We start from the raw sequence: 56585 nt of genomic DNA, 5'->3' as shown, positions 1-56585 counted from the left end.
AATATTTACTGCGAAGTTCTTTCGTGACGCAAGCGTATCCAACTCATAACTTATAGCGCCAAAATCGCCGGACGGGACGCCACTGGATGCGAAAACGACGCCGTGTCGACTCCCGGACTGGATTCGGCGGACCGACTCCCAGCGCGATCGGTCGCTGCCGACACCCATTTGGTTCTAACTGTTGAGAATTGTGGCCAGTATCCGGTGACGACTGGTATCTATCGTTATATCGAGTGATAATTTAACGCAAGTCCTTATGTGTGCTGTCGGGAAAGATGGAATCGAGGCGGACGACCGCAGGGCCGCCGACTCCACACATGAGCATCCACAACACGGACACCGACGACGACGCAGGCGAGGGTCGACACCGGCGGTACGCCGAACTCGACATCGGCGAGGAAGAGTTCGTCATCTACGACCGCGAGAACCACCAGGCGTGGATCCAGTCGACAGTGTCGATCCCCGTCGACGAGAAGTGTTGAGGCTGTGGCGTTCGGGCGGCCGACTACGCGATTTTTCACGGTAGTGACTCGATCGGTGACGCCAGGACTGCGGAGACCGACGCGTTGAAGCGGTGCACCGTCGAACACGTCGTCCGTGAACAGTAACGATCGGTCGATCGTCGGTCTCGTGACGGTCGCGCACGCGATGGTCCACACCTACGAGCTGTCGATCCCGGTGTTGATCCCGATCTGGCTCGCCGAGTTCTCGGTCATCGACCTCGGCGTGACGCAGTTCCCGGTCAACGCCGCGACGCTCGGCGCGCTCGTCACCGTCGGCTTCGCCCTGTTCGGCCTCGGCGCGATTCCCAGCGGCGTCCTGGTCGACCGGCTCGACGCCCGCCTGCTCATCACCGTCTGCCTCCTCGGTATGGGCGGTTCCTTCCTCGTCCTGGCCGTTTCCCCGACGCCCGTCGTCATCGGCCTGGCCATGGCGCTGTGGGGCGTCGCCGCCAGCGTCTACCACCCCACCGGCCTCTCGCTGATCAGCCGCGGCGTCGAACAGCGCGGCAGCGCCTTCGCCTACCACGGCATGGCCGGCAACGTCGGTATCGCCGTCGGCCCGCTGGTGACGATCCTCCTCCTGATCGCCTTCGACTGGCGCGTCGTCGTCGCCTTGCTGGCGATTCCGGCCGCCGCGGCCGCCCTCTTCGCCTTCCGGGCGGACATCGACGAACGGGCGGCCGTCACGGCCACCGACGGGGGCGACGACGGCGACGGCCGCGCGGACGGCGTCTCCTCGCTCGGTGAGTTCCTCTCGCAGTCGAAGGTGCTGTTCGCCGGCGCGTTCGCCATCGTCTTCGTCGTCACGCTCTGCTCCGGGCTGTACTACCGCGGCGTCCTGACCTTCCTGCCCGAACTGCTGCGGGACGTGCCCTCGCTCGCCCCGATCCAGATCGGGTCGGAGACCTACGAGCCCGGCGACTACGTCTACGTCGGCCTGCTGATGGTCGGGGTCCTCGGCCAGTTCGTCGCCGGGAAGCTGACCGACCGCGGGCGCCCCGAGTACGGCATCCTCGCCGGCTTCGGCGCGCTGGCAGTGATCGGCGTCCTCTTCCTGCCGGTCGCCGGCCTCGGCCTCGCCGGATTGCTCGGGATCGCCGCGCTACTCGGCTTCTTCCTCTTTTTCGTCCAGCCGTTCTACCAGGCCAGCGTCGCGGAGTACACGCCGCCGGGCGCGAGAGGGCTCTCCTACGGGTTCACCTACCTGGGCGTGTTCGGGATCGGTGCCCTCGGTGCCTCCATCGCCGGGGCGATCCTGACGTACTTCTCGGCCGGGACGCTGTTCGTGGTCCTCGCGGGGCTGGCGACGGTCGCCGCGGGCCTGGGCGCCTACCTCGTCACGCGGGTGCCGTCGACCGCAACCGCGACGTGACGAGGGCCAGGGTCAGCCGCCAGGTCACCAGCAACACGCCGCCGACGAAGAAGGCCACTGCGGCGAAGGAGACCGCCGCGTTGCCCGGGAACGCCGCCGTCGACCGGAGCGCCTGCGCGACGAGGACCGCCCCGAGCCACGCGCCGAGGACCAGTCCGGTCGACCGCCTCAACCGGCGCCGGTAGTCGCCGGCGTAGACCCCGGCCAGCACCGAGACGGCGAGCCAGCCGAGCAGGAACTGCGCGTAGGTGCCGGCGATCCGGGCCGCGTCCGCGAGCCCGTAGCCGTGACTCAACTCGCCCATCAGCACGAACACGGCGATTGCCAGCAGGTCGCCGGCCAGAAACACCGCCGTCGCGGCCGCGGGATCGACGCGACGCCGGGCCCAGTCGAGCGCGTTCATTGCCCGTCCTTCGGAGCGGGCGGACTTGTGTGTCCCGACTTCCTACGCGACCCCAGCGACGGTGTACTCGAAGCCTCCGCGAGGGATCGACGCCGAGAGCCCCGCCGCGCGAACCATCGCGGCCAGGTCGCCCGGCGCGAAGAAGCGAGAGTCGAACCCGAACAGGTGCTCGGCGGCCACGAGCGCCCGCCCGCGGACCGTCGTCGGGTCGAACTCCAGACAGACCAGCACGCCACCGGGTCGGAGGACGCGAGCCGCCTCTTCCAGCACCGCCGCGGGACGAGCCATGTGGTGGAGCGCGTCCAGAATCAACACGGCGTCGACCGCATCGTCGGCGACGGGGAGACGTGCGGCGTCACCCCGAATTCCGTCGACGCCGCGGTCTCTGGCCCTGGCGAGCATCCCCGGCGCCGCGTCGACCACGACGCCAGTGGGAACGTCTAGCGCCCGGACTCCCTGGCCGGTCCCCCCGCCGACGTCGAGGACGCGAGCGATCTCCCGCTCGGCCAGGTCGAGCGCCGGTTCGATCTTGCGCCGCCGCGTCGACGGCTTCAGGTCGTACAGCCGGGCGACCCGGTCGAAGATGCCGACGTCGCCGATGCGGCCCGGACCGTCCACCGCGCTCGCGTCACCCCCGTCTGATTTCATACGGACTGTACCAGGCCCGCGTCCTTCAGCGCTGTGGGGAAGCCTACAAACGCCTGCCGACCCTCGGGCCGGTATGGAGTACGAACTGCTCGGGTGGCCGCCGGACGGGCCGACGCTTCGGCTAGACTACCGGCGGTTCAGCTACGCCGGGAAGTTCGTGATGTCCGCCACGGGGAAGGCCGTGGCCCGCGAGGACGACGCGATCGTCGCCGCCGTCGCGTTCAACGAGGACCGAACCGACCCCGACGCCCTCTGGCTCCGCTACGTCACCGTCCGCGAGGACCACCGCGGCGAGGGGATCGGCCCGCGCGTGTGCCGCTTCGCCACCGAACGCGCCCGCGACCGCGGGTACGAACGGGTTCGGATCGCCGTCAACAACCCCTTCGCCTTCGAGGCGCTGTCGAAGGCGGGCTTCGCCTACACGGGAGAGCAGACCGGCATCGCCGAACTGGTGCTGGCCTGGCCCGGCGAGCGCACCCGCGACTCCTACCAGGCCGGCCTCGACGCGTACCGCGAGCGCGACCTCTCGGAGACGGAGGCGGAATTTCTGCGGGAGCGAGCGGGGGCAGAGCCGCCGGCCGTTCTCGAGTCGGTCCGCCCCGACGACGACTGAACCGCGTGTCGCCGGTCGGGAGATTCAAGCGGTGGCCGCCGTAACAGCGTCCCAATGGGAAACGCAGATCTGCGCGATCTCGCGGTCATCGAGGAGGTCGCCTACGACGACCTGGCCGGGTCGATCGTCGCCGTCGACGCCCACAACTGGCTGTACCGTTACCTGACGACGACGGTGAAGTTCACCCGCGATTCGGCCTACACCACCGCCGACGGCGAGGAGGTCGCGAACCTCATCGGCGTGCTCCAGGGGCTCCCGAAGTTCCTCGAACACGACGTGACGCCCGTGTTCGTCTTCGACGGCGGCGTCACGGATCTCAAGGAAGACGAAGTCGAGAAGCGACGTGAACAGCGCGAGAAGTACGAGGCCCAGTTAGAGGAAGCCCGCGAGGCCGGCGACTCCGTGAAGGTGGCCGAACTCGACTCCCGCACGCAACGGCTCACCGATACCATCGTCGACACGACCCGTGAACTGCTCGCCCTGCTGGACGTGCCCGTCGTCGACGCGCCCGCGGAGGGCGAGGCCCAGGCCGCACGGATGGCTCGCGCCGGGACCGTCGACTACGCCGGCACGGAGGACTACGACGCGCTCCTCTTTGGCTCGCCGCTGACGCTCCGACAGCTCACCTCCTCGGGGGATCCCGAGTGCATGGACTTCGACGCGACGCTCGCCGAACACGACCTCACCTGGGAGCAACTCGTCGACGTCGGCATCCTCTGCGGGACGGACTTCAACGAGGGCGTCTCGGGCATCGGCCCGAAGACGGCCGTGAAGGCGGTCCGTGACCACGGCGACCTCTGGGGCGTCTTCGAGGCGCGAGACGTCTACGTCGAGAACGCCGACCGCGTCAGGGACCTCTTTCTGGACCCGCCCGTGGCCGAGGACGCGTCCTTCGATCCGGAGATCACCCCCGACATCGACGCCGCCCGCGCGTTCGTCGTCGACGAGTGGGGCGTCGCCGCCGACGAGGTCGAGCGCGGCCTGGGCCGCATCGCGGACGCGACCGTCCAGACCGGCCTGGATCGGTGGACGTGAGCCGGGGTCCGACGACTTCCCCCTGCTCGACGCGCCGATCTCCCGTTCAGCCAGCTATTTAGTGTCCGGGTCCCCCGGACCGGTAGATGCCAATCGATTCGAACCTGCTCGACGAGCCAGACCGGTCCGGACGGCTCGTCGGGGTCGCCGTCGTCCTCGTCGCAGCTCTCGTCCTCCTCCTCCTGCTCGGACTGGCCGTGACGGGGGTCGGATTCACGGAGGGCGAATCCGAGGGCGACGGAGCCGCAGTGACGAACTTCGACGCGAGCAACGCCACCTGCGGGACGCATCAACGTCAGTACGCGGGCTGGAACACGCGGACGTCGGGCGATACCACGTACGTCACGGTGAACGAGACGATCCCGGTCGCCGCGGCCGACGGCACCGTCACCGCGACCGTCGACGACCTCGGCGGCGACGTGTTCCGGATCGACGTTCGGGGCTCCGGTGGCAACCGAACGACGGACTGCTACCTGGAGGTTCGGTACGAGGTGACGGTCGCGATTCCGAGGTCCCGGGACTACACCGTGCTGGTCTCCCACGACGGATTCCTGAAACACGTCGAGTACGTCAGGGGCCGAGACGGCGGCGGGTGGTCCACCGGCGAGGTGACGAAACCGCCGTCGATGAACGACAGCGCGTGGGAGCGCGCGCTGAACGCCAGCGAGGCCTTCGCGAGAAACTCGTCGGACGGAACGTGATCGGCGAGCGTCGCTGGCGGATCAGACGTCGATCGCGTCGTCCAGTTCGTCGACGTTCGCGTTCTCGTCGTCGGTGAGCCGGAAGGTATCGACCAGTTCGAACACGTCCTCGCTCATGACGCTCAGTTCCTGGGCGGTGTTGGCCACGTCGTCCGTGGCGGTGGCCTGTTCGTTCGTCGCGGCCGAGATCTGCTGGATGGAGGCGACGACTTGCTGGGTCATGGCCGAGGTGTCCTCGACGAGCGCACTGACGGACTCCGCGTTCTCGGCCTGCTCTTCGACCGCAGTGGTGATCTCGGCGACGCCCGCGTTCGTCTGTTCGACCCGATCGTGAATCCCTTCGAGGCTGTCTACAACGTCCTCGACGGCGTCGGCTCCCGATTCCACGTCCGAGTTCGCCTCGTGGATGGCGTCGACGAGGTCTTCGGTCTGGGACTGGACGTCTTCGATGATCGTCGCGATGTCGTCGGCCGACGACTGTGACTCCTCGGCCAGATCCTTGACCTCGTCGGCGACGACGGCGAAGCCTTCGCCGGCTTCGCCCGCGCGTGCGGCCTCGATCGAGGCGTTCAACGCGAGGATGTTCGTCTGGTCGGCGATCTCGGCGATCATATCGATGATCTCGCTGACCTCCGCCATCGACGCTTCCAGCGAGTCGATCCGTTCGGCCACGCTCCCGGTCGCGTCGGTCGCGTCACGGATTCGATGGACCGCAGTTTTTCCGTCTTCGACGCCGTCTTCTGCCATTCCGGCCGCCTCGTCGGCGTTGGCGCTGATCTCCTGGGCCGACGCCGTGATCTCCTCGATCGAGGCCGAGAGGTCGTCGACCGTCGCCTCCGCCCGCTCGGTCTTGGCCGCGAGGTCCTCGGCCCCGTCGCTGATCTCGGTGGTCGACGCGTCGACCTCCTCGATCGTACTCGTCACCTCTTCGCTCGACGCACTCAGCGTGTCGCTCTTGCCACTGAGATCGTCGGACTGGTCGGTGAGTCGGCTGACGACGGTCGAAATGTTGTCGACGGCACGCCCTAAGTGTTCGTTCATCTCGGTGAACTCCTCGTGGACCGTCTCCATCTCGGAGAAGTCCTCGGCGTCCTCGACGACGTCCGCCGGCCGTGGGACCGTCGGGTCGATCGTGAGATCACCCTCCGAGAGCCTGCGGAGTTTTGAACCGAGATCGTCGAGGACGCTCGTCTGGTAGGTTTCGAGCGCCCGTTTCCGGCGGCGCTGTCTCAGTTTTTCGGTCCGATCCCTGTCGATCTCCAGTGCGCCGGTCACTTCGCCGTCCTCGTCGTACAGCAGGGTCACCGTCCGCGTGACCGGCGTCACGTCGCCGTCGACCGCGATCCGCTCCTCGCGTTCCTGCACGTCCGTGCCCGTCTCCAGGGCCTCCCGTCCGACCGGCGTCGCCTCACAGTCGTCGTCGATCAACGCCGACGGTGCCGCTCCGACCGCCGCCGATTCGGTCGTGTCGAACAGCGCGAGGGCCTGGTCGTTGACGTACTGAATGTTCGCGTCCGCGTCGAGGACCGTCGTGGGTTCCTGGAGCCCTTTCAGGATGCTCTTGACGACCGCGCTCGTCTCGTCCACGCGGTCGGTACCGCCCTCGCCGGTGACCGCGGGCGCTTCGTCGTCGGTCTGCCGTCCCGTCGCCGCCGCCAGAATTGAGAACATGGTTGTCAGTCTCTACTGATCGATGTTTCGCCACCCCTTCCACACTGTCCCCTACATTCGTAGGGTATCAGTGGAAAACGGCCCTACACAGATAGGGCCGGTCTCGTCCGTCGGTATCACGTTCGAAAATCACCGACGATCGTCCGTGAGCGGCGTCGGGACGAGCGCGTGGCGGATTCACGGGAGACCGTCCCCGAGGAGGTCTGTGAGGAGTTTCGCCTGTGCACGGCGGAGGTGTTCCTGGAACGTCGGGGGTGCCACGTCGAGCGAGTCGGCCACGTCTTCCCCGGCGCTCTCCCGTGGCCACTCGAAGAAGCCGCTGTAATAGGCGGCCGTGAGTGCGTCGGTCTGGCGGGGCGTCAGGTCGTCGAGGGGCGAGTCGCCCGCACCGTCGATCGGTGCGTCGGCGGTTCGCCGTCGGCGAGCGATCAGCTCCGCCTCGGGGTAGCGGTCGACGAACAGGTCGACGAACGAGCGAACGGTGGCCGTCTCGGGGAGCGTGATCCGCACTTGGCCGGAGCCGTCCGACAGCGACAGGCTCTCGACGGACCCGCCGTGCTCGGCAACCGTCGCCGGGAGCGACGAGCCCGAGAGTTCGAGTTCGAACTGGGAACCGTCCTCGGAACGGTCGACCGACCGGACGCTCTCGACGGTCACCAGGTCCGCGACGGTCCCTCGAACGGCGTCCTCGTCGGCGTCGGCGATGGTCACGTATAGGAGCGTGTGGTCGTCGGACTTCGGGAGCGCGCCGTCGAGCGAGAGCCGACTGTCGAGCGCCTCGGCGAGCGCGAAGAGGGGTGTGCTGCCGGTCGGGAGTTCAAACTCCAGTTCCACGTGGCTCTCGGCCAGCAGCGCGCGCTTGCGCTCGACCGCGTTGAGGGCGTGCCCGACGGTGCCACCGAACTCCTGAATCACTTCCTGGACCATCTCGTCGAACGCCGACGGACTAGTTCCGTAGACGGCGAGGACACCGTACAGGACGCCGTCGTATTCGAGCGGGACCGCCATCACCGACAGCAGATCGCGGGAGAGCGCCGCCTGTCGCCAGGTCGCGTCTCTGAGGTTGTTGGCGACCGCGTCGACGACCACCGGTCGTCGCTCCCGGGCCGCTACCACCGCAGGTTCGGATCCGTCGAGTCCCGTGTCGACGGCGTCTAAATATCCCCGATCTGCGCCGGCCCAGGACTTCGGGACCAGCGTCTCGTCGACGTGGTCGATTGTCCCCATCCAGGCGAAGGCGACCCGGTCAGTCTCGGTGACGTGTTCACAGACGGACCGTTCGATCTCCTGGCGCGTGTCCGCACCCACGAGCGAGTGATCGACGCGGCGGATCCCCTCGTTGATCTCCCGAACGCGTTCGAGCCGTTCGTTGTTCGCCGTGAGTTTCCGGTCGCGTTCCCGGAGCTGGCCCTCCCGTCGTTGCCGTTGCATCGCCGCTTCGCAGTTGGCCGCCAGGATCTCGAGCAGGTCGAGTGTCCGATCGTCGACCGGGCCGATCGTCGTCTGGCCGGCGGTGAGCACGCCGGAATCGGCCAACGGGATGTACACCTCCGCCCTGAACGGCGTCGACTCGTCGTACACGTCCTCGTCTTTCCTCACGTCGTCGTACACGCGCGCGGTCCCGTCCACGAAGACTTCCCAGGCGATACCGTCACCGGGACCGAACGCCGGCGGTTCGCCGACGAGTTCGACGACCCGGTCGGTGTAGGCGATCGGTTCGAGGACGTTCTCTGCCCCCTCGAACTCCCAGATTGCGACACCGTCGAAATCCAGTACCTCCTCGGCGGCCCCGACGATCTCCGTCGCGATCTCCTCGTTGCTCCCGGCACGGAGCAGGTCCTCTGTCGTGTCGTGCAGCGTCGTCAGCGTTCGCTCGTACTCCCGACGCTCCGTCACGTCGCGACCGATGCCGGCGACGGCGACGACCTCGCCGTCCTCTCTCACCGGTGCGCCGGTGAACTCGTAGGGGATCGCCTCGCCGGTGGCGGTCTCGATTCTGGCTTCGATCCGGCGAACCCCGCCCTCGGTCACGTCGACGATCGCCTCCGCGATGCCCTCGCGGTCGTCGGGGTGGATGAGATCGACCGGTTCCACATCCGCGAGTTCCGCCTCCGTGTAGCCGGTCACTTCGAGCAGCCGATCGTTCCAGCGGATGTAGTTGCCGTCCGTGTCGATCGCGTACATCAGGTCCGGGAGCGAGTCGATCAGGCCGTTGACGAAGGCTTTCTCGCTCTGGAGTTCTCGCTCGTGCTCGACCCGTTCGAACGCCGCTTCGGCCGTCGCGGCCAGCGTTTCGACCAGCTCTAGCACGCCACCGTCTCCGTCCCTGGATCCCGTGCCGGTGACCAGCAACACGCCTCGCTGTCCGAGCGGAACGAACGAACAGCTGTCGGCACGCTCCCCGAGCGCCTCGTCGAGTTTCCCCGTGTCGTCACAGGTCAAGACGACTTCCCGCTGTAGCGCCTCCCACGCTGGCGTCGAGTCGTCCCAGATGTCCGGGCCGCCGTCGATCACGGGGTCCATCCTGTCGGACCACGCGACCGGTTCCAGCCCGTCGACCTCACCCGCCTTCCGGAACACGATCGCCTCGCCGAGTCCGAGCGTATCCGTGACTGCCTCCAGTACCGTGCGGTCGACGTCGTCGATGGCAGTCGCACCGAGAAGCTCCCGTGTCGCGCCGTTGAGGGCCTGCAAGGACGATTCGTAGCGTTTTCGATCCGAGATATCACGGGAGACGCCGATCGTTCCGTGGAACTGACCGTCCTCGAACAGGACGGAGATGCGGCTTTCGATGGGCACGATTTCCCCGTCGGCCGACTCCAGATCGAATTCCTCGGTGATGACCGCAGCGGATTCCTCGGCGACGGCCCGGCCGATGGCCTCGCGGGTCTCGGCGATGGCGGCGTCGTCGACCATTACGGCCGAGACGTGTTCGCCCAGTATCTCCTCGCGGTCGTAGCCCAGTCGATCGACCAACGCGTCGTTGACCATCCGGAACCGGCCCTCGCGGTCGAGCCGGTAGATCGGATCGCCGGCCGTGTTGACGGCCTCGGCGTACGTCCGGAGTTCCCGACGCCGACTGTAGCGATCCGTCACGTCCTGTACCGTCCCCTGGATGATCGTCCCGTCCTCGTCTCTGGGCTCACCTTGGACTCGGACCCATCGCTGTCGGTCACTCGGCGTGACGAGTCGCACGTCGAGATCGAACGCTTCGTCGCCGCACACGGCGCGTTCGTACGCCGACCGGATGTCCTCGCGGTCGTCGGGGTGGTAGAACTCGAGAATCTCTTCCTGTGTCGGGTCGTGTCCCGGCGGCAGGCCGTGGATTCGTCGGGTCTGCTCGGTCCAGTTCACCGCCTCCGTCGCCGTGTTGTACTCCCAGGCGCCGATGTCCGCGAGCTTCTGTGTCCGATCGAAGCGTGTCCGGTGTCGTTCGAGCCGCTCGGCTCGTTCCCGTCGTTCGAGTTCGTGAGTGATCCACTGGACGAGCAGTTCCACGAACGTCCGTTCGGCGGTCGAAAACGGCATCGTCCGCGCCTCGGAGTCGGCGAAACAGAGCGTGCCGTACTGTTCGTCGTCGACCTCGATCGCACCGCCGAGATAACAGCCGAGTTCGTACTGATCGTAGGCCGGATCGTCCGTCCATCCCTCGTCGAGAGCGTCGACGACCGCCAGTAGGCCGTCGCCCTCGAGCGTCTTCCGGCAGTAACTACGGTCCAGGGGTTCCGATTCGCCGGGCTGGAGCAGTTCGTGGTCGCCCCTCGCGGCGACGACGTTCTGTCGGCCGTCGTCGACGAGCGTCAGGAAGCCGTACGGCAGATCCAGCCGCTCACACCCGACCCGGAGGATCTCGGACACCTTCGCGTCGAAGTCCAGATCCCCGTCGGATATCGTCTCGTAGAGCGTCCGGAGCGACTGTCTGCTGGCTCGCAGCCGTTCGCGCACGCGCCGTCGTTCCGAGACGTCCCGAAACTGCGTGATGATCCGCTGTTCGCCGTCGGCCGAGAACCGTCGGAGGCTGATCTCGCCTGGCAACTCGGTCCCGTCGGCCCGGCGATAGCGGCCGTCGATCGTCACCGACTCCGCGACCGGCAGGTCCTCGTAGAGGTCGATCAACTGGGCCCGATCGGTGCCGACCGCGAGTTCCCAGGCGTGCATATCCAGCAGTTCGTCGCGGTCGTAGCCGAACACCTCGACGGCCTGCCGGCTCGCGTCGACGATCGCACCGGCCCGGTCGGCGACGAAGATCGGATCGGCCGCCTCGTCGAACATCGCCCGGAGCCGCGACCGGCTCCGGTCCAGTTCCGTCTCGTGCTCGACCCGGTCCGTCACGTCCCTGATCGAGACGACGGCTCCGTCGGCACCGGGGTGATCGATGCCCGGCCACGCGCTGATCGAGACGTGCCGACGTTCGCCCGTCGGTCGTTCGAGAGTACACTCCGAACGGACCGGCTCGTCGGCCTCGACGGCGGCCACGACCGGGCACTCCGACCCGGTGAGCGCCGTCCCGTCCCGATCGAACACCCTCCACGGACTGTCGGTGACCGTCCGTCCGGTGATCGCCGCCTCTCGTTCCCCGAGAATCTCCGCTGCGCGGGCGCTTGCGGTCGTGATCCGGCCGTCGGCGTCGATCGTCAGGACGCCGCCGTGGCCCGACTCGCGCAGCCGACGCGTGAGGTCTCGTTCTTCTGCCAGTCGTGTGGCGGTCCGACGGTGATCGAGGGCGCGCTCGACAGTGTGAGTGAGGCGGTCGAGGGCGTGGGCCTCCGACTGGGTGACGTACTCTGTCACGCCGGCATCGAACGCGACGGTGGGTTCGATCGCTTCGGGCTCCGCGTACAGGACGAACGGGCAGTCATCGGCTCGCTCCCGGATCCGGCGCAATAGCGTCGTCCCATCTCCGTCCGGGAGATCGAACTCGCTGATCACGCAGTCTACGGTCGTCGCCTCGAACTCGTCCAGTCCGGCCATCGCACCCGCCGCCGTCAGCACCGAGATCCGGTCGATCTCAGTCCCGAGTCTCTCGGCCACCGTCGATCCCGTCGACTGATCGCCGACGAACAACACGTTGCTCCGTTTCGGTCTCCGATCTGTCATCGTACGCACCCCGACCGTGGAGTCGGTACCTGTTCCGTCTCGAGGCCATCGCCGGAAAAACCCACTCGGTCAGATATCACAGCTGATAACTCTGCGCCGGGACTCCGGAACGCTTTCACTACTCGCGTCTGACAACACGGGCATGAACGCCCTCCAGTCTCGCGTCCGACTGCGGTGGGGTATCGTCGCGCTCGTCCTCGTGGCCGTCGTCGCCGGCGTCGTCACAGCGATCGAGCGCTTCGTCTTCGAACTCACGCCGCTGCTCGGGCCGGGGGTCGGCGCGCTCCTGCTGCTCGTCGCCGTCGCGTACGTCCAGGCGCTCTACCGGAGCTGGGGCTACCGCCTCGACGACGACGCCCTCGAACTCCGGCGTGGCGTCCTGACGAAAGTCGACACGGCGGTCCCCTACGTCCGAATCCAGCACGTCGACACCCAGCGCGGGCCCCTCGATCGGCTGCTCGGCCTCGGCCGCGTCGTGGTCTACACCGCCGGCTCGCGGGGCGCGGACGTGACCGTCCCCGGTCTGAAACCCGACCAGGCGCGTGACCTGCGAAACCGGTTGCGGGACCTGGCCGTCGAGAGCGAACCGGAGGACGCCGTATGAAACTCCACCCGCTGAGCGCGGTCACCCGCAGCCTCCAGCGGGGATTCGTCGCCGCCTCGTTCGCGTTCTTCGTCGTCGCCATCGGCGGGTTCGTCGCGCCCGGCCTGACCGACTCTCTCGGGCTGATGGTCGGGCTGTTCGTCCTCCTCTTTCTCGTCGGCGTCGCCTACGGCGTCGCGTACTACTACCGCTACGAGTACGAACTGACGCCCGACACCTTCGACGTGAACTCGGGCGTGATCGGCCGGCAGGAACGCGAGATCCCCTACCGGCGGATCCAGAACGTCGACCTGACCGAGAGCATCTTCCACCGCATCGTCGGCGTGGCAGTCGTCCAGATCGAGACCGCCGGCGGCTCCCAGACGGAGGCGACCCTGAACTTCGTCTCCAGCGACGAGGCCCGCCGGCTCCAGCGCGAGATCCGCGACCGGCGGGCCCGTGCCCAGGGAGCCGACGCGGAACAAGCCGCCACCGCCGCGGAGTCAGAGACGGAGCGGTCGGTCGATGACGCGACCCCCGGTGCCGCCCAGCGAGATACGACTGCAGAGTCCGCCGAGACGGTCACCCCCGACCCCGAGCGCGCCGCGGACCGCATCTCGGAATCGGGCGAGATCGAATCCCAATCCCAGATATTCGAGTTGGGTTCGACCGAACTGTTGATCCTGGCGGTCACCTCCTTCCGCCCGGCGGCCATCGCCTTCCTCCTGATCGGGTTCCCCTTCGTCCAGGACGTCTTCGTCAGCCTGCTGTCCCGGATGCTCGGGCTGGAGCCCTCCGTCGGCGCGCTGATCGCCACGATCGATCTGGCCGTCGTGGTCGGCCTGCTCACCGTCCTGCTCGGCGCTATCACGCTGTGGGCGATCAGCACGGTCGTGACCTTCCTCGAGTACTACGGGTTCACGCTCGGCCGGCAGGGCGAGGACCTGGTCTACGAACGCGGCCTCCTCCAGCGCTACAGCGGGTCGATCCCGACCGACAAGATCCAGACGCTGACGATCACGGAGAACCTGTTGATGCGCGCACTGGGCTACGCCGGCTTTACCGTCGAGACCGCGGGGTACAGCCCGGGCCAGGGCGACAAAGGCCCCCAGTCCGCCATCCCCATCGCTCGCCGCGACCACGCGCTGGAACTCGCGCGCGACCTCGAACCGTTCGGCGAGCCAACGTTCACGCGCCCGCCGAAACGTGCCCGGCGGCGCTACGCGGTCCGATTCGGACTCGTCGTACTCGGCCTGACAGCCGTCGCGTTCGTCATCGCACAACTCGTCACCGGGTTCGGGCTGTGGTGGGTTCCCCTCGTCCTCCTCGTGGGCGTTCCGCCCGCCGCGCACCTGCGGTGGGCCAATCGCGGCTACTACGCCGGCGAGGACTACTTCGTCGTCCGCGACGGCTTCTGGAACCGGACGACCCGCGTCGTCCCGTACTACCGCCTGCAGACGGTGATTCGACGGCGGACCGTGTTCCAGCGCCGCCTCGACCTCGCGCACCTGACCGCCGACACCGCGACCGCCTCTCTGCTGGGCCGCACTGACGCCACCGCCTACGATATCGACGCCGACGTGGCCGCCGACCTCTTCGAACTGCAGCGCGAGCGATTACAGTCGAGTCTGCACGGCGGCGCCTGATCTGATAGCTGTCGGGTCGGACCGCCCATGGGTCCATGCAGGCGACCTCGACGGTTCTGACAGACAGGGTGCGCGGAACCCGACCTCGTGCCGTTCCGGATCAATAGACATTAGCGGCCGACCGTCTTGGGTTATACTATGGATGATATCTTCGTCGCCCGTCTGATGTCGTCGGGCACGATTACCGTTTCACCGGACACGCTCGTCGAGGACGCTGCCGACATTCTGCTGGAGAAGCAGATCGGCTCGCTCGTCGTCGTCGACAGTCACAACCAGCTGAAGGGTATTCTCACGAGCACGGACTTCGTCCGCATCGTCGCCGAAAGCCAGCCAAAGGCGAGCACGACCGTCGAGAAGTACATGACCGACCAGGTCGTCACCGTCGAAGCACAGGACTCCATCCGGGACGCTGCGGACAAGATGATCACGTTCGATATCCAGCACCTCCCCGTCGTCGACGACGAGGCGGGTGTCATCGGAATGCTCTCGACGACGGACCTCACGGCCTACCTCTCGGACGTCGAGGACCCCTCGCCCGCGTAGGATCGGATCCCCCACACCAGCGCCACTCCGGAACAACTCACCGTTTCAGTGCGACCGAGTAGGAAGCTTGAGGGAGGCGACGGGCGAGTGGATACTCATGAGTCCGACCGTCCACGAGATTCGGAACGCGATTCGAGAGACGACAGGTCGCTTCGAACGGGAGGTCGATGCGTCGTTCACGAAGGAGGAACTGCAGGCAATCTGTGAGGCGCTCGGGGTGGCCCTCGACGAGCCGGACCGGCCGTCGACGACGCGGATGCGCCGACGAATCCGGGCGGCGGCCGGGATCGCAGCGTCGCCGGAGGAGGCCGACGACTCCACGTTCCGGAAGGCCGACCTCGAAGCGATTGCTGACGCGGTCGGGGCATCGTTCGAATCGTAGTCGCCAGCCGCCTCGTGGCTCGCGGGTCACTCAGTTCCCCTCGCGGGCTTCGCCCGCTCGCTCTCCCCGCTCGCTCAGTTGGCGGGCGCGCTCCCTCCGGTCGCGTCGCCCGCCCTGCTCACGGCTCGCTTCGCTCCCCGTTCCCCGTTCGGTGGTCTCCTTTCAGTCGTCCACCCGGCTCGGGGCTCCTTCGTCGCCGCTCGCACATTCCGAGGACTCGCTTCGGTCACGGGTCGCTCCGCTCCCCGTTCCCGTATCCGTGGACTCCCGCCGCTCGTCCGCGCCTCGCTCGTCCACCCGGCTCGCGGCTCCTTCGTCGCCGCTCGCTCAGTCGGCGGGCTCCCTTCGGTCGCCCGCCCGAATCCCATCCTTTTAGGACCACTCCGACCCGATTCCCGGACGATCATGACCGACGAGGACTTCCGCACCGAACAGGACAGTCTCGGCGAGATGCAGGTGCCTGCGGACGCCTACTGGGGCGCCCAGACCCAGCGCGCCATCCAGAACTTCCCCATCTCCGACGCGACCTTCGGCCGTCGCTTCGTCCGCGCGCTCGGAATCGTCAAGAAAGCCGCCGCGCAGGCCAACCTCGAACTCGACCTCATCCCAGAGGACAAGGCCGAATGCATCGTCGAGGCGGCCGACGAGGTCATCGCCGGCGAGCACGACGACCAGTTCCCGGTCGACGTGTTCCAGACCGGCTCGGGCACCTCCTCGAACATGAACGCGAACGAGGTCATCGCCAACCGCGCCACCGAAATCTACGGCGGAGAGATCGGCACGCGCGAGATCCACCCCAACGACCACGTCAACTTCGGCCAGTCGTCCAACGACGTGATCCCGACCGCGATGCACGTCGCCGCCCTCGAAGCCGTCGAAAAGGATCTCATCCCCGGGCTCGAGGTCCTCCGCGACGAACTCGCCGCCAAGGAGGAGGAGTTCGACGACGTCGTCAAGACCGGCCGGACGCACCTGCAGGACGCCACGCCCGTCACGCTCGGCCAGGAGTTCGGCGGCTACCGGACCCAGATCGAGAAGGGCATCGAGCGCGCCGAGAGCACGCGCGAGCGCCTCGGCGAACTCGCACTCGGCGGCACCGCCGTCGGCACGGGACTGAACACCCATCCCGACTTCCCCGCGCTCGCCGCCGAGAACATGAGCGATGAGACCGGGCTGGAGTTCCGCGAGGCCGACGACCACTTCGAGGCCCAGGCCGCCCACGACGCGATGTCGGAGGCCCACGGCCAGCTCCGGACGGTCGCGAACTCCCTGAACAAGATCGCGAACGACCTGCGCCTGCTCGCCTCCGGCCCGCGCAACGGCCTCGGTGAGATCGACCAGCCCGAGAACCAGCCCGGGTCGTCGATCATGCCCGGCAAGATCAACCCGGTCGTCGCCGAGGCGGTCAACCAGGTCCACAAGCAGGTCGTCGGCAACGACGCGGCCGTCTCGGCCGGCGCCGCGGAGGGTCAGATCGATCTGAACCTCTACAAGCCGGTCATCGCGTACAACTTCCTCCAGTCGGCGAAGCTGCTCGCCAACGCCAGCGAGGTCTTCGGCGAGAAGTTCGTCCACAAACTGGAGGCCGACGCCGAGCACTGCGAGGAGCGCGTCCAGCAGAGCATGGCGCTGGCGACCGCCCTCAACCCGGCGATCGGCTACGACAAGGCCAGCAAGGTCGCGAAGCAGGCTCTCGCCGAGGGCAAGACCATCCGCGAGGTCGTCCTCGAGGAAGGCTACCTCGACGAGGACGAGGTCGACGAGGTGCTCGACCCGATGAAGATGACCGAGCGCGGGATTCTGTCGGCCGACGACTGAGGCGGGGACGGCCGGCCGGATCCCGGATTGAGGAACGGGGGGAGATCACCCGCGAGCGAGACGGAGACGGCGGACCAACTCCCACTCGAGACCGCACTGCCACGAGCGGCGCTGAGGATTGCGCCGCGTCCGGGGTCGACTCTCAGCTGTCACCGGCTCTGGACAGGAGGAAGAACCCCGCGAACACACCGAGGTAGCCGAGCCCCCCGGCGAGGAAGCCGGCGTTCTGGACGCGAATGGCGTCACGCAGCGACAGCAACGGACTCACTCGCGGACTGCCCGTGGCGGCGAGTGCGACCGCCTGTCCGCCCAGCGCGAGAACGGTACCCACGGAGAGGACGCGGATCGCTCGCCGACGCAGTGCAGGGTCCGCGCCAGATTGCTGTCCGTTCACGTACCAGTAGAGACCACCGACGACGAGTAGCTGAAATCCGACCGCGACGAGACCGAGCACGACGAATCCGGGGACCGTCATCAGGCTGCAGCGACGTGCCCCCCCGACATCAAAGTCGAGGGGATTTCGCAGCCCAAACCGGCCGATTGCGGGGCCGCTATCTGTCGCCTTGCCAGCGACAGCGGGCCCGACGGTCTGCCTGCGATCCGCCGGAGAAGTTACGGGAGTCGGACCGAGAGAGAACGGCGTTGGGGCTACCCTGCGCTCGGTCGTGTCGCCGGCACACAGGCCGGACCGTCACGGCGATTCACTCCGGCAGTTTCTCCGCGAGCTTGCCCATCGTCGTCGCGAGTTGATCGCCGGTCGCCTCGGAGCCCTCCATCTCGAACACGCCGTTCTCGTAGCCGCTCACGGGGTCGAGTTGCCCGGTCGTCAGGTCGGTCAGGACGTTGGCCGGGCCGCGGATCTCGAGGTCGGGGTCCTCGCGCAGGCCGGCGCCGCCGGAGACGTCGCCCTCGTCGGCGTCGAGTTCGAGGTGGCTCGCCATCGGGGCGTCGGTGGCCTCGAAGTTGACGATCGTGTCCTGTTCGATGGACTGCTGGACGTCGGGGCTGAACTGCGCGAGGAGTTCGACGCCCTGCCACTGCAGTTCCTGGAACTGGTCGACGGTATCGGGGTTCTCGGCGGCGAACTCGGCCACGTCGACGTCGCCGACGCGGTCGATCACGTCGGACAGGAGGAGGGGGTTCTGGAGGGCGAGGACCTCCACCTGGCCCTCGATCGCGTCGAGGACGGCGGGCAGTTCCTCGGTGAGTTCCTCCGTCGGCAGCTCCAGTACGCGCTCGACCTCGTCGGCGAGTTCCTCGGTCATCCCCTCTCCGTTACAGTGGCACGCCCAAGCCCCTGTCTCGTCGGTTCCGAGGCGATTTATCAGTCCGCCGACGCCGACGGGTTGCGGACCGACAGCCGACGCGCTGGCCGGAAGGGTGCGTTTTTTGACCGCCGGCCCCGCAGGTTCGCGCAATGACTGACGCGGACGCCTTCGACTACGAGGAACTGGGGCTGGTGGCCGGACTGGAGATCCACCAGCAACTCGACACCGAGACGAAACTGTTCTGCGCGTGTCCGACCGCGCTGCGCGACCCCGCCGAGTCGACGCGTCGGTTCACCCGCTATCTCCACCCCACCAAGTCCGAACTGGGAGAGATCGACGACGCCGCCCTCGAGGAGAGCCGCGTCGACCGCGAGTTCGAGTACCTCGCCTACGATACCACCTGTCTGGTCGAGGAGGACGACGAGCCGCCCCACCGCGTCGACGGGGAAGCCATGGAGACGACCATGGAGATCGCCCAACTGCTCGACATGCAGGTCGTCGACCAGGTCAACGTCATGCGCAAGATCGTCGTCGACGGCTCCAACACGACCGGCTTCCAGCGATCGATGCTGGTCGCCAACGACGGGCAGATCGAGACCAGCGAGGGTCCGGTCGGCATCGAGGACATGCTGCTCGAGGAGGAGTCCTGCCAGCGCGTCGAAGAGACCGAGGTGGGCGTCCGGTTCAGCCTCGATCGCCTGGGCATTCCCCTCGTCGAGATCGGGACCAAACCGGACATTCGCTCGCCCGAACAGGCCAAGGAGGCGGCGAAACGGATCGGGATGCTCCTGCGCTCGACCGGGCAGGTCAAGCGCGGCCTGGGAACCATCCGCCAGGACGTGAACGTCTCCATCGCCGACGGCGCGCGCATCGAGATGAAGGGCGTCCAGAGCCTCGACGACATCGACGACCTCGTGCGCAACGAGGTCCGGCGGCAGGTCGAACTGGTCGAGATCGCAGACGAACTGAACGAGCGAAACGCTGCAGTCGGCGATCCACAGGACGTGACCGAGGTCTTCGAGGATAGCGAGGCGCGAAGCGCCTCGGACCATGCGAGCGGGCAAAGCCCGCGAGCAGACACGGACTCGGGCGTCATCGGCGGTGCCCTGTCCTCGGGCGGCGTCGTCCGAGCGGTTCGCCTCGAGGGCTTCGACGGGATCGTCGGCCGGGAGATCCAGCCGGACCGCCGCCTTGGAACGGAATTCTCCGATCACGCCAAGCGCCACGGCGCGGGCGGCATCTTCCACACCGACGAACTGCCGGCCTACGGCGTCACCGACGAGGAGGTCGACGCCCTCCGGGACGCCGTGGATGCCGAACCCGAGGACGCGGTCGCGATCGTCGCTGACGACCCCGAGACGGCCGAGATGGCCATCGAGGCCGTCGCCGAGCGCGCAGAGACCGCGATGGACGGGGTTCCCGAGGAGACCCGGGACGCCAACGAGGACGGCACCTCCCGCTACCTCCGACCGCTCCCCGGCGCGGCGCGGATGTACCCCGAAACGGACGTGCCGCCGGTCGAACCGGACCCCGCCGAGGTCGAGACGCCCGAGTTACTCACCGAGAAGGTCGAGCGCTACCAGGCCGACCACGGTCTCGGCGAGGGCGTCGCCGAGCAGGTGGCCTACGGTCGCCGCTGGGACCTGTTCGAGGCGGCCGTCGAGATGGGCGTCGACCCGAACCTCGCGGCGCGAACCGTCGAGTCCGACGTGACGGAACTGCGCCGCGACGACGTGCCGGTCGAGAACCTGACGGACGAGCACTTCCGGGGCGTGTTCGACCTGCTCGCCGCGGAGGAGATCGCGAAGGAGGGCGTCCCGGACCTCCTCACCGCGCTGGCGGAGAACCCCGACTACTCGGCCGCGGAAGCCGCCGACGAGGAGGACCTCGGCAGCGCCGGAGAGGACGAGGTCCGCGAGGCGGTCGTGGAAGTCGTCGAGCGCAACGCCGAGCAGGTGGACGAGGAGGGAATGCAGGCCTTCTCGGGGCTGATGGGCGAGTGCATGGGCGCGCTTCGCGGGCAGGCCGACGGCGACCTCGTCAGCGAAGTGTTGCGAGAAGAGATTCAGAAGCGGGCGAGTTGAGACCGGAACCCGGCCCAAACGGGTGGTCACCTGCGCCAGCGGCCGGCTCGGTGACAGCTCTCGGAGCTAAGTCCGGCTTAGGTCCGGACAGCGCGACCCCGAAGCCGGTCCACGGATTGGTCGACTAGCTTCCCTTACTCGGACGGCGTCTGCGGAGCCGCTCCCCGGGAGCGTTCAAAGCTCCTTCATTACAATGGGGGCGCGGTCCTCCGTCACTGGAGTGACGTACGATACTGACAGCAGCGAAACGAAACGTGACGGAGATACCGAATCGGCCGGGTCCAGGCGGCGGTTCCTCAGCGGGTCCGCCGGCGTCGTCGGTGGTATCGCTCTGGGAAGTGCGATCGGAGTGCAACCGGTGCTCGCACACGATGACGACGACGAAGACGGGGACGGCGACACTCCGCCGTCGGCGGTCGTCGACGAAGACACCTTCGAGGACGACGTCGAGATCCTGAATTACGCCCTCACGCTCGAGTTCCTGGAGGCCGAGTTCTACGATCGAGCCCTCGACAACCTCGACGAGAGCGATCTCCTGGCGGTCAGTCCGGTCGAGGACCTCGACGCGGAAAATCGGGACCGGATCGTCGACGACCTGGAGATCATCAGGGACCAGGAGGAGACCCACGCAGAAACTCTCGAGAGCGTCGTCGAGGACCTGGGCGAAGACCCGGTGGCTGAACCCGACTTCGAATTCGGGTCCGCGGTCACCGACGCCGAGGAGTTCCTCGCAACGGCTGCAGTTCTCGAGGACACGGGTGTCGCGGCCTACGCCGGAGCGGCCCCAGCCATCGAGGACCCGGACCTCGTGCCGCCCGCGCTGAGCATCCACAGCGTCGAGGGGCGCCACGCTTCCTTCGTCAGGACGGTCGGGGGCGAAGTCGGGTTCCCCGCCGCGTTCGACCAGCCACTCCCGCCCGAAACGGTTCGCGAGCGCGCGGCCCAGTTCATCGCGGACGACTGAGCCACAGGCCACCGGGGTCTGCCCCCGGCAGTGACTCCCGCCGAGACCGGCGAAGTGACCCCGTCGGACCGCCAGCGACCTCGTTACTCGCCGTCCTCGGCCCGCTCGATCCGCTGGCCGGCCTTCCGGAAGATCCCACGTAGCGTCCGGGCTTCACGCCCGGTGGGATGTGCGCGACCGATCACTCGTCGCCACAGTCTGCTGGCCTTGCCGCGTTTCTCTTCTGGGTGGCCGATGTCCTCGAGGAACGTCTCGAACTGATCGTGGAGTCCCTCGATCGCCTGCTGGTCGGCCCGTTCGTGGCGGTCCTCGGGGTGCTGTATCTCGGAGACGGTCAGGTCACGGAGTTCGTACAGGACGATCGTCGCGGCCTGCCCCAGGTTCAGGACGGGGTAATCGTCGGTCGCGGGGATGGAGCAGACCTGGTCCATCCGGGCGAGTTCGTCGTTCGTGAGGCCGACGCGTTCGCGGCCGAAGACGACGGCCGTCTCGGACTCGATCCCCCGCAGGTCGGCGGCGAGTTCGGCGGGCGTCAGGAACGGGTAGCGGACGTGTTTGGTCGCGTCCTCGTTCGTGATAGCCGTGCAGCCGACGGTGTGGTACTCGGAGACGAGTTCGTCGAACGTGAGTTCGCGGGCGTTCGGGAGGACGTCCTCACGGGCCTGGCCGGCGAAGCCGTAGGCCTCCCCGTCGGGGTCGAGTTCGGGCGGGTCGACCAGCAACAGCTCGTCGAGTCCGAAGTTCTTCATCGAGCGGGCGATGGTGCCGACGTTCCCCGGCTCGGTCGCGTCGACGACGGCGACGGCGACCATCAGAGGTCGAGGTCGTCGAGGTCGACCCCGAGCGCGTCGAGTTTCTCGTCTTCGAGCTTGTCCAGCTCCTCCTCCAGCGTCGGGAGCTCCTCGCTCGGGTCGGGTTCGGGGAGGTCCTCGTCGTCGGTGTCGACGTGGTCGATGCCCCCGTACCCCTCGGGCGCGCGGCCGCCGTCGTCGAACCAGGCGTAGAAGGCGTCCTCGAGGTCGGTGTCGCCGGCGTACCGTTTGCCGTCCTCCTCGCGGAACCAGTAGAGGAAGTCGACCTCGTGCTCGGGACAGAGCAGCACCTCTCCGAGCGGTTCGCCGTAGACGATGCGGGCGACGTTGCATCGCTGGATTTCCTCGTCGCCGTGGATCAGATAGCAGGCGTCGCACGGCTCACCCATCATCGACGCGAGGCGGACGATCCGGTCCCGCGTCTCGGGTTCCATCATGCCGAGTGGCACGAGCTCGCCGTTCTCGTCGAACACCTCGTCCTCGTCGAACCGCCAGCCGCGCAGCCCGATGTTGACCTTGCCCATGCCCGGACGTACTGGGTAGCCGAACAAAAAGCGCGCGACTCGGCTCGCACGGCAATGACCCGATTCTCGAATCCACCGATGGATCGGGTGGTATTTTAACGGCCGGTCCAAACTCAGAACAACTAGCTGGAGATTCATGGCCGCGAACACGAGTTACGACGTGCTCTACGTCGGAAGTGACGATCGCATCGCGACGGGCCTCGCCGACTCTGGATCTCTCGATATCGTCAGCGAGCGCACACGGGAGGACGCGCTCGACAGGTTGTCGGAGAAGCCGTTCGACTGTCTCGTCTCCGACGCCGAGCTACCGGACTGCGGTGTGCTCTCGATTCGCCGTGACGCCCGCGAGCGAGTTCCGACGCTCCCCTTCGTGGTCCTGGTCGGCGACGACGACACGGACGTCGTCGCGGACCTGCGTGAAGACGCTGCGACCGAGTACGTGCTCGTGGACGCCGAACCCGACCCTGTCGCGACGGTGGCCAAACGCGTTGGCGAGGCTATCGCAAAGGGTGATGGCGGGAGGTCGGCCGATTCCGCCGAGTTGAAGGCGGCCCTCGTCGAGGAGGCGACGGACGCCATCTGGGTGGTCGACGAGTCGCGGACGGTCACCTACGCCAACGAGTCGACGGCGCGGCTGTTCGGATGTGAGACGGCTGCAGTGATCGGCGAGGATGCGTTACGAGCGGTCGATCCCGTCGACACCGAATCGGTCCGAGATCTGTTCGACACCTCGCTCGCCAACCCCGATCGGACGGTGATGGGCGAGTTCAGAGTTCGGCCGGCGGACGCCGCCCAGCGCTGGGTCGAGTGTCGGTGTCGCAACCGGGTGAGCGACGCTGCGATCCAGGGCCTCGTCGTCACGCTAACCGACGTGACCGAGCGAAAGCGAAAGGAGCGGGAACTCCGCCGGTTCCGGCAGGCCGTCGAACAGGCCGGTCACGCGATCTACATCACCGATACCGATGGCACTATCGAGTACGCGAACCCCGCGTTCGAGGAATCGACGGGGTATTCTCGGATGGAGGCGGTCGGAGAGAACCCCAACATCCTCAACTCCGGCGAACACAGTCGGGAGTTCTACGGCTGCCTCTGGAAAACGATCCTCTCGGGGGACGTCTGGCGGGGAGAGGTGATCAACGAGCGCAGCGACGGCTATCGGTACGTCATCGAGCAGACGATCGCCCCGATCGAAGACGAGTCGGCTACCATCGACGGGTTCGTCGCGATCAACACCGACGTGACCCAGCGGAAAGCCTACCAACAGCGGCTCCAGGACTACGAGCGAATCATCGAGAACCTGCCCGTCGGCGTCTATCGGACGACTGCCGAACCGGACGGCGAGTTCGTCGAAGTGAACGCCAGTCTCGTGTCGATCTACGGCGCCTACTCGAAGAACGAACTGCTGGCCGAACCCGTCGAGAGCTTCTACGTCGACCCCGAGGATCGCAAGGCGTTGCGGGCAGCGCTTCGCGAGAACGGGCACGTCACCGAGTTCGAGGTCGAACAACGGACGCTCTCGGGGGAGCGGATCGACGTGACGCTCTCGGCGATCCTGACGGAGGAGGACGGCGAGGTGTACATCGACGGTATCCTCCAGGACGTCACGGATCGCCGCCAGCGCGAGCGCGAACTGGAGCGGAAAAACGAGCAGCTCGAACAGTTCGCGAGCATCGTCACGCACGACTTGCGCAACCCGCTCAACGTCGCCCAGTCGCGGCTCGAACTGATACGGCGGGGCGACGACTCCGAGGACCTCGCCGTCATGGCGGAGCAACTGGTTCGGATGGAGGAACTCATCGAGGACGTGCTCGCGATCGCGCGTCACGGGCAACAGGTCGACGACAGGGAACCCGTCGAGATCGCGCCACTCGCCGAGAGTTGCTGGCAGACCGTCGAGACCGGCGACGCCGAGCTGGTCCTCGACACCGACCGAACGATCTCGGTGGACACCAGCCGCATCCAGCAACTGTTCGAGAACCTCTTTCGCAACGCTATCGAACACGGCGGGCGGGACGTGACGATCCGGGTCGGTACGCTGTCGGACGGATTCTACGTGGAGGACGACGGCCCCGGCATCCCGGAGGGCGAACGCGAAGCCGTGTTCGATCACGGGTACACCACCGACGACGACGGAACGGGGTTCGGGCTCAACATCGTCAAAGAAATCGTCAACGCACACGGGTGGACGGTTCGTGTGACCGAGGGGACGACCGGCGGTGCGCGGTTCGAGATCACCGGCATCGATCAGCGGGACGCGGCGTAGGGGGTCGAAAGCGGTAGCGTCACGGCCCAGGAGAGCGCCCACCCTGCCGCGAATCACGTCGTTTTAGCGGCTGGGTTCCCTGGAACGGGTATGCGCAACGTAGACGCGGCCGGGCTGGGCATCGGCGACGACCATCCGCCCCGCATCATGGGGGTGCTGAACGTCTCCAGCGAGTCGCCCTACGATCCCAGCGTCTACGACGACCCCGGCGAGGCCGCCCGGTACGTCGACGAGGCCCTGATCGACGAGGGGGCCGACATCGTCGACGTCGGCCTCGAGTCGGCCAACAAGAAGTTCGACGTCCTCTCCGCCGAGGGGGAACTCGACCGGCTCGACACCGCCGTCGAGGCGATGGAGAGTGTCTCCGGCGACGCCGTCTTCTCCATCGAGACGCGATACAACGAGGTCGCCGAGGCGGCCCTCGCCCGGGGGTTCGACATGGTCAACGACATCTGTGGCTTCGCCGACCCGGAGATGCCCGAGGTCTGTGCCGATTACGACGTGGCCGTGGCGAAGATGGCGAGCCCGCCGGATCTGGAGCGGCCCGGAGCCATTGCCGACGTGGACGACATCTACGACGCCCTCGAACTGAACGGCTTTACGGACAAGACGATCCTCGACCCCGCCTTCGGCGGCTGGAGCGAGGACAAGACGACGGACGACGACCGGGAGACCTTCCGCCGGCTCCGGGAGTTCCGTGGCTACGGCTACCCCCTGCTGGTCTCGATCAACCGGAAGAACTTCCTCCGGGAGATCCCCGGCCGATCGACCGAAGACGCGCTCCCGGCCAGTCTGGCTGCGACGTCGATGGCCGTCGAACGCGGTGCCCACGTCGTCAGGACCCACGACGTCGCCGAGACGCGGGACGCCGCCCTCGTGGGCGACGCCTTCGCTCGCGAGCGGGTCAGGACGCCCGAAGTCGAAGAACTCGACGTGACCACGCCGGGAGAGGCGGCCCGACACCTGGACCGGCTCGGCGTCGACGCCGCCTACGCCGACGACGCCGCCGTCCGGGTCTTCGAACTGTCCGGGCTGACCGCGGACGACCGAGAGCGACTGCGGGACGTAGCCGGGACCTACGGCGTGACGGCGACCGAGGGCGCGGCCGGGAAGGTCCTGCTCGTTGGGACCGTCGGGGCGTTCGATCGACTCGCCGACGGGGTCGACGAGCCAGCGGCAGTCGCGACCGCGCTCGGAGCGATTAAGCGAGGCCTTTCCGGCCGGTAACGAGTGCTTATTCGCGGGCCCACGACCGGGCGATGGAGGTGTCTGACGAAGAGAAAACTTATGCCAGATGCGCCAGAATGGGGGGTTGAAGGCCGAAAGGGCACCCGGGTAGGGGTACCAGGTTGTGCCACTTCGGCTCACCTCGATTTATATAGGACCGAACCGGTGAGCGACTAGCATGGAGTTTTCCACCTGGGAACCCGCCTACGAGGCCGTCCTCGCGGACTTCGGCTACGACCGCCGGGCCGACGAACGCGCTCGGGACGTGCTGGCCGAACTGGCCGGCCCCTTCGACAGCGCGCGACTCGACTTCTCGGATCGAACCGTGGCCGTCGCGGGTGCCGGCCCGTCGCTCGCCGACGAGACCCGTCAGGCCACAGCGGCCGACGTCGTGGTGGCCGCCTCGACGGCCGCCGACGTTCTCGTGGACGCCGGCGTCGGCGTCGACTGCATGGTCACCGACCTCGACAAGAACCCCGAGACGGCACGAGAGCTGACCCACGGCGGTGTGCCGGTGGCGACCCACGCCCACGGGGACAACGTCGACGCCGTCCGGGAGTGGGTGCCCCGATTCGAGGGTGAACAGGTCCTCCCGACGACCCAGGCCGAGCCAGTCGGCCCGGTCGCGAACTTCGGCGGGTTCACCGACGGCGACCGGGCGGCCTTCCTCGCCGATCACTTCGGCGCGGCCGACCTGGTGTTCGTCGGCTGGGATTTCGACGACCCGACAGTGAGCGATGCGAAACGGCGAAAACTCGCATGGGCCGAGCGGTTGCTGTACTGGCTCGAACAGCGCCGCGACGAGCGGTTCGCGGTCCTCGACGGTCGCCGCGGGGATCTCTCGCTGTCCTGGTAACCGTCGCCAACATCTCCCGCCTCAGTTCTCCGCGAACCGCTCGTCGAGTTCCGTCAGGGTGGACTCGACGACGGCTCGTTCCGCTCGCTCCACGACGCGGGCGACTTCGTCGGTGTACTCGACGGTGACCGAGGGCAGGCGCGAGACCAGTGGGCCGCCGAAGACGTCGCCCGGATCGATCTCGGTCTCGAAGACGAAGGCGTCGGGGAACTCGCGGAGCGGCGCGCCGACGGCGAAGTGGGTCCGGACCAGTTCGGCGGCTCGATCGCGGTCCAGGGCGTCGACCGCGGCGGCCCAGAACTCGGATTCCGGGGACTCGACGAGGGGCCGGGCGGCTTCGGCCAGCCGTCGCTGCCTGTCGAGCTGGGTGCGGACCACGTCCGCCCGGCGGTCCCCGCGGACGTCCGGTCGGAGATGGGTGAGATAGACGTCCGTGTCGCGGACCTGGGCTTCGTAGTCGGCGAAGTCGGCGTCCGGGTCGGCGGCGTAGTCGAGGATGGGGTCGAACTGCGCGAGGATCCGTCGGCGGTAGTCCCGGAGCTCGGGCCGGACGACGGTCCGGTCGAGCCGCCGGCTGTTCTTCAGCAGCTGGCTGACGAGACGACTGCTGGCACCCGACTCGCCGCGGAGGACGGCGACGACGTCGAACTCCTCGTAGGCGGTGTCGACGATGTCCTCGACGAACTCGGCGAACCCGGCACGGACTGCCTCGCGGGTCATCACCCCGGCTAGGGGCGGATGGCCCCTAATGCTACTGGTGGACTAGGGCGTCAGAACGACCTTCCCGCTGGACTTGCGGTCCTCGATGTACTGGTGGGCCTCGGCCGCGTCTTCGAGGTCGAAGTTCGTCCCCACGATCACCTCGAGGTCGCCGCTCGCCAGTTGCTCGGTCAACTTCGGGACGGCCTGGAACACCCGACCGGGGTCGCGGTACATGGCCTGGCCGAGGTGGTAGCCGATGACCGTGTGGTTGTTGAAGAGGAGGTCGGCGGTGTTGGGCTGGCCCGGTTCGCCCGATGCGGCGCCGAATGAGACCATCCGGCCGAAGTGGGTCAGCGCCTTCAGGCTCTCCGTGGTCGTCTCGCTCCCGATCCCGTCGAGCACGAGGTCCACGCCGTCGCCGTCCGTGACGTCGTTCACCTGCTCGACGAAGTCCACCTCGGTGTACTGGATCGGGTGATCACAGCCCAGTTCTTCCGCCAGCGAGAGCTTCTCCTCGGTGCTGGCGGTGCCGAACACCTCGGCGCCGGCGTTGCTCGCGAGCTGGACGGCCGCGGTACCGACCCCGCCGGCGGCGGCGTGGATCAGCACCTGCTCGTCCTCGGTCAGGTCGCCCCACTCGAAGAGGCAGTTGTGGGCGGTGAGGAACTGGACCGGGAAGCCCGCGCCCTCCTCGTAGGACATCCCCTCGGGCAGGTCGAACAGGCCCGCGGCGTTGGCGATGGCGTACTCTGCGTAGCCGCCCTCTTCGACGAAGCCCATCACCTCGTCGCCGACCTCGCGGCCGACCCCATCGCCCACGGCGTCGACGACGCCGGCGACCTCCATCCCGGGCACGTACGGCGGCTCGGGTCCGCCCTGGTAGTGGCCCCGGCGCTGCATGATGTCCGCGAAGTTGATCCCCGCGGCCTTCACCTCGATCCGGACCTCGCCGCTGCCCGGCTCCGGCTTCTCCCGCTCCGTGACCGTCAGCTGGTCGCTCTCACCGAACTCTGTTACCTCAGCTACCTGCATATGCTTACAATGGAAAGGATGGTACGTAAAGCCCATCGGTTTCCGAGAACTCTTCCGGTGTGTGGAGTTTTCGTAGCGACGGTCGACGGCCGTCGCGCCGCAGGGGCGCTGACCGTCGGGTCGCTTCCCGAGACGGGCATCCAGATGGACGGTACGCTCATGTCCCGCGGCGTGGAGGTCGGGGGCGTGCCCTTCCCGATCCGCGTGCAGGACGTGATGAGCAGCCCCGCCGAGACGGCCCCGCCGGACCTGGCCGCCAGTGACGGCGCGAGCAGGTGTTACGAGGCGTCGATCGGCTCCCTGGTCGTCGTCGCCGAAGGCGAAGTCGTCGGGATCGTCACGAGCGACGACTTCGTCCACCTCCTGGGAGAGGATCCGGACCCCGGAGCGCGGCCGCTCTCGGCGTTCATGTCGAGCGACGTGGTCACGGTCGACGCCAGCGCGACCGTCGGCGACGCCGTCGCGAGGATGTTCGACGCGGACGTCGCTCGACTGGTGGTCCTTGAGGACGACGAGCTCGTCGGCCTCGTCAGTACGGACGACGTGCTCCGGCACGTTCCCCAGGTCCTCCAGCGCAGAGCCTTCACCCGGGCGGAGCCCGGCGGTCACGGCTATCGGTGCCGGCGCGAGACCGCGTACGACCACCCCGACTGGACGGTGACGACCGAGAGCCACTCCGACCGAGGGACGTCGGTCGGCGATCGCGTGACGTTCACGAAGGTGATCGACGAACAGGACGTCAGGACGTTCGCCGCCGCCAGTGGCGACACGAACAGACTCCATCTCGACGACGCCTACGCCCGTGAGACCAGGTTCGGCCGACGGATCGTCCACGGCACGCTCGTGAGCGGGTTGATCAGCGCCGCGCTGGCGCGCCTCCCGGGCGTGACGATCTACCTCTCCCAGGACCTCACGTTTCTGGAACCGGCGGAGATCGGGGAGCGACTCACCGCTGTCTGCGAGATCGTCGACTCGCTCGGCCGGAAGAAGTACCAGCTCACGACCGACGTGGTAGACGAGGGCGGGGAACGGCTCGTCGAAGGCCAGGCCGCCGTCCTGATCGACGAGACGCCCGACGCGGGGCAGGTCACCTTCGAGGCGATCGCCGAGAGCTAGCCATCCCGCAATCGACCGGTACGGAACCCTCCGGAGAGCGCACGGACACGTCACTAGCCGTGAAATGCAGTCAAGGACGCCCGTGCCGTACAGGATTAAAGCATGACAGTCGACGACCTCGGCGACTACGGGATGCACCGGATGACCGACGAGGAAGTGACCGGGTTCCTCTCGAGTCAGAGTCTGGGGACGCTCGGCCTGAACGACGACGGCGCCCCCTACCTGCTCCCGCTGTCGTACGGATTCGACGGGGGCTCGCGCCTCTACTTCTACTTCGTGGTCGGCGAGGAAAGTCGCAAGGCCACCCTGGCCGACCGTGCCGACGGGGCGACCTTCCTGGTCTTCAGCGCCGAGACGTCGTTCAACTGGGAGAGCGTCCTCCTCTCCGGGACGATCCGAAAGCTCCCGGACTCGGAGCGGCCGGACCTGTCGGCGGCCGAGGCTCCCAAGTGGCGTCCGGACCTGTTCGAGTCGGCCAGCGAGACCGAACCCACGCTCGCCTACGAGTTCCGGATCGACGAGTGGTCGGGCGTTCGCCACACCGGCCTCCCGCCCGGACTGGCCGATCCGGGACGCGAGGCGTCTTCCGAGTGAAAACTCGATGGAACCGGCATCCGCTCCCGTCGGTCACCCCGGCAGGAAGATGTTGATGAGGGCGACGACGAGCCCCGCCAGCCCCATCCGCCCCGCGGCGACGTACCACCGCTGCCCGGAGATCGATCCCATGTAGGCTCCGAAGACGCCGAGGACGGAGATCCCGAGTGCGACGGCGATCGCCCCCGCCTCCGCCATCGTGAGGACCGTCCCCTCGAACAGGAACGGGCTCAGCGGAACGAGGACGCCGATCAGCGGTCCCAGTCCGCTCGCTGTGGCGTGGACGAATCTCGCCCCCCGCTGCTGGCGCTCGATGCGCGTGTCGTCCAGGTCGGTAAGCATCGCCCGCTCGATCCGCCTGAGTTCGGCCCTGGTCTCGGCGCGTTCGATCTCCCAGACGCTCCAGACGGCCGAGGTTCCCAGTCCGACGGCCGCGCCGAGGCCGATCTTGATCACCGTCAGCCCGTCGGGGATCCCCGAGAGCACCGCGCCGACGATCACGCCGATGCTGGTCAGCGTCCCGTCGAACCCGTTCGAGACGAAGTACCGGCGGGAGATGGAGAGTACCTCCTCCTTCCCGAGGAGTCGGCCGAGCGCCTCGCGAGCCCCCGCCATCTTTAGCCGTCCTGCAGCGTGCGTCGGTCCTCGATCGCCCGGTCGCCGCAGGCGACCTGATCGACGGAGTGAATCGTTCCCCCGAGCTCGTCCACCGCGTCTTCGACGGCCTCGAACCGCAGATCCGCCCCCTCGACGGTGACCTTCACGTTCTGGACCTCACGGTCGAGTTCGATCAGCGACGCGGTGGCTCCCTCGACCGATTCCAGTTCGGCGAGGTGGTCGGTGAACTCGAGGAGGGGCGGATCGTGCGGTTTCAACACGTCGATGACGAGGCGTCGAGTCGCTGCCATGCCTCCGAGTTCGTCGGTGGCGCCCTTCGTTCTTCGGTTACTCACGCCTCGGCACTGTCGGTGGGGGTCGGCATCGTCCCCGAATCCAGTATCGTGGTTATAAGCGACGCGGCGTGCAAGTGTCGACCGAGACCGACGTATGTACGACACCATCCTCGTGCCGACCGACGGCAGCGATCACGCCGTCAGAGCGGCCGAACACGCCCTGTACCTCGCGGACGCGTTCGACGCAACCGTTCACGTGATCACCGTCGTCGACCTGGAGTCGGCCGCGGGCCCGTTCGCGGCCGGCGGTGTCGACGACGACTTCCTGGAGCGCATCAGAGCGGACGGCCGGGAGACCATCGCGGACCTGGAAGCGGCCATCGGCCCGACCGATCGGCTCCGGACGGCGGTCGTAGAGGGACGCCCGTCCGAAGCGATCCTCGAGTACGCCGGGGAGCACGACGCGGACCTGCTCGCGATGGGGACCCACGGTCGAACCGGCGTCCGCCGCTACGCCTGGGGCAGCGTCACCGAACGCGTCGTCCGCGGGGCCGACCGGCCTGTCCTGACCGTCCGCGACACGGACCGAAGCCGGATCGACGACGGGTACGACGACGTACTGATCCCGACCGACGGGAGCGAGTCGGCGACGGCGGCCGTCGAACACGGCCTCGCCATCGCGGAGACCGCCGACGCGACGGTCCACGCCCTCCACGTCGTCGACGCCGGCGACGGGGTCGGCTCCGGCAGCGTCAGGACGCCGACGGAGTACCTGACCGACCTCGAATCCGCCGGTGAGAAGGCGACCGAGGAGATCGCAACCCGGGCCCGCGACGCGGGCCTCGACGCAGTCAGCGCCGTCCAGCAGGGCCACCCGGCCTCCGGCATCCTGGACTACGTGGACGACGCGGACGTCGACCTGGTAGCGATGGGTACCCAGGGGCGGACCGGGCTCAACCGCTACCTCCTCGGCAGCACCGCCGAACGCGTCCTCAGGCACGCGCCGGTCCCGGTCGTGGCCGTCAACACCCGGGATCGGGGCGAGGACTGACCGGTCACCGGACGTCGAGCCGGTCGAAGATCCGGTCCCGATTGAGGAGGCCCCAGAGGCTCGCCGCGAGCAGGAGACCGACGATCGCGAGCGAGAGGACGACGTTCTCGTCGGCGAGGCTGGCCCCGGAGACGTTGACGAGGACGTAACTCGGTGCGCGACCGACCAGCGCGACGAGGACGAGCTTCCAGAGGTCGATCTCGGTCAGGCCGCCTAGAAGGCAGACCGCGTCGTCGGGGAGGCCGGGGACGAGGAAGACGATGAAGAAGCCCCAGATGCCGCGCCCGGCGACGGTCTCGTCCAGTCGGTCGAGGAGGTCGGAGTCGAGGACCTCCTCGACGAACGGGCGGCCAAAGCGCCGGGAGAGCCAGAAAGCGAGGAAACTCCCGATCGTCAGGCCGAGCAGGCTGTAGACCGACCCCCAGAAACCGCCGAAGAGGTAGCCGCTGACGAAGCCGGTCAGCTGGCCGGGGATCGGCGCGACGACGACCTGCACGATCTGTATCAGGACGAAGACGAGCGGCGCGAAGACCCCGAACCCGGCGACGAACTCCCGCATGGCCGACGCGTCGGTGAGGAACGGCGCGACCCTGCGCAACGCGAAGAGCAGACCGGCGATACAGACCAGGGCGACGACGGTGGTCACGAGGAATCGCCGACGGGCGGCTCGCGATTCGAAGACCGTCACGGCTGACCACACGATACCGACCTGTCACGTCCGTCGAATGGAAAGCGTTCCGGTTCGCTCGGATTCGGACGGGTTCAGGGAGCCACGACCCGATAGCCGGCACCCGTCGGATCGTTAACTTACAAGCGGCTGGCGACGAATCCACCATCAGTGGGAACGCGTTCGCACAGTCGTGAGCCCGAAGCGGTCGTCGCCGATCTCGACACGGAGCCGTCGGGGCTGTCGAGCGACGAGGCACGGCGACGGCTCGACGAACACGGGCCGAACGAGTTCGCGCGGGTGGCCGGCCGGTCGCGGCTCGACATCTTCGTCGCGCAGTTCGACAGCGTCCTCATCTGGGTGCTGATCGCCGCCGCGGCCCTCTCGCTGTGGGCCGGCCACGCCGTCGACGCCGTCTTGATCGCGGTCATCGTCGTCGCCAACGGCCTGTTCGGCTTCGTGCAGGACTACCGGGCCGAGCAGAGTCTGGAGTCGCTGCGGGAACTGACCGCGCCGACGGCGACGGTCCGACGCGACGGGGACCCGATCGAGCTACCGGCCACCGAACTCGTCCCCGGCGACGTCGTCGAGCTGGCCGACGGGGACGTCGTCCCGGCCGACAGCCGCGTCATTGACCAGACGGCCCTCGAGATCGACGAGGCCGCGCTGACGGGCGAGAGCGTCCCGGTGGGGAAGACGACGACGCCGGTCGACCCGGAGACGCCGCTGGCCGAGCGGACGTCGATGGCGTACAAGGGGACGAACGTCACCCGGGGCCACGGGGCGCTCGTCGTCACCGGGACCGGCGACGACACCGAGATGGGTGCCATCGCGGATCAGCTCGCGGCCACCGAGGAGACGGACACGCCGCTCCAGCGCGAACTCGACGTGCTCGGGCGGAACCTCGGCCTCGGCGTCGTCGCCCTCGCGGCGCTCGTGATCCCGTTGCTCGCCCTCCGGGGGACGCCGCTGATCGAGACGGGGCTGACGGCGGTGTCGCTCGCGGTCGCCGCCGTCCCCGAGGGGCTGCCGGCGGTCGTGACGCTGACGCTCGCCCTGGGCGTCCGGAGCATGGCTGACGAGAACGCCCTCGTTCGCAGCCTGCCAGCCGTCGAGGCGCTCGGCTCCGTCGACGTCATCTGCACGGACAAGACCGGCACGCTCACCGAGGGTCGCATGACCGTCTCGAAGCTCTGGGTGAACGACGCCGTCGTCGACGTCTCGGACGACGACGCGGCGGACCCGGCCGATCGGGTGGACCTCCTCTACCGGGCCGGCGCGCTCTGTAACGACGCGACGACCGAGGAGGGCGATCCGACCGAGCAGGCGCTCGTCGCGGCGGCCCAGGACGCCGGGTACGACGTGGCGACGCTCCGCGAGGAGAACCCGCGGACCGACGAAGTCCCGTTCTCCTCGGAGCGCAAGTGGATGGGGACGGTCCACGGCGAGCGCGCGTACGTAAAGGGCGCACCCGAAGTCGTCCTCGAGAACGCGTCGCGGGTGCTCACCGAGGACGGGATCGTCGAACTGACCGACGAGGCGGCTGCACGAATCGAATCGCAGACGACGGCCTTCGCCGACGACGCGCTCCGGGTGCTGGCGGTCGGGTACACGGACGACCCCGACGGGATGGAGGACGACCTGGTGTTCGTCGGCCTCGTGGGGATGATCGACCCGGCCCGTGAGGAGGTCGCCGACGCGGTCGCCGCGACCCGCAGGGCGGGCATCGACCTGAAGATGATCACGGGCGACAACGTCCGGACTGCGGCCGCCATCGCCGGGGACCTCGGGATGGGGTCGTCGGTGATGGAAGGCGCCGAGGTCGAGGCCATGGACGACGCGGCGCTCCGGGAGGCCGTCGAGTCGGTCGACGTGTTCGCCCGGACCTCGCCCGAGCACAAAGTGCGGATCCTCCGTGCGCTACAGGACAACGGCCACGTCGTCGCGATGACGGGCGACGGGGTCAACGACGCGCCGGCGCTGAAAAACGCCGACGTCGGCGTGGCGATGGGCGTCCGCGGGACCGACGTGGCGAAACAGGCCAGCGACGTCGTCCTGCTCGACGACAACTACACCACCATCGAGCGAGCGGTCGAGCGGGGGCGCGCAATCTTCGACAACGTCTGGAAGTTCGTGGCGTACCTGCTCTCGGCCAACATCGCCGAGGTGGCGATCGTGTTCATCGCGTCGCTCTTTGGCTACCTGATCCTGCCGGCCGTCCAGTTGCTCTGGATCAACTTGCTGACCGACGGGCTCCCCGCGCTGGCGCTCGGGGCGGACCCCGAGAGCGGGGACGTGATGGCCCGGCAGCCCCGCGACCCCGATCGCGGGATCGTCGACCGGGACATGCTGGCGTTGATCGGCGGGACCGGCACGGTGACGACCGCCGTCATGCTCGGCCTGATGGGGTACACCCTTGCGGGGGCGGCCGCCGTCACGCCGTACGCGCTGACGATGGTGTTCACCGGCTTCGTGCTCCTTGAGTTCGAGAAGCTGTACGTCATCCGGTGGCTGCGCGAGACGCCGACGCTCTCGAACCGCTGGCTCGCGGCCGCCGTGGCCGGCTCGCTGGCGCTCCAACTGGCGGTGCTGTACACCCCGCTGAACCGGTTTTTCGGCACCGTCCCGCTCGGGCTGACCGACTGGGCCATCCTGCTCGGCGTCCTCGCCGTGTGTCTGCCCTTCTATCTGCTCGTCGCCGGCTGGATCCGTCGACGCAGGGCGGCTGCGGCCGCCGCCTGACGTCGTGCGTTTCGTCGTGACCTCATTCGGCCGTCGACTGCCCGGTCAGCAACACGGGGACAGGTGACGTTCTGACGAGTTTCGACGTGACGCCGCCCCAGAGAAAGCGGCCGAACTCCGAGTCATCGTCGACGCCCAGGACGACGAGGTCGACGCCGGGCTCCTCGACGAACGACCGGATCTCCCGGTAGGGTTGCCCGTGCTCGGTCGCCGTCTCGACTGTCTCGACACCGGCGGCGACCGCCTGCTCGCGGGCTTGCTCGAGGACCTCCTCGGCGGCCGCCGTGAGCCGCTCCGAGGTGCCTGCCGAGCGGACGTCCGGTCCCAGTGACGCCCCCTCGACGACGGTCAGGAGATGCAGCGTCGCGCCCGTGCCTGTCGCGACCGCGCTCCCGGCCGACACGCCTCGATCACCTGCAGTGGTCCCGTCCGTCGGGACCAGCACGCGCTCGAAGGGGTAGGCGAACTCGCGGTCGGCGTCGGGGTTGAGCACGAGGACGGGGACCGGCGTCGACGAGATCACTCGTTCCGTGACGCTCCCGAGGAGCACCCGTTCCAGTCCGCTGCGGCCCTTGGTGGGCATGACGACCAGGTCCACGTCGTACTCCGAGGCGTAGTCCGCGATGGTCGCCGAGGGGTCGCCCTGGAGGACGGCCGTCCGCACGGTGACGCCACGCTCGTCGGCTCGCTCTTCGACGGCCTCGACGATCCGCTCCCCCTCACTGACGAGGGCGTCGACCACTTCCCCCTGCACGTTCGTCACGCTGTCTCTGGCGGTGTCGGCCACGTTGAGCACGTCGACGGTCGCGTCGTGTGCGGCCGCGATCTCGAAGGTCGCATCTTCGGCCGCGATCGCGGCGTCGCTCCCGTCGGTCGGCAGCAAGATCCGATCGTACATACCGGGTAATGATCCGGGACGGTAATAGAAGAACGGGTGACTCGCCGTCGGTCACTCCCGCGCAGCCGACGCCTTCCGGCCGTGTAGCTGCTCGGGGTCGAGCCTGTAGAACTCGAACTCGACGACCCGGATCGGCCTGTCGAAGATGTCGACGTAGGGGATGTCCACGCGCTGCAGCTCCTCGAGCGCCGCTGTCCCGATCGCCGCGTCGTTCGTTCGTTCGAGCTGCCCGCTCGCGACGACGCTCTTCCACCCCTCGTCGGTCTCGCCGTGGACGACGAACGAGACCGGCTTCTCGTCGACCGACTCCTTCTCTTCGCCCTGCGATTTCGCGAGTCGGAAGAAAAACACCGTGTCGACCGCGTCGTACCCGTAGGAGACGGGGATCGAGTGCGGTGCCGTCCCCGGACCAGTCTCGACGGAGACGACGCCGGTGCCGCCGTTCCCGAGGAACGCGTCTCGCTCGGCCGCGTCCATCTCGATCGCAGTCGGGTCGCTCATACAGCGAATACGGGAACCAGCGTCAAAAACACGCCCCCCACACGTCAGCCAGATCGGAATCCGAGTGACGAGTCGGTGATTGCCGGAGTTGTCGAGGCCGACTGCTGGAGACGGCCGAGTCCCCGGACGACCGCCGGCGCGCGCCGACCGACCGAATTTTGTGCCGTCCCCTCGCTTCATCGGACGATGCTGGGTCTGGACCGGTCGAAGTCGCTGTCCGCGGTGCTCGTCCTGGCGGCCGCCGGGACGGTCGTCCTGCACCTGACGCTGATCCCGCGATACTTCCCGGATCGGTTGCTCCGGCTCCTGCCAGCGCTGTTCGCTGGGTGGGGGACGTTCACGCTGGTCTTCTACGTCGTCGGTCGCCTCGTGACGCCGCCAGCGGGGCTGCCGAACATGCGAACTATCGATTACGGCGCCGGACTCGTCGTGCTCTCGCTCCTGCTGAGCGGACTGCTCTTCGGGATCGGGTTCTCGATCCGATCCGTCACCGAACTCCACCTCGCCCTCGCGCCGGGGCTGTACGTCGGTCTCGCGCTCGTCGGCTGGGGATTCGGCCGCCGAACCGCGGTCACCAACCGAATCGCGTCGGGAAGCGCCTAGTCGTCCGTCTCCGCCCGGCAGACGAGGACCTCGGGGTCGCCGTTCCGGACGACGAAGTCCGCGACGCTCCCGAGCGCCATCCGTTTCACGCCGCCCCGTCCGCGGGTTCCCATGACGATCAGATCGGCGTCGATGGCCGCCGCGTGGTCGACGATCTCGTTTTTCACCGGTCCGGTCAGCACGGTGCCGGTCACGTCGACGTTCGCCGCCTCGGCGCGCTCGACGACCCTCGCGACGGCGTCTTCCGCGAGCCCGGTGATCGCGTCGCTGGGGTCGTCGGCTTCACCGGGGAGGCGCACGTCGCCCCACGGTCCCGTGTCGGCGACCGAGACGACGTGGACCGTGGCGTCGTGAACGTCGGCGAGTTCGATCGCCGTCGCCGCCGCGTTCTCGGCGTCGTCGCTCCCATCGGTCGGCACCAGAATCGTCTCGAACATACTGGTCTACTCGACGGCGGTCTCCTTTACCTGTTTGCCCTGTGACCGACCGCCCGGGCCCGGCCGGGGACGGCCGCCCGCGTCGTGACGGCGTGGATTTAAGCCGACCCGGACGGGGATGTAGGACATGCCACACGACTGTTCGTTCCTGACGGACGTCCTCCCCGAGGAGCAGGTGTCGTTCGGGGACTCGGACCGGGACAACCACGCCGGCGACTGGGCCTCGGACGCGGCGGGCACGAGCGTCACACCAGACGCCGTCGTCTGGCCCGAATCCACCGAGGACGTCTCGGCGGTTCTCTCCGCCGCCAACGAACGCGGCGTACCCGTAACTCCCTACGCCGCAGGCACGAGCCTGGAGGGGAACCCCGTCCCCGAGTACGAGGGGGTCAGCATGGACGTGACCCGGATGAACGACGTGCTCGACGTCCGGCCCGAGGACTTCCAGATCGACGTCCAGCCGGGGGTGATGGGGACGGTCGTGGACGAGGAAGCCGCGAGCCACGGTCTCTTCTTCCCGCCGTTGCCCTCCTCGGGCGACATCTCGACCATCGGCGGGATGATCGCGAACGACGCGAGCGGGATGCAGACCGTCAAGTACGGCGAAGTCGCGGACTGGGTGCTCGAACTGGAGGCGGTGCTCGCCGACGGCTCCGTGATAACCGCCGGCTCGAAGGCCGTCAAGACCTCGAGCGGCTACAATCTCAAGGAACTGCTCGTCGGCAGCGAGGGCACCCTGGCGGTCGTGACGCGGGCGACCCTGGAACTGGAGGGCAGACCGCAGCAGATCCGCGGCGGCCGCGCGGTCTTTCCCGCCCTCGACGACGCCGCGGAGGCGGTCATGGACGCCGTCCAGTCGGGCGTCGACGTGGCCAAGATCGAACTCGTCGACGACGTGAGCGCGGAGATAGCCGCCGCCTACGCCGACGGCGACGCAGACATCCCCGCGGACCCGATGGTCTTCCTCGAGTTCCACGCCAACCACGGCATCGACGAGGAGATCGACTACTGTCGGTCGATCTTCGAGGGCCACGACGTCGAGCGCTTCGAGATGGCCGACGAGGAGGAAATGGACGGCCTCTGGAAGGCCCGCCGCGAACTCGCCTTCGCGATCCAGGTCTGGGACCCCGACCTCCAGCCGCTCCACCCCGGCGACGTGACGGTCCCGATCAGCAAACTCCCCGAGATCATCCGCTTCGCGAAGGACCGGGGGGCCGAAGACGACATCGTGGTGCCCTGCTTCGGCCACGCCGGCGACGGCAACGTCCACTACTCGGTGATGGTGAATCTGAACGACCCCGAAACGATCGCGACTGGCGAGGCGGTCTACACCGACATCGTCGAGCGGGCCATCGAGATGGGTGGGACTTGCACCGGCGAACACGGCGTCGGCCGCGGGAAGCGGAAGTACCTGGTCGGCGAACACGGCGAGGAGAGCGTCGAGGCGATGCGCGCGATCAAGCGCGCGCTCGATCCGAAGGACACGCTGAACCCGGGGAAGATCTTTCCGGAGACGGCGAAGGGTGAGCGAGTTCGGGCGGAGAGCGACGACTGACCTCAGAAACCGAGCCCGAACTCGAGGACGAGCGCGAGGCCGACGAGCAGGAGGGCGAGCAGGGCGACGACGGTGTGGCTGCTCGCGGTCTTGTAACTCCGGTAGTTCGAGATCATCAGCGGCGCGGCGAGGAGGATCGAGGCGGCGGCCAGCCAGCCGTTCCAGAACCCGACGAATGCCGCGAGGAAGTAGTTCGCGACGACGAGCACGTTGACGTGGACGACGGTGATCCCGCGGTAGTAGCTGGTCCCGTCGTCGTCTTCGAGGCCCTCGCTGGCGAAGCGAACGAGTCGCAGGAGGCCGAAGGCCAGCACGACGAACCCCACCACGACGCTGAGGGAAGTGTGCGGTGACAGGACGAAGTGATAGAGGGCCACGGCCGGCACCAGGTAGGTGAACACGTCGATGAAGGCGTCGATGTGCCGGCCCATCGTCGTCGGCTCGCCGAACGTCCGGGCGTAGAACCCGTCGAGTTTGTCGAACGCGAACGCGACGAGCATCGTGACCAGCGCCCAGTTGGGCTCGCCCGACACGACGAGTATCGTCGCCGTCCAGCCGAAAAACAGCGCGACCAGGCTGATGTAGTCCGCGATCCCGAGTCTGAACAGCAGGTACTCCTCGTCTCCCGACGGCTTCCGCCTGTCGACCCGACGCCGAACGTCCCGCACCGCGGCCCGAACGTGGTTTTTCTCGTCGGCCATGACCCCTTCCCCTTAGTTGTGGCTCGCTGACATCGACAATAAAAGTAACTATAGGTGAAATGTAGGTCTCGTGAGGCCCCCGTTCGGGGGCGTCTCTCACAGCTCGCGGGAGCTCCGGCGCTCGAACCCGAACAGGCGGTAGTAGTTCACACGCTCGTTCGGCTCGAACCCGTTGGCCGCGAACACTCGCTTGGAGGGGGTGTTGTCCATCGCGACGAGCGCACTGGCCCGTTCAGCCCCCTGTGACGCCGCCTCGCGCAGGCCGCGGGTGACGAGCGCTGTCGCGATCCCCCGGTTCCGGGCGTCCGGGTCGACGTAGAGCCGCCAGAGGTACGCGCCGTCGAACAGCCGCTCGGCATCTAGCGCCTCGACGTACACCGGCCGGTTGTGGCTCACGAAGAGGTACCCGAGCAGGTCGTCGCCGTCGCGGGCGGTCACCACCCGATCGATCGGCGCGGGTTCGACGAACGTGTCGGCCTCGGTCCGGTCGAGGTCGCCGGCGCGCTGGCAGTCCAGTTCGACCCCCGCCGGCGCCGTCGGTTCCGGGACCGCGTCGAGGTCGCGGACGTACTGATCCATCTTGGCGGCGGTGATCCCGAGTTCGGCGAGGGCATCGTAGGCCCGCTGGGCGTGCTCGCTGCGGGTCACGCGGACGAGCGGGTTCTTCACGGAACCACCCCTGCACCCTCCGATCGCGCGTCGGTGTCGACGAAGGCACCGACGGAGACGGCCGCGGTCACTACCCGGCGGAACCGCGCGCCGCGATAAATATCCGTCGAACCGACACGTTTGCGACCGACCGGGGGGCCGCGATGCCGGTCAGTCGTGGACGAAGACGTCCAGCACGTCGGGGCCGTCCCGTTCGAGTGCGGCCTCGAAGGTGTCGGCGATCTCGTCGGCCGTCTCGACGCGATGGCCGCGTGCGCCGTGACTCTCGGCGTTTTTCACCAGGTCCACGGGCGGCTCGAAGTCCATCCCCACGTAGTCGTAGTCCTCGTCGGTCCCGCCGAAGATGTTGATCGTGTTGTCCTTCAGGATGCGGTAGTTGCGGTTGTCCGGGATCACGACGGTCAGATCGAGGTCGTGTCGCGCCGCCGTGTACATCGAGTGGGGGTAGTAGAGGTAGGAGCCGTCGCCGACGTAGCCCACCACGTCGCGGGGATCGTCGCGCATCGACTCGGCCAGGGCCGCGCCGATGGAGGCCGGCAGGCCGTACCCCAGGCCGCCGCCCTTGTTCGAGATCATCTGCTGGGCCTCCATCTCCCAGCGGATCAGGAGGGGGTACTTCGCGGTGACGCCCTCGTCGACGACGTAGGCGTCCGGCGCGGTCTCCTTGAGCGCGTCGACGAGTTCCGCCTTCGAGGCGCGGTCGTCGCCCTCCGGCTTGTCGTCCTCGCTCATCGACTGGATCGTGCCGGCCAGCGACTGCTTCGTCGTCTCGACGGACTGGATCCGGCGGTCGCGCTCGTCGTCGTCGAGGCGGGCCTCGAGGCGTTCGGCCAGTTGCTCCATCACCAGGCCGGGGTCGCCGACGACGGCGGCCTGGACCGGGTGGTTCTTCCCGACCTCCCAGGCGTCGTCCGAGATGGAGATGCAGGTCGTGTCGCTGTCGACGAGGGCGTCCTCGTGGTTCAGCAGGGTCGTGTGGGTCGAGGTGCCGACGAACACCAGCGTGTCGGTGTCCATCAGCATACTCGCGAGCCCCTCGTTCGGCGGGATGTGGGAGATCCACTGCGGGTGCTCGCCGGGGAAGTTCACCTCGCAGGCCAGGATCTCGGCGTGGACGCGCGCGCCGGCGGCCTCGGCGAAGTCGACGGCCGAGTCGACGGCGTCGGCCCCCGAGCGGGCGACGTGGTCACCGAGGATCAGCACCGGGTTGTCGGCCTCGACGAGGAGGTCGGTCGCCCGCTCGATCTGTGCGGCGTCGCCCCGGCCGGCGTTCGGGATCGGACCCAGCGGCTCGATGGCGTCCGGATCTGTCTCGGAGAGCATGACGTCCTGCGGGAGCGCGAGGAACACGGGGCCGGTCGGTGGCGTCAGCGCGACGCGGAAAGCCCGGCGGAGCATCGTCGGGAGCGCACTCACGTCGAGGACTTCGTCGGACCACTTCGTGAACTGGTCGACGAGTTCCTCCAGTTCGCCGTGGAGCAGCGGTTCCTCGTGGCGGAAGTCCCGCTCGTGGTTACCCGCGGTGATGACCAGCGGCGTCCCGGCGAACTTGGATGCGTACGTGTTGCCGGTCCCGTGCGCCAGGCCCGGTGTGATGTGGAGGTTGACGACGCCCGCCGGCATGACGTTCGGGTCGTCCTCGGCGTGATAGCGGCGCGTACTGGCGTAGCCCGAGGCCATCCCGACCGCGATGTCCTCGTGCAGGCCGAGCACGTACTCGAGGTCGCTCCGGCTGATGGCTTCGAGCACCGGCAGTTCGGTCGTCCCGGGGTTGCCGAAGACGTGCTCGACGCCGTACTGCTCCAGCGCGTCGACGAACAGGTCCGAGCCCGTGTACGATGTCATGGGGATACTGTCTCTCCGGCGGGCACCCCCAAAATAGTTAACCTCCGCCGATTTCGCGCCGCCGACTGGTCGGTCAGCCGGTCGGTTCCCGAAACAGTGTTAATCGGTCCGATCGCGGTCGGCCTCGGCTTTCCGTAACTCGACCCTGAACGCGGCGCCGCGGGCGTCGTCGGACGCCGTCGGCCCGAGGCCGACCTCGGCGCGGTCCTCGACCCAGACGCGGCCCCCGTACTCGCTGAGCAGTCGGTCGACGAGGTACAGGCCCATCCCCGTCCCGGGGCTCTCGATCCCCATCTCGCCCTTGCCGAAGATTTCGTCTTCCCGGTCGTCGGGGATGCCGGGGCCGTCGTCGGCGACGGTGAGAGTCACGCTCTCGTCGGTCTCCTCGACGGTGACCCAGACATTCGGGTCGGCGGCGTCGTTGTGACGCACGGCGTTGTTCAGGAGGTTGCCCACGACCGAGGTGAGCAGTTCGTTCGCGGCGACCGCCACGTCGGGAACCTCGCCCAGGACCGTGATCGTCGCGCTGTCGTCGACCGACCGTCGCTTCTCGATCTCCGTGTCGAGCAGTGGGGCGAGCGCGATGGGTTCGAGGTCGAAAGACTCCCCGTGGGCGATCGAATCGACCAGGTCGCCGACGACGTCGGTCAGTTCCGCGATGTGGTAGCTGGTCTTCTCGATTCGGTCGAGGTACTCGCGCGGGCGACCCTCGGCGTCCTGTTTCGCCACCTCGGACCAGCCGATCAGCAGCTGGACGTCGTTGTTGATGTCGTGGCGCACCAGTCGATTGATGACCGAGAGCTCCTCGGTCGTGGCTTCGAGTTCGCCCTCACGACGCTTCTGCTGGGTGATGTCCCGGGAGATGAGCTGGAACGAGTCGTTCCCGCTCCCCCGGTCGACGGGGACCGCGATGTTGTGAAAGCGGCGGACGCCGATGCCGTCCTGAAACGTGACGGCGCTGCCGGACGTGATCGCTCGCTCGCCCTCCTCGATTCGTCCCGACGCGACCGCCTCGGGGAGCACCGCCGTGAGGTGCTTGCCGACCAGTTCCGACGCCTCACTGCCGAATGACCTCGCTGCGGCCGCGTTCGCCGCGGCGATTCGGCCGTCGGTGTCGACGTTGAGAATCACGTCGGGCGTGTTGTCGACGAGCAGTTCGTACCGCTGGCCGGCCCGTTGCTGGGCGACGACGTTCCGGATCCGGTTCGCCAGGAGTTCGAGGTGTTCCTGGGCGGCGATCTCGTCTTTCCTGAAGTACTCGTCGACGCCGGCGCTCATCGCGTTACTCGCGACCGTCTCGTCGCCCGCCCCGGTCACCATGACGAACGGGATGCCGTAGCGCTCCTCGACCTGCCGGTACAGTTCGAGCCCGCTCATCTCCGGCATCTCGTAGTCGCTCACGACGCAGTCGACCGAGTGCTCCGAGAGCACGGCCAGCGCCGCTTTCCCGCTGTTTGCGGTCCTGGTCCTGATCCCGTGGTCCGTCTCGAGTTTGTCCGCCGTCACGTTCGCGAAGAAGTCGCTATCGTCGACGACGAGGACGTCGAGCCCATCCGACGCGTGCATGGATACGGTACGGAGGTGCCGAAAAAGTATCCGTCGCCTGGAAATCAACATTGATACCTCGAAGGCGCCAGGCGCTTCGCGGTCGGGACCGCCAGCGGCGGGCCTGTACCCTCAGACAGTCGTCCCGTCCTCTGGGCCCGGGCGCTGTCGGTACAGATAGTTGGAGTAGCCCGTCAACGCTGCCGCCGACGCCAGCAGCGGGCCGACGATCACGTAGACGGCGTACTCGGGAACGACGGCGCCGAGGAAGGCGACGGCTCCCGAGAGTTTGAACAGCGTCGCTCCCCGGTCGTGAGTGCGCTCCCAGACCGTCTCGTCGGCGAGCGTCCACGGCGTCCGGATCCCGACGACCCAGTTCGGCTGCGTCTGGGGCAGGACGACTCCGACGGCGTAGACGAGGCAGCCGACGCAGATGGAGACGATCGAGACGACGGGAACCTCGTGGCCCAGGTTGATGCCCAGGACCGCGACGTGGACGACGGCCAGGAACGCGGTCAGGACGACGACGAAGGCGTCGTAGACGGCGCGGAACGACGCGTCCTGCTCGGCCGACGGATCGAGCCGCGGCGCGACGAACAGGAGCGCGACGACGCCCGCCGTCAGCAACGGGAGGAAGAACTGGCCTAGCAGCTTCGGCATCGTCCCGTCCGGGGTGCCGCTCGCGTCCCAGTGGGTCACCATGGTCTCGGGTAACTCGGGGCCGACCAGCAGGCTCAGGGCGGCCATGCCGGCCACCAGCAGGCCGGCGAGGCCGGCGGCGGTTCGCGTTCGCATCGGTGACACTGGGATCTGTCTCGAGAAAAGAATGTCGACGGCGGACGGAACGGCACCCGGCCGTTCACCTGTTCTGCACTTCGGCGGCCGGCGTGAACGCGCCGGGGAGGCGGTCGAGTTGCACCAGCACCAGGCCGGTCAGCGCCACGGCGGCGGCGGTGAGCTGGAGCATCGTCGACGCGCCGAACCCGACGAAGGCCGCCAGGCCTGGCGCGAACATCGCGGTCAGCGACAGCGCGAGGTACGCGGCGCGGTGTGGAAGGCCCAGGACGTGGCGACCGTCGAAGCCGATGGTGGTCGCCGTCAGCGCGACGACGCCGACGAAGACGCAGAACGCCGACACCGGCGTCCCGGTCAGCGACCAGTTGACGAGGCTGTCGTTGACGACCAGCGCGAACGGGATCAGGAAGCCGGCCGCACCGATTCGCAGCGACTGCTTGGCCGAGATCATGAACCCGCTGTTGGCGATCCGCGAGCCGACGGCGACGCCGACCGCGACCGGCGGCGTGATCGCCGACAGCATCGCGAAGTAGAACACGAACAGGTGGGCGGTGATCTCGGTGACGCCCAGTTGCACGAGCGGACTCACCAGCAGCGTCGCCACGAGGATATACGCCGCGGGCGTCGGCATCCCGAGGCCGAACAGGATGCTCGTTATCATCGCCAGGATGAGTACGACCAGCAGGACACCGCCACCGAGCGCGACCATCCGGACGCTGATCTCGGAGGTCAGCCCGGTCTGGGTGAGCATGCTGATGATGACGCCCATCGCGGCGAGGACGCCCACCAGCGGGGCCATGTCCATCGCCCCGCGGCGGAACCCCTTGAGCGTCGTGTAGACGGTTTCTACGAACGTGTACAGCGTCCGTTCGACGGCGGTTCCGACTGCGACGCCCGAGGCCGTCGCGTCGGCGCCGTCACCGGCGTCGGTGAGACCGCCGAGGTTGCGGGCCAGCGCCGCGACCGGGTTCCCGATGACCATCGTCCCGATCATCGTCAGGGACGTGTACAGCCCCGCGGCCATCGGCGAGAGCTGCATGACGACCAGCGTGTAGACCAGCACGGACATCGGGATGGCGAAGTGCGCGCCGTCGAAGAAGCGGTCGATGGCACCGGCGAAGTCCTCGACTGCACTGGTACCGTCACGACCCTGCAGGGCGAGGGCCTGGAGCAGGCGGGCGAGGACGAGCGCGGCGACGGCGGCCGCGGCCGACTGGAGGATGCCGTAGCCGACTGCAAATCTGGTCGCGTAGAAGGCGCCCACGACGACCAGCGCGTACAGCGATTTTAGGAGCGCACTCCGGCTGAAGAGGGCGGCCAGAATACCGGGGCCGTCCGTGTTCTCCGTGGTCCACTCGTACCGGAGGACGGCGAACTGGACCGCGACGCCCACCGAGAAGTAAAACAGGAGTGCCGGGATGATCGCGGCCTGGATGACCCGGACGTAGGCCACACCGAGGATGTCGGCCATCAGGAAGGCGGCGACGCCCATGACGGGGGGCATGATCTGCCCACCGGAGGAGGCGACGCTCTCGATGGCGGCCGCGAAGTCCTTCCGAACGCCCTGTTCTTTCATCATCGGGATGGTGAACGACCCAGTGGTCGCGGCGTTGGCGGCCGCGCTCCCGGTGATCGATCCCATCGCCATACTGGAGATGACGGCGACGTGGACGACGCCGCTTTTCAGGTTCTCACCGAGTTTCTGCCCGAGGCCGAGGATCACGTCGAGCGCGCCGAACTCGCGGGCCAGGCCGGCGAACATGATGAAGATGGCGACCCAGGTCGCGCCGATCTCCATGATGAAGCCGAACGCGCCGGTGAGCCGGACGGCGCCGTAGGTCGCGATGCCTTCGAGGGAGAAACCCGGATGCTGGAGGAAGCCAGGCATCAGGTCGCCGAAGAACGCGTACAGTACGGAGCCGACGGCCACCAGCGCGATCGACCAGCCGTAAGCCCGTCGCGTGGCGTCGATGGCCAGCGCGACGATCACCAGCCCGACGTACAGGTCGACGTTCTGGAACCCGGAGATGAGGGCGGGACCGTCGAGGCGGGCGTAGCTCGTGAAGACGTGGTAGCTCGCGAGGGCCCCGGCGGCGGCGAGGACGCCACAGAGGATCCCATCGGCGGTCCTGACGTACCGGAACGGCCGGTCGGAGAGCCAGTTCGTCAACATCGTCCCGTCGCCGCGGTCGGTCGGATCTTCGGCGACGGCCAGCGCCCGCGAGAGGTAGTACAGGGCGGTTCCGGCACCGAAAAAGCCGACGGCGAACTTGGCCCGAACGATCGGGCGTTCCCAGGCGAAGTACAGCGTCACGGCGGTCAGGCCGACGCCGATGAGCGTGATCAATACGAGCAGTACCTGTTCGACGATCCCCCGTTCGCTGAAGGCACCGAACTCCTCGCGTATCGACGGGCCCTCGGGTTCGGTTGTGGTATCAGTCATCGTATGTATCCAAATCGTGGTTGCGGAATCGGATCCGGTCGCTACTGCTCGGCGACCTCGTAGTCGTCGTTCCAGACGCCCTGTTCCTGGTAGAAGTCGGCCGCGGCGGGATGGAACGGGAGGGTCGTGTAACCGTTCTCCATCCAGAACTCGCCTTCTTCCATCCGTCCGAGCAGGGCGTTCTCGTCGCCCAGGCCGTCACGGTTGTCCCACAGCGTCTCCAGGAACGTATAGAGGGTGTCGTAGTCGAAGTCGTCCCGGGTGACGAAGTTGTACGCGAGCGCCGGCGTGTTCAGCGTGTCGGGCGCGTACCCGTAGCCGTCGAACTCCGTCGTGTCGACTTCGCTCATGATGATCGCCGGATCCGCCTCGAGTTCCGAAACCACGTTCTCGGGGAACTGGAGCAGGCGCAGATCGACCGTACTCTTCATCTGCTGGAGCCAGCTCGGCTCGACGGCGAGATTGATGAACGTGCCGGCCCCGGCGTCGAGACGACCCTCGCTCATCGCACTCCCCTGTTCGCCGTAGCCGATGCTGACCCGTTCGTACTCGTCCGTCTCGAAGCCGAGGGCGTACTCGAGCATCTCCGCGGTCCCCGAGCCGCTCGGGGTCGGTGAGACGCGGTCGCCGGAGCCGATGTCGGAGATACTCTGCCAGTCGGCGTTGGCCGAACAGAGGAACCAGGCCAGATCGTACAGGTGGAACGTCTGAACCGGAGTGAAATCGAGGTCCCCGAACGGGTCCTCACCGTTTGCGATCTTGCTCGCCGTCCAGTTCTGGATGTAGACGATGTCGGACTGGTCCTGGCTGAGCCGACCGATGTTGGCGTTTGTCCCCTCGCTCGGCTGAGCCTGCACGCTCACCGTGTCGTTGTTCTGGTTGACGACGTTCGCGATGACCGTACTCATCGTGTAGGCGGCGGTGTCCTGCGTCGAGGTCGTCATCACCATCTCGCCGTCCGCACCCGGGCCCTCACCGCTCCCGCTGCCGTCGTCACCGAAACACCCGGCGAGTCCCGCCGTGCCGACGAGACCGGCTGCCCCGACCGAACCCTTCACGAACGACCGGCGATCGATACCGTCTCCTGTGGATCTACCACTCATAGAAACCAAGTTACCGTTTGTGGCATAAATAGACTTTCATGCGTAATCTGTTAGAGTAATACAGAATTTACTTAACAAAGGTGTGTGACAGGTGGCCAAAGGTGACAATACCAGCCATGCGAGTCGTGCTAACGAACCGAGAACTCCGAACGAGGTCGGCGTTTGGCGACGCCGCTGTCGGACGGACCGTCGGAAAAACGTGGTGAAGCTACCGAAGACGGACGCGAGTCGGACCGTTCAGTTCTCGGGCGCCAGCGTCTCGATCGTCCGCTGGATGTCGTCCTGGTCTGCGGCGCGCGGGAAGGAGACCGAGGCCGAGGTGACGCCGTCGATCGCCTCGAACTCGTCGATGCGGTCGGCGCACTCCTCGGGGGTCCCCGCGATGGCGAGTTCGTCGAGCAACTCGTCGGGGAACTCCGCGACGAGGCGGTCGCGGTCGCCGTCGTTCCAGTTGTCGGCTATCTCGTAGGCGAGGTCCTCGTAGCCCTGCCGGGCGATCGCGTCGCGGTAGAAGGTGCCCATGCCGCCGACGTAGAAGCAGATATGCTGCTTGACCAGGCGCCGGGCGCGCTCGCGGTCCTCGTCGACGCAGCAGGTCAGCGAGAGCGTCACCTGCTGCTCGCTCCGGTCCTGATCGCCCAGGTCCGACCCGTGGTCGAAGTCCTCCATCCGGTCGCGGATTCCCTCCTTCGTGAGCATTAATGCGTGCCAGCCGTCGGAGAAGCGGCCCGCGAGCTCGACGGACTTGGGACCCATCCCTGCCGCGTCGATCTTCGGGACCGGCTCCGGCGGCTCACAGCGCAGTCGGAACCCGTCGAGGTCGAAGTACTCGCCGTCGTAGCTGACTCGTTCGCCCGAGAGGACCTGCTTGACCACGTCGACGGTCTCGCGGGTGTACTTCAGCGGGTTGGCGAAGTCCTGCCCGTGCCAGTTCTCGATGACGATGGGGCCGGAGGGGCCGAGTCCGAGGCGGAACCGGCCGTCCGACACTTCCTGGAGCGTCGCGGCGGTCTGGCCGATGAGGGCGGCCGAGCGCGAGTAAATCGGCATGATCGAGGTGCCGATGCCGATCTCCTCGGTCCCGTGGGCGATGCTCGTCAGCGTCGTCACCGCGTCCCGGCCCCAGGTCTCCGGGAGCCAGGCGCGGTCGTACCCGAGTCGCTCGGCCGTCTGAGCCTGTTCGACCAGCGCGTCGACGCTGGGCTGTGCGGCTACCGGCAAGAAGACGTCACGTGCCATACACGGACACCGGCCCGGTTCGGGAAATAACTTGCCGCCTCAGTCGGACCGTTCGCGCTCCTGTTTGCGGTCGGCGGACCCGGTGACGGTCGAGCGCGAGTCGGCCGCGTCCGCCCCGACCCCTTCGGCCGCGTCTTCGAGCGTCTCGGTCTCCAGCAGCCGTTCGAGTTTTCGCTCGAACTGTTCGTCGGTCAACTCTCCGCGGGCGTACCGTTCCCGGAGCGTGGTCAGCGGGTCCTCGGACTCCGTCCGATCGTTGGGAGTCGTCTCCGGATCGCGCTCCGCGTCGGAGTCCCACCACGCCTCGAAGTCGCCCTCGTCGCCGAACAGGACCGCGGTCAGCGGGACGAGGACGACGTAGCCGAACAGCATGAACCCGAGCCACCAGGACTGGTCGAGGAACATGGCGGCGAGCCAGATCCCCGTGACGAGCGTCGAGACGATGCCCGTGAGGTTCTCCCGGAGGCGGTCGAGCGGCCGTGACTCGTCCATATCTGACCGTACCCCCCCGGCGGTAAAAAACGACGTGTGCGTTCGGCCGCGCTAGGTCCCGGGGTCTTCCATGATGTCCGGGACGCCCTTCGCGGTGATGGTCTGGCCCGTGACGTACGAGGAGGCCTCGCTCGCGAGGAACTGCGCGACGTCGGCGATCTCCTCGCTCAGACCGATCCGGCGGTCGATGTCCTCGCGGTCGATCTCGTCGGCGGTGACGCCCATCTGGCTCGCGACGCCGGGGGTGGCGACGAAGCCGGGCGCGATGCAGTTGACGCGGACCTGGTCGTCGGACCACTCGAAGGCCAGGGTCTTGGTCAGGTTGATGACCGCGGCCTTGGCGGCGGCGTAGTGGCTCATGAACGGGGCGCCGTCCTGGCCGGCGACGCTGGCGAAGTTGACGATGGTCCCGCCGTCGCCTTCGCGCATGACCTCGCCGGCGGCCTGCGTGCAGTGGTAGGTCCCGTGGAGGTTGATGTCCACGATGGTCTTCCAGCCGTTCTCGCTGATGCCCTCGAAGTTGGCCATGAAGGAGGCTCCGGCGTTGTTGACGAGGATATCGACGCCGCCGAACTCCTCGACGGTGGCCTCGACCAGCGCGTCGACCGCGTCGCGGTCGGTCACGTCACACTCGATGGCGAGACACTCGCCGCCGTCGGTCGCGTTGATGTCTTCGGCGACCCCGTCGACCTTCTCCTGCTCGCGCGAGCAGATGACGACGTCCGCGCCGTCGTCGGCGAAGCGCTCCGCGATCGACCGACCGATTCCCTGGGACGCGCCCGTCACGATGGCCGTGTCACCCTCGACTGCGAACTGGTCTCTCATCGTCCGCCCTCCGTTTCAGTTACCATTGTTAATCAACAATCTGCCGTTCTACCTCATTGTTAATAAATTTGCGACATCGTGACCGATTCCGGGGTCGCCCCCCGGCGACGTTCGTGACGGCGACATTTGAAAAAACACTAATGGGTAGACGTTGCCATGCGAGTGACAGCAGCATGGTCCCCGATTGCCCCTCCACCGAGACGTATCGACCATGAATCCGGCAGCCACCCGACCGGCCGCGGTCGCCGCTGCGGCCGTTATCGCGGTCGCGCTCGCGGCGGTCACGACGCCCGCCGCGGCCGACCCAGTCGCCGTCAATGCGACCCAGCCCTCGACCGCCTCGGAGCCACAGGTGTCGCTCGACGAGGTGACGGTCACGCCGTCACAGCCCGCACCCGGCGAACTGATCGAGATCAGCGCGCGCATCTCGAACGCCGAGACCAGCCCCGAAGTGGCGGACGTCCGTAGCGTCCGCCTGGGGAGCGCGAACGACGCGAACAGCCGCGGCTCGGTCAGCGACGTCGGGACGCTCACCCCCGGCGGCTCCGTGACGGTGCCGCTGACGACGACGTTCGAAGAGCCGGGCGTCAAGCGCCTGGAGCTGACCGTCGTCGCCGAGACGACCGACGAGGAACTGATCCGGTTCAACTACCCCGTCACGGTCGTCGTCACCGAGAGCGGGCCGAAGATGAGCGTCGACGTGACCGGCTCGGTCGGGAACGCGCGCGAACTGACGGTCAACGTCTCGAACGGCGGCCTCGACCCGATCCGAAACCTCGACCTCGTCGTCGACGGGACGAACGTGGCCGTCGACGACACCCAGCGCCTGGACGCGGTCCTCGAGGCCGGCCAGAAGCGCAGCTTCGACTTCAGCGGGACGGTCCCCGAGGCGGGGGCCGGGGCCGTCACGGCGACGCTCACCTACACGAACGCGATGGGACAGACGCGGACGCTCGAGCGCGCCGTCCAACTGGACCCCGCCAGCGACGACAGGGCCGTCGACGGCCCGCAACTCGCCCTCGCCGTCGCCGAAGGGCTGCCCGGCGCGACGCGACCGGTGAACGTCACCGTCGCGAACGGCCTGGACGCGGACGTGAGTCAGGTCGCCGTCAGCGCGACCTCACCGGTCGCGAACTTCACCGTCGCCGAGCGCGTACGGTCCCGGCTTGACGCCGGCGAGACGACGACCTTCGAGTTCCCCGCTCGCGTCGCCGAGAGCGGCACCTACCCCGTGAACGTGACCTTCGCCTACACCGACGGCGCGACCCGGAAACGGGTCACCGAGCGGTTCCGGGCGACGTTCGACGAGCCGGCCAACCCCGGCGAAGTCGTCCTCACGGGCGTCGAGGCGGTCGATCGCGGCGGCTCGATCGAGATCTCCGCGACGGCGAGCAACGTCGGCTCGGACGACGTGGAGTCGGTCGTCGTCTCCACCGCGGACGCCGAGGCGGTCGGGACGGCCAACCGCTTCGTCGGCTCGATCGACGCGAGCGACTTCTCCTCGTTCGGTCTCTCGACGACCGTCACCGGCAACGTCTCTGCGGTCCCGGTCGAGGTGAGCTACGTCGTCGACGGCGTCGAACGGACGTACACGACCGAGATCCCGGTGACCAACGGCTCCGCCGGCCGGCCGCAGTCGCCCCAGCAGGGCGGCTTCCCGCTGATTCCCGTGCTCGTCGTCGTGGGCGTGATCGCCGCGGTCGTGGTCTACCGCCGACGGGGGTGATCGCCGTGGCACCCGATCCGACCGACGAGGCCAGCGACGGCGGCGATCCCAGCGACGGCGATCCGCTGGAGGTCGCGGCGGACCGGACGATCCCGCCGGATTCGATCATCCGCGGGACGGACGTGGTCAAGGAGTACGAGACGGGCGGTCAGACGGTCAGGGCCCTCAAGGGCGTCGATTTCGGCATCGCGCCCGCGGACTTCGTGGCGGTCGTCGGCCCCTCCGGCAGCGGGAAGTCGACGCTCCTGAACCTGCTCGGCCTGCTGGACGTTGCGTCGAGCGGCGACGTGCTGCTCAGGGGGACGGACGTGTCGACGTTCTCAGACCGCGAGCGGACCCGGAAGCGAAAGGAGACGATCGGCTTCGTCTTCCAGAGCTTCTACCTGATCCCGACGCTCACGGCGCTGGAGAACGTCGAGATGCCGCGGATGCTCGACCGGACGCCGACGGCGACCCGCGAGCGGGCCACCCGGTTGCTCGAACGCGTCGGGCTTGGCGACCGGCTCGATCACTACCCCGACGAGCTCTCGGGCGGGCAGAAACAACGGGTCGCCATCGCCCGCTCGCTGATCAACGACCCCGACATCCTGCTGGCCGACGAGCCGACGGGGAACCTCGACCGGGACACGGGCGACAGCATCCTCGACCTCTTCGACGAACTCCGCGCCGACGAGAACGTGGCCGTCGTCACCGTCACGCACGACGACTACGTCGCCGAGGCTGCCGACCGCGTCGTGAACCTGATCGACGGCCGCATCCACGAAAGCGAGAGCCCGCGGCCGACATTTCGGGAGGGACCCGAGGTGTGAACCCGATCCGCTGGCTGACGAGCCGGGTCCCGACGCTGGCGCTGGCGCGGCGGAACCTCTCGCGCGCTTCGGCCCGCTCGGCGCTCGCCGTCGTGGCCGTCGTCATCGGCGTGGTCGCCATCGGCGCCATCGGGACCGGTGGCGAGGCCTTCAAACAGGATCAGCTCGAGGCCTACGAGGACTTCGGCGGGACGGCCACCGTCGAGCCCGTGATCAGCGTCGAGGACGGCAACTTGACGAACACGGAACTCACGGACGCCGACCTCGACAGGATCGAACAGGTGACGGAGAGCGCGATCGTCCTGCCGGTCGTCGAGCCGTCGGGTTCGCTGGTCGGGACCGAATCGGGGAAGACGATCGTGACGGCCCAAGTGAAGGGCCTCGGCGACCCCGGTGCGTTCTACGACGCGTCGCGGGGAGAGATTCCGGACGACTGGCGCCGGACGGTCGTCGTCGGGTCGCGGATCGCCGACGACAACGACATCGAACCGGGCGACCGGCTGGAGGTGAGCGTCTACGGCGAGCTCAACCGGAGCTTCGAGGTCGCGGCGGTCCTGCAGCCACAGGGGTTCTCCGACCCGCTGTCGGCCGACCAGACCGTGTTCCTACCGCCCACGCAGTTCGAGGACGCCGGCTACGGGCAGGCGATCGTCCGCGTGGACACCGAGGCCGGGTCGGTCGACGCGGCGACCAGGGCCATCGAGGGCGAGTTCAACGCCCGCGAGGAGAGCGTCCGGGTCGAGCAGGTCCAGGAGCAACGCGAGCAGTTCGAGGAGTTCTTCGGGACCGTCAACCGGTTCCTGATCGGCGTGGGCGCGATCTCGCTGCTGGTCGCGGCGGTCACCATCGCCAACACGATGTTGATGTCCGCCATCGAGCGGGAGAGCGAGATCGGCGTCCTCCGGGCGTACGGCTACCCCAAGCGAGCGGTGGTCAGCCTGCTCGTCGCCGAAGCGACGATCCTCGGCGCGGTCGGGGGCGCCATCGGGGTCCCGATCGCGCTCGCTATCGGCGCGGGTATCAACCAGTTGCTGCTTGGCGATCCGCTGGCGTTCACCGCGACCGGGTTGCGGTACGTCGCTCTCGGCGTCCTCTTCGGCGTCGCGACGGCGCTCGTCGCGGGACTCTACCCGGCGTGGAAGGCGGCGAACAAGCGACCCGTGGAGGCGCTCGACTGATGATTCGGACATCGACAACCGTCGGGGGTGACCGCCCGTGAACCCGCTGCGCGAACTCGTGGGCCGGTTCCCGTCGCTATTGATCGCCCGGCGGAACATCTCCCGGGCAAGGACGCGGTCGATCCTGGCGGCGGCTGCGATCATGATCGGCGTCGTCGCCATCGGTGCGATCGGCGCCGGGGGCGCGGCGTTCAAGGAGAGCCAGCTGAACCGGATCCAGGAGCAGGGGGCGACGAACGTCTACGTCGCGCCCGGGTTCGACAGGGAGACGGACTACTTCGACGACGACGACGTGCGGGCGATCGAGGAGACCGTCGATCCCGCGACCGTCGTGGCGACCAACTCAAGAACCGTCGAGTACCGGCGCCGCCCCGGGCGACGGGAGTCGGTCTCGTCGACCTACATCGAGGACCCCAGACTCCTCTACGACGTCGCGGCCGGTGGCATTCCGCGCCACTGGCGGGACGGCGCGGTCCTGTCCAACGAGTTCGCCGTCCGGCACGGACTGGCGCCCGGTGACCGGATCACGCTGGTCGAAGAGGTAGAGCGCGAGTCCGGGACGGTCGAGGTGACGGAGACCTACCGGGTGCGGGCGGTGCTCGCCGAGACGGCCGCCTTCGGCGTCGACGAGGTGTTCCTGCCGATCGCGACGGCCGACGACCGCCGGTACAGTCAGGTCCGGGTGACGACCGCGTCGGTCGAGGAGGCCGAAACGGCGTCCGAGCGACTCCGCGACGAGTTCAACGGCCGGAAAGACAGCCTGCTGGTGCTCGAGTTCACCTCGCTGGTGCGCCTGTTCAGGACGATCGTCGACGGGATCAACGCCTTCCTGGCGGGACTTGGCTCGCTCTCCCTGCTCGTCGCCGGCGTCTCCATCGCCAACACGATGCTGATGTCGGTGACCAAGCGCCGCGAGGAGATCGGCGTCCTCCGGGCGGTCGGGTACTCGAAGGCCGACGTCGTCCGAATCTTGCTCGCCGAGGCGGTGTTGCTGGGTGCCATCGGGGCGGCCGCCGGGGTCGCGCTGGCGCTACTCGTCGTGGTGGCGGCGAATGCCGTCTTCCTCGGGAGTCCCTTCGCGTTCACGACCGCCTCCGTACTCTATCTCGCGGGCGCGGTGGCGTTCGGCGTCGGGACGAGCCTCGTCGCCGGGGTCTACCCGGCCTGGCGGGCAGCCAACGAACGGCCGGTGGAGTCCCTGCGGGGGTAAAAAAGGCCGTGCAGGGCCGTCGGCAGGTTTTACACGGGAAGTGTGATAGCATCCGGCATGGACTTCGACGATCTCGGGGCCGAGCCCCTCACCGGGAACGCCGCGGGACTGCACGACCGGACGGCGGCGGTGAACGGCGAGCACCTCGCGATCGAGGCCGACGGCGAGGAACTGACACACGCGGAGCTGAACGATCGGGCA

General features: G+C 67.9%; 52 protein-coding genes (1 of these 52 only partly in view). 26 read left to right on the top strand and 26 right to left on the bottom strand.

Annotation, left to right across the window (positions count from 1 at the left end):
• Positions 1 to 317 precede the first annotated feature (317 nt).
• Positions 318 to 482, top strand: a complete 165-nt coding sequence (locus U5918_RS02040; protein ID WP_335999096.1) for a DUF7331 family protein — start codon at positions 318 to 320, stop codon at positions 480 to 482.
• A gap of 115 nt (positions 483 to 597) precedes the next feature.
• Positions 598 to 1875, top strand: a complete 1278-nt coding sequence (locus U5918_RS02035; protein WP_335999094.1) for an MFS transporter — start codon at positions 598 to 600, stop codon at positions 1873 to 1875.
• Here the strand turns inward: U5918_RS02035 and U5918_RS02030 are convergent.
• On the bottom strand, positions 1841 to 2278 hold the full coding sequence (locus U5918_RS02030; RefSeq protein ID WP_335999092.1) for a DUF3054 domain-containing protein: 438 nt from the start codon (positions 2276 to 2278) through the stop codon (positions 1841 to 1843). The two genes, U5918_RS02035 and U5918_RS02030, sit on opposite strands and share 35 nt — an antisense overlap.
• 42 nt (positions 2279 to 2320) lie before the next feature.
• A complete protein-coding gene (locus U5918_RS02025; protein ID WP_335999091.1) occupies positions 2321 to 2926 on the bottom strand; it encodes a class I SAM-dependent methyltransferase in 606 nt (201 codons plus the stop codon).
• Between the two features lie 73 nt (positions 2927 to 2999).
• Between U5918_RS02025 and U5918_RS02020 the strand changes: the two genes are divergently transcribed.
• The 3 genes from U5918_RS02020 to U5918_RS02010 all read left to right on the top strand — a co-directional run bounded on the left by U5918_RS02020 (position 3000) and on the right by U5918_RS02010 (position 5275).
• Complete coding sequence (locus tag U5918_RS02020; RefSeq protein WP_335999090.1) at positions 3000 to 3539, top strand: GNAT family N-acetyltransferase; 540 nt, start codon at positions 3000 to 3002, stop codon at positions 3537 to 3539.
• A 54-nt stretch (positions 3540 to 3593) separates the two neighbouring features.
• Positions 3594 to 4574 (top strand): flap endonuclease-1, encoded by a 981-nt coding sequence (fen, locus tag U5918_RS02015; RefSeq protein WP_335999089.1) that lies wholly within the window; start codon positions 3594 to 3596, stop codon positions 4572 to 4574.
• 86 nt (positions 4575 to 4660) lie between these two features.
• On the top strand, positions 4661 to 5275 hold the full coding sequence (locus U5918_RS02010; RefSeq protein WP_335999088.1) for a hypothetical protein: 615 nt from the start codon (positions 4661 to 4663) through the stop codon (positions 5273 to 5275).
• 21 nt (positions 5276 to 5296) lie between these two features.
• On the opposite strand, the gene U5918_RS02005 is transcribed toward U5918_RS02010, so the two are convergent.
• Together U5918_RS02005 and U5918_RS02000 are read right to left on the bottom strand one after the other, a co-directional pair.
• On the bottom strand, positions 5297 to 6946 hold the full coding sequence (locus tag U5918_RS02005; protein WP_335999087.1) for a methyl-accepting chemotaxis protein: 1650 nt from the start codon (positions 6944 to 6946) through the stop codon (positions 5297 to 5299).
• Positions 6947 to 7123: 177 nt separating this feature from the next.
• The gene (locus tag U5918_RS02000; protein WP_335999086.1) at positions 7124 to 12043 is read right to left on the bottom strand and encodes a PAS domain S-box protein; all 4920 of its coding nucleotides are present in this window, start codon (positions 12041 to 12043) and stop codon (positions 7124 to 7126) included.
• A 142-nt stretch (positions 12044 to 12185) separates the two neighbouring features.
• Here U5918_RS02000 and U5918_RS01995 point away from each other — a divergent pair, with 142 nt between their 5' ends.
• The 5 genes from U5918_RS01995 (at position 12186) to U5918_RS01975 (ending at position 17015) form a co-directional block, all read left to right on the top strand.
• Positions 12186 to 12647 (top strand): PH domain-containing protein, encoded by a 462-nt coding sequence (locus tag U5918_RS01995; RefSeq protein ID WP_335999084.1) that lies wholly within the window; start codon positions 12186 to 12188, stop codon positions 12645 to 12647.
• Entirely contained in the window at positions 12644 to 14272 is a 1629-nt protein-coding gene (locus U5918_RS01990) for a PH domain-containing protein (protein WP_335999083.1), read from the top strand. Before U5918_RS01995 ends, U5918_RS01990 begins: the two co-directional genes overlap by 4 nt.
• Before the next feature lie 138 nt (positions 14273 to 14410).
• A complete protein-coding gene (locus U5918_RS01985; protein ID WP_335999082.1) occupies positions 14411 to 14815 on the top strand; it encodes a CBS domain-containing protein in 405 nt (134 codons plus the stop codon).
• A gap of 97 nt (positions 14816 to 14912) precedes the next feature.
• The gene (locus U5918_RS01980; protein WP_335999081.1) at positions 14913 to 15197 is read left to right on the top strand and encodes a hypothetical protein; all 285 of its coding nucleotides are present in this window, start codon (positions 14913 to 14915) and stop codon (positions 15195 to 15197) included.
• Between the two features lie 405 nt (positions 15198 to 15602).
• Positions 15603 to 17015 (top strand): class II fumarate hydratase, encoded by a 1413-nt coding sequence (locus U5918_RS01975; RefSeq protein ID WP_335999079.1) that lies wholly within the window; start codon positions 15603 to 15605, stop codon positions 17013 to 17015.
• Positions 17016 to 17157: 142 nt separating this feature from the next.
• Here U5918_RS01975 and U5918_RS01970 read toward each other — a convergent pair whose 3' ends face one another.
• Entirely contained in the window at positions 17158 to 17490 is a 333-nt protein-coding gene (locus U5918_RS01970) for a hypothetical protein (RefSeq protein ID WP_335999078.1), read from the bottom strand.
• 226 nt (positions 17491 to 17716) lie between these two features.
• Positions 17717 to 18280, bottom strand: coding sequence for an SCP2 sterol-binding domain-containing protein (locus tag U5918_RS01965; protein ID WP_335999077.1), 564 nt, complete (start codon positions 18278 to 18280; stop codon positions 17717 to 17719).
• Between the two features lie 152 nt (positions 18281 to 18432).
• Between U5918_RS01965 and gatE the strand changes: the two genes are divergently transcribed.
• Together gatE and U5918_RS01955 are read left to right on the top strand one after the other, a co-directional pair.
• Complete coding sequence (gene gatE / locus U5918_RS01960) at positions 18433 to 20367, top strand: Glu-tRNA(Gln) amidotransferase subunit GatE (protein ID WP_335999076.1); 1935 nt, start codon at positions 18433 to 18435, stop codon at positions 20365 to 20367.
• A 358-nt stretch (positions 20368 to 20725) separates the two neighbouring features.
• Positions 20726 to 21331 (top strand): ferritin-like domain-containing protein, encoded by a 606-nt coding sequence (locus U5918_RS01955; protein WP_335999075.1) that lies wholly within the window; start codon positions 20726 to 20728, stop codon positions 21329 to 21331.
• An 83-nt stretch (positions 21332 to 21414) separates the two neighbouring features.
• Here the strand turns inward: U5918_RS01955 and U5918_RS01950 are convergent, their stop codons facing one another.
• Positions 21415 to 22143, bottom strand: a complete 729-nt coding sequence (locus U5918_RS01950; protein WP_335999074.1) for an RNA methyltransferase — start codon at positions 22141 to 22143, stop codon at positions 21415 to 21417.
• The gene (locus U5918_RS01945) at positions 22143 to 22667 is read right to left on the bottom strand and encodes a DUF8114 family protein (protein ID WP_335999072.1); all 525 of its coding nucleotides are present in this window, start codon (positions 22665 to 22667) and stop codon (positions 22143 to 22145) included. The genes U5918_RS01950 and U5918_RS01945 overlap by 1 nt, the downstream gene beginning before the upstream one ends.
• A gap of 136 nt (positions 22668 to 22803) precedes the next feature.
• Here U5918_RS01945 and U5918_RS01940 point away from each other — a divergent pair, with 136 nt between their 5' ends.
• From U5918_RS01940 to U5918_RS01930, 3 genes are all read left to right on the top strand, one after another.
• Positions 22804 to 24930: a PAS domain S-box protein gene (locus tag U5918_RS01940; RefSeq protein WP_335999070.1), complete on the top strand. Its 2127-nt coding sequence runs from the start codon at positions 22804 to 22806 to the stop codon at positions 24928 to 24930.
• A 90-nt stretch (positions 24931 to 25020) separates the two neighbouring features.
• Positions 25021 to 26157: a dihydropteroate synthase gene (folP, locus tag U5918_RS01935; RefSeq protein WP_335999068.1), complete on the top strand. Its 1137-nt coding sequence runs from the start codon at positions 25021 to 25023 to the stop codon at positions 26155 to 26157.
• Between the two features lie 178 nt (positions 26158 to 26335).
• The gene (locus U5918_RS01930; protein ID WP_335999067.1) at positions 26336 to 27013 is read left to right on the top strand and encodes a 6-hydroxymethylpterin diphosphokinase MptE-like protein; all 678 of its coding nucleotides are present in this window, start codon (positions 26336 to 26338) and stop codon (positions 27011 to 27013) included.
• Positions 27014 to 27034: 21 nt separating this feature from the next.
• On the opposite strand, the gene U5918_RS01925 is transcribed toward U5918_RS01930, so the two are convergent.
• Both U5918_RS01925 and U5918_RS01920 read right to left on the bottom strand, forming a co-directional pair.
• Positions 27035 to 27733, bottom strand: coding sequence for a hypothetical protein (locus U5918_RS01925; protein WP_335999065.1), 699 nt, complete (start codon positions 27731 to 27733; stop codon positions 27035 to 27037).
• Positions 27734 to 27775: 42 nt separating this feature from the next.
• A complete protein-coding gene (locus tag U5918_RS01920; RefSeq protein WP_335999064.1) occupies positions 27776 to 28747 on the bottom strand; it encodes a quinone oxidoreductase family protein in 972 nt (323 codons plus the stop codon).
• A 57-nt stretch (positions 28748 to 28804) separates the two neighbouring features.
• Here U5918_RS01920 and U5918_RS01915 point away from each other — a divergent pair, with 57 nt between their 5' ends.
• Together U5918_RS01915 and U5918_RS01910 are read left to right on the top strand one after the other, a co-directional pair.
• Positions 28805 to 29863, top strand: coding sequence for a CBS domain-containing protein (locus tag U5918_RS01915; RefSeq protein WP_335999063.1), 1059 nt, complete (start codon positions 28805 to 28807; stop codon positions 29861 to 29863).
• Between the two features lie 102 nt (positions 29864 to 29965).
• The gene (locus U5918_RS01910; protein ID WP_335999062.1) at positions 29966 to 30457 is read left to right on the top strand and encodes a pyridoxamine 5'-phosphate oxidase family protein; all 492 of its coding nucleotides are present in this window, start codon (positions 29966 to 29968) and stop codon (positions 30455 to 30457) included.
• 33 nt (positions 30458 to 30490) lie between these two features.
• Here U5918_RS01910 and U5918_RS01905 read toward each other — a convergent pair whose 3' ends face one another.
• Both U5918_RS01905 and U5918_RS01900 read right to left on the bottom strand, forming a co-directional pair.
• Entirely contained in the window at positions 30491 to 31072 is a 582-nt protein-coding gene (locus U5918_RS01905) for a VIT1/CCC1 transporter family protein (protein ID WP_335999061.1), read from the bottom strand.
• Between the two features lie 2 nt (positions 31073 to 31074).
• Positions 31075 to 31365, bottom strand: a complete 291-nt coding sequence (locus U5918_RS01900) for a DUF211 domain-containing protein (RefSeq protein ID WP_335999060.1) — start codon at positions 31363 to 31365, stop codon at positions 31075 to 31077.
• Positions 31366 to 31504: 139 nt separating this feature from the next.
• On the opposite strand from U5918_RS01900, the gene U5918_RS01895 reads away from it, so the two are divergent.
• Entirely contained in the window at positions 31505 to 32401 is an 897-nt protein-coding gene (locus U5918_RS01895; RefSeq protein WP_335999059.1) for a universal stress protein, read from the top strand.
• A 4-nt stretch (positions 32402 to 32405) separates the two neighbouring features.
• Here the strand turns inward: U5918_RS01895 and U5918_RS01890 are convergent, their stop codons facing one another.
• Positions 32406 to 33101: a TVP38/TMEM64 family protein gene (locus U5918_RS01890; protein WP_335999058.1), complete on the bottom strand. Its 696-nt coding sequence runs from the start codon at positions 33099 to 33101 to the stop codon at positions 32406 to 32408.
• A 138-nt stretch (positions 33102 to 33239) separates the two neighbouring features.
• Between U5918_RS01890 and U5918_RS01885 the strand changes: the two genes are divergently transcribed.
• Positions 33240 to 35810 (top strand): calcium-translocating P-type ATPase, PMCA-type, encoded by a 2571-nt coding sequence (locus U5918_RS01885; protein ID WP_335999057.1) that lies wholly within the window; start codon positions 33240 to 33242, stop codon positions 35808 to 35810.
• Between the two features lie 22 nt (positions 35811 to 35832).
• Here U5918_RS01885 and U5918_RS01880 read toward each other — a convergent pair whose 3' ends face one another.
• Together U5918_RS01880 and U5918_RS01875 are read right to left on the bottom strand one after the other, a co-directional pair.
• Positions 35833 to 36708 (bottom strand): universal stress protein, encoded by an 876-nt coding sequence (locus U5918_RS01880; protein WP_335999056.1) that lies wholly within the window; start codon positions 36706 to 36708, stop codon positions 35833 to 35835.
• A gap of 51 nt (positions 36709 to 36759) precedes the next feature.
• Positions 36760 to 37209: a pyridoxamine 5'-phosphate oxidase family protein gene (locus U5918_RS01875; RefSeq protein ID WP_335999055.1), complete on the bottom strand. Its 450-nt coding sequence runs from the start codon at positions 37207 to 37209 to the stop codon at positions 36760 to 36762.
• A 186-nt stretch (positions 37210 to 37395) separates the two neighbouring features.
• Between U5918_RS01875 and U5918_RS01870 the strand changes: the two genes are divergently transcribed.
• A complete protein-coding gene (locus U5918_RS01870) occupies positions 37396 to 37812 on the top strand; it encodes a hypothetical protein (RefSeq protein WP_335999054.1) in 417 nt (138 codons plus the stop codon).
• On the opposite strand, the gene U5918_RS01865 is transcribed toward U5918_RS01870, so the two are convergent.
• A complete protein-coding gene (locus U5918_RS01865; RefSeq protein WP_335999053.1) occupies positions 37809 to 38249 on the bottom strand; it encodes a universal stress protein in 441 nt (146 codons plus the stop codon). The two genes, U5918_RS01870 and U5918_RS01865, sit on opposite strands and share 4 nt — an antisense overlap.
• 127 nt (positions 38250 to 38376) lie before the next feature.
• Between U5918_RS01865 and U5918_RS01860 the strand changes: the two genes are divergently transcribed.
• Positions 38377 to 39804 (top strand): FAD-binding oxidoreductase, encoded by a 1428-nt coding sequence (locus U5918_RS01860; protein WP_335999052.1) that lies wholly within the window; start codon positions 38377 to 38379, stop codon positions 39802 to 39804.
• A 2-nt stretch (positions 39805 to 39806) separates the two neighbouring features.
• Here the strand turns inward: U5918_RS01860 and U5918_RS01855 are convergent, their stop codons facing one another.
• The 10 genes from U5918_RS01855 to U5918_RS01810 form a co-directional block, all read right to left on the bottom strand.
• Positions 39807 to 40505 carry a CDP-alcohol phosphatidyltransferase family protein gene (locus tag U5918_RS01855; RefSeq protein ID WP_335999051.1) on the bottom strand — a complete coding sequence of 233 codons (699 nt, stop codon included), beginning with the start codon at positions 40503 to 40505 and terminating at the stop codon, positions 39807 to 39809.
• A 96-nt stretch (positions 40506 to 40601) separates the two neighbouring features.
• Entirely contained in the window at positions 40602 to 41174 is a 573-nt protein-coding gene (locus U5918_RS01850; RefSeq protein ID WP_335999050.1) for a GNAT family N-acetyltransferase, read from the bottom strand.
• Between the two features lie 150 nt (positions 41175 to 41324).
• A complete protein-coding gene (locus U5918_RS01845; protein WP_335999049.1) occupies positions 41325 to 43019 on the bottom strand; it encodes a thiamine pyrophosphate-binding protein in 1695 nt (564 codons plus the stop codon).
• A 99-nt stretch (positions 43020 to 43118) separates the two neighbouring features.
• The gene (locus tag U5918_RS01840) at positions 43119 to 44585 is read right to left on the bottom strand and encodes an ATP-binding protein (RefSeq protein WP_335999048.1); all 1467 of its coding nucleotides are present in this window, start codon (positions 44583 to 44585) and stop codon (positions 43119 to 43121) included.
• A 111-nt stretch (positions 44586 to 44696) separates the two neighbouring features.
• Positions 44697 to 45359, bottom strand: coding sequence for an SdpI family protein (locus U5918_RS01835; protein ID WP_335999047.1), 663 nt, complete (start codon positions 45357 to 45359; stop codon positions 44697 to 44699).
• Positions 45360 to 45423: 64 nt separating this feature from the next.
• Positions 45424 to 47802, bottom strand: coding sequence for a TRAP transporter permease (locus tag U5918_RS01830; protein ID WP_335999046.1), 2379 nt, complete (start codon positions 47800 to 47802; stop codon positions 45424 to 45426).
• Positions 47803 to 47843: 41 nt separating this feature from the next.
• On the bottom strand, positions 47844 to 48905 hold the full coding sequence (locus U5918_RS01825) for a TAXI family TRAP transporter solute-binding subunit (RefSeq protein WP_335999045.1): 1062 nt from the start codon (positions 48903 to 48905) through the stop codon (positions 47844 to 47846).
• A gap of 237 nt (positions 48906 to 49142) precedes the next feature.
• Positions 49143 to 50144, bottom strand: a complete 1002-nt coding sequence (locus tag U5918_RS01820; protein ID WP_335999043.1) for a TIGR04024 family LLM class F420-dependent oxidoreductase — start codon at positions 50142 to 50144, stop codon at positions 49143 to 49145.
• 39 nt (positions 50145 to 50183) lie between these two features.
• On the bottom strand, positions 50184 to 50636 hold the full coding sequence (locus U5918_RS01815) for an SHOCT domain-containing protein (RefSeq protein ID WP_335999041.1): 453 nt from the start codon (positions 50634 to 50636) through the stop codon (positions 50184 to 50186).
• Between the two features lie 51 nt (positions 50637 to 50687).
• Positions 50688 to 51461: an SDR family NAD(P)-dependent oxidoreductase gene (locus tag U5918_RS01810; RefSeq protein WP_335999039.1), complete on the bottom strand. Its 774-nt coding sequence runs from the start codon at positions 51459 to 51461 to the stop codon at positions 50688 to 50690.
• A 211-nt stretch (positions 51462 to 51672) separates the two neighbouring features.
• Here U5918_RS01810 and U5918_RS01805 point away from each other — a divergent pair, with 211 nt between their 5' ends.
• From U5918_RS01805 to U5918_RS01785, 5 genes are all read left to right on the top strand, one after another.
• Positions 51673 to 53187 (top strand): COG1361 family protein, encoded by a 1515-nt coding sequence (locus U5918_RS01805; RefSeq protein WP_335999037.1) that lies wholly within the window; start codon positions 51673 to 51675, stop codon positions 53185 to 53187.
• Between the two features lie 65 nt (positions 53188 to 53252).
• Positions 53253 to 53996 carry an ABC transporter ATP-binding protein gene (locus tag U5918_RS01800; RefSeq protein ID WP_418771357.1) on the top strand — a complete coding sequence of 248 codons (744 nt, stop codon included), beginning with the start codon at positions 53253 to 53255 and terminating at the stop codon, positions 53994 to 53996.
• On the top strand, positions 53993 to 55174 hold the full coding sequence (locus U5918_RS01795) for an ABC transporter permease (protein WP_335999035.1): 1182 nt from the start codon (positions 53993 to 53995) through the stop codon (positions 55172 to 55174). Before U5918_RS01800 ends, U5918_RS01795 begins: the two co-directional genes overlap by 4 nt.
• 37 nt (positions 55175 to 55211) lie before the next feature.
• On the top strand, positions 55212 to 56384 hold the full coding sequence (locus U5918_RS01790; protein ID WP_335999033.1) for an ABC transporter permease: 1173 nt from the start codon (positions 55212 to 55214) through the stop codon (positions 56382 to 56384).
• A gap of 57 nt (positions 56385 to 56441) precedes the next feature.
• On the top strand, positions 56442 to 56585 hold the start of the coding sequence (locus tag U5918_RS01785) for a class I adenylate-forming enzyme family protein (RefSeq protein WP_335999031.1). Its footprint extends 1434 nt past the window's final position; the window shows 144 of its 1578 coding nt (coding positions 1–144); its start codon is at positions 56442 to 56444; its stop codon lies off the right edge, out of view.

Source organism: Halorientalis sp. LT38 (assembly GCF_037031225.1).
In the GTDB taxonomy this organism is placed as follows: Archaea; Halobacteriota; Halobacteria; order Halobacteriales; family Haloarculaceae; genus Halorientalis; species Halorientalis halophila.
This window is presented reverse-complemented; position numbering and strand designations above follow the sequence as displayed.

Bases quoted from the DNA above. Each gene is read 5' to 3' on its own strand.
- U5918_RS02040 (WP_335999096.1), top strand. From the start codon at position 318: ATGAGCATCCACAACACGGACACCGACGACGACGCAGGCGAGGGTCGA.
- U5918_RS02030 (WP_335999092.1), bottom strand. From the start codon at position 2,278: ATGAACGCGCTCGACTGGGCCCGGCGTCGCGTCGATCCCGCGGCCGCG.
- U5918_RS02025 (WP_335999091.1), bottom strand. From the start codon at position 2,926: ATGAAATCAGACGGGGGTGACGCGAGCGCGGTGGACGGTCCGGGCCGC.
- U5918_RS02020 (WP_335999090.1), top strand. From the start codon at position 3,000: ATGGAGTACGAACTGCTCGGGTGGCCGCCGGACGGGCCGACGCTTCGG.
- fen (WP_335999089.1), top strand. From the start codon at position 3,594: ATGGGAAACGCAGATCTGCGCGATCTCGCGGTCATCGAGGAGGTCGCC.
- U5918_RS02010 (WP_335999088.1), top strand. From the start codon at position 4,661: ATGCCAATCGATTCGAACCTGCTCGACGAGCCAGACCGGTCCGGACGG.
- U5918_RS02005 (WP_335999087.1), bottom strand. From the start codon at position 6,946: ATGTTCTCAATTCTGGCGGCGGCGACGGGACGGCAGACCGACGACGAA.
- U5918_RS02000 (WP_335999086.1), bottom strand. From the start codon at position 12,043: ATGACAGATCGGAGACCGAAACGGAGCAACGTGTTGTTCGTCGGCGAT.
- U5918_RS01995 (WP_335999084.1), top strand. From the start codon at position 12,186: ATGAACGCCCTCCAGTCTCGCGTCCGACTGCGGTGGGGTATCGTCGCG.
- U5918_RS01990 (WP_335999083.1), top strand. From the start codon at position 12,644: ATGAAACTCCACCCGCTGAGCGCGGTCACCCGCAGCCTCCAGCGGGGA.
- U5918_RS01985 (WP_335999082.1), top strand. From the start codon at position 14,411: ATGGATGATATCTTCGTCGCCCGTCTGATGTCGTCGGGCACGATTACC.
- U5918_RS01980 (WP_335999081.1), top strand. From the start codon at position 14,913: ATGAGTCCGACCGTCCACGAGATTCGGAACGCGATTCGAGAGACGACA.
- U5918_RS01975 (WP_335999079.1), top strand. From the start codon at position 15,603: ATGACCGACGAGGACTTCCGCACCGAACAGGACAGTCTCGGCGAGATG.
- U5918_RS01970 (WP_335999078.1), bottom strand. From the start codon at position 17,490: ATGACGGTCCCCGGATTCGTCGTGCTCGGTCTCGTCGCGGTCGGATTT.
- U5918_RS01965 (WP_335999077.1), bottom strand. From the start codon at position 18,280: ATGACCGAGGAACTCGCCGACGAGGTCGAGCGCGTACTGGAGCTGCCG.
- gatE (WP_335999076.1), top strand. From the start codon at position 18,433: ATGACTGACGCGGACGCCTTCGACTACGAGGAACTGGGGCTGGTGGCC.
- U5918_RS01950 (WP_335999074.1), bottom strand. From the start codon at position 22,143: ATGGTCGCCGTCGCCGTCGTCGACGCGACCGAGCCGGGGAACGTCGGC.
- U5918_RS01945 (WP_335999072.1), bottom strand. From the start codon at position 22,667: ATGGGCAAGGTCAACATCGGGCTGCGCGGCTGGCGGTTCGACGAGGAC.
- U5918_RS01940 (WP_335999070.1), top strand. From the start codon at position 22,804: ATGGCCGCGAACACGAGTTACGACGTGCTCTACGTCGGAAGTGACGAT.
- folP (WP_335999068.1), top strand. From the start codon at position 25,021: ATGCGCAACGTAGACGCGGCCGGGCTGGGCATCGGCGACGACCATCCG.
- U5918_RS01930 (WP_335999067.1), top strand. From the start codon at position 26,336: ATGGAGTTTTCCACCTGGGAACCCGCCTACGAGGCCGTCCTCGCGGAC.
- U5918_RS01925 (WP_335999065.1), bottom strand. From the start codon at position 27,733: ATGACCCGCGAGGCAGTCCGTGCCGGGTTCGCCGAGTTCGTCGAGGAC.
- U5918_RS01920 (WP_335999064.1), bottom strand. From the start codon at position 28,747: ATGCAGGTAGCTGAGGTAACAGAGTTCGGTGAGAGCGACCAGCTGACG.
- U5918_RS01910 (WP_335999062.1), top strand. From the start codon at position 29,966: ATGACAGTCGACGACCTCGGCGACTACGGGATGCACCGGATGACCGAC.
- U5918_RS01905 (WP_335999061.1), bottom strand. From the start codon at position 31,072: ATGGCGGGGGCTCGCGAGGCGCTCGGCCGACTCCTCGGGAAGGAGGAG.
- U5918_RS01900 (WP_335999060.1), bottom strand. From the start codon at position 31,365: ATGGCAGCGACTCGACGCCTCGTCATCGACGTGTTGAAACCGCACGAT.
- U5918_RS01895 (WP_335999059.1), top strand. From the start codon at position 31,505: ATGTACGACACCATCCTCGTGCCGACCGACGGCAGCGATCACGCCGTC.
- U5918_RS01880 (WP_335999056.1), bottom strand. From the start codon at position 36,708: ATGTACGATCGGATCTTGCTGCCGACCGACGGGAGCGACGCCGCGATC.
- U5918_RS01875 (WP_335999055.1), bottom strand. From the start codon at position 37,209: ATGAGCGACCCGACTGCGATCGAGATGGACGCGGCCGAGCGAGACGCG.
- U5918_RS01870 (WP_335999054.1), top strand. From the start codon at position 37,396: ATGCTGGGTCTGGACCGGTCGAAGTCGCTGTCCGCGGTGCTCGTCCTG.
- U5918_RS01865 (WP_335999053.1), bottom strand. From the start codon at position 38,249: ATGTTCGAGACGATTCTGGTGCCGACCGATGGGAGCGACGACGCCGAG.
- U5918_RS01860 (WP_335999052.1), top strand. From the start codon at position 38,377: ATGCCACACGACTGTTCGTTCCTGACGGACGTCCTCCCCGAGGAGCAG.
- U5918_RS01855 (WP_335999051.1), bottom strand. From the start codon at position 40,505: ATGGCCGACGAGAAAAACCACGTTCGGGCCGCGGTGCGGGACGTTCGG.
- U5918_RS01845 (WP_335999049.1), bottom strand. From the start codon at position 43,019: ATGACATCGTACACGGGCTCGGACCTGTTCGTCGACGCGCTGGAGCAG.
- U5918_RS01840 (WP_335999048.1), bottom strand. From the start codon at position 44,585: ATGCACGCGTCGGATGGGCTCGACGTCCTCGTCGTCGACGATAGCGAC.
- U5918_RS01835 (WP_335999047.1), bottom strand. From the start codon at position 45,359: ATGCGAACGCGAACCGCCGCCGGCCTCGCCGGCCTGCTGGTGGCCGGC.
- U5918_RS01830 (WP_335999046.1), bottom strand. From the start codon at position 47,802: ATGACTGATACCACAACCGAACCCGAGGGCCCGTCGATACGCGAGGAG.
- U5918_RS01825 (WP_335999045.1), bottom strand. From the start codon at position 48,905: ATGAGTGGTAGATCCACAGGAGACGGTATCGATCGCCGGTCGTTCGTG.
- U5918_RS01820 (WP_335999043.1), bottom strand. From the start codon at position 50,144: ATGGCACGTGACGTCTTCTTGCCGGTAGCCGCACAGCCCAGCGTCGAC.
- U5918_RS01815 (WP_335999041.1), bottom strand. From the start codon at position 50,636: ATGGACGAGTCACGGCCGCTCGACCGCCTCCGGGAGAACCTCACGGGC.
- U5918_RS01810 (WP_335999039.1), bottom strand. From the start codon at position 51,461: ATGAGAGACCAGTTCGCAGTCGAGGGTGACACGGCCATCGTGACGGGC.
- U5918_RS01805 (WP_335999037.1), top strand. From the start codon at position 51,673: ATGAATCCGGCAGCCACCCGACCGGCCGCGGTCGCCGCTGCGGCCGTT.